Genomic DNA, 57,671 nt, shown 5'->3' on the forward strand with positions numbered 1-57,671 from the left:
ATTTACGCCGAGGTTTAATTGATAGGAGTGTAATTTGATGGAGAAAATAACTGTGCTTGGGGCAGGTAGTTGGGGTACAGCGCTTGCCATGGTATTAGCTAATAATAATCATGATTGTCTTTTGTGGTCACATCGAGAAAACCAAGCGATGGAAATAAATCTTGAACATACAAATAAAAAGTATTTGCCAAATACAATATTACCAAATAATTTAAGTGCTACAAATGATTTCGAGAAAGCTATAACACATGCTACAACCATAATAATTGCTGTTCCAACAAAAGCCATTAGAGAAGTTTGTCAGGAAATGAAAGATTTGTTGACTGAAAAAAAACTATTGGTTCATGTGTCTAAAGGAATTGAACCAAATTCATTAAAACGGATATCTGAGATGATTGAGGAAGAATTACCTACTAATTTAGTAGAGGCAATTGTAGTACTTTCTGGGCCAAGTCATGCAGAAGAAGTTGTATTACATCACCCAACAACAATTACTGCTGCGAGTGAGAATATAAAAGCCGCAAAAAAAATCCAAGACTTATTTATGAATAACTCTTTTAGAGTGTATACAAATGATGATGTTATTGGTGTAGAAATAGGAGCTGCTTTAAAAAATGTGATTGGACTTGCTGCTGGTATTGTAGATGGATTAGGTTATGGTGATAATGCAAAAGCTGCACTTATTACAAGAGGTTTAGCGGAAATTTCAAGGCTTGGTATAAGTTTAGGTGCCGAAGCCTATACTTTTTCAGGTTTAACAGGTATGGGAGACTTAATTGCCACATGTACAAGTGTACACTCCCGAAATTGGAAAGCAGGTAATTTACTTGGTAAAGGTGCTACACTTGAGGCAGTTCTTGAAGAAGTAGGGATGGTAGTAGAAGGAGTTCGTACAACAAAAGCTGCCTATCAGCTTGCTCAAAAACAAAACGTGGATATGCCTATAACAGAAGCACTCCATTCAGTATTATTTGAAAATGTAGATCCGAAAGAAGCAGTGGATAATCTTATGATGCGTACTAAAAAGCATGAGTTAGAGGATTATAAGACATTTTAAATTTATAGATTATCGTAGCTTCTATTACAAGTTGTTCAGAATAAAGACTTTGCATCCTAAGTATCTTTCTTGGGATGCAGAAATGTTTTCAAAAAGTATGAATAATTCTACCAAAATATAAAGGTATAAAAAAACAAATTGGGTTGTACAAATTGCAACTCTTTTTTGATGTGTAATACTTATAATTTTTAGAAAGGTAGGAATAGCCTATGTTATTAGTTACATCTATGCAAAAAATGTGGATTTCATTTGGTTCTATGGGTAGTTTATTTTTAGCCATGTTGTTTATGTTCTTTGTTAAAACTAAATTTAAAAATAAAATTCTTAAAGCAATATTTGGTTTAGTCGCATACATATTGTTATTTATCGGTTTCATTACAATGGTATATATAATTTTTAATCCAACAAAAGCTTAGTAAGGAGATTCGGATGAAAAACTTAAAACTTTTGGCTACTTTACTTTTTGGTGTGCTTGTTTTAACTGGTTGTGGCTTTAAAGGTGGACAACAACCCGAAAATTTATTGCCCTATGAAGATCAGTTAACGGCGGTTCAAAACGCTGTTAATAGCTTTAGACAAGATTCAGGTGGCCTATTACCGATTAAAACTCGAGATATGGAAACAGATCAATATATTAAATATCCAATAGATTTTACAAAAATTGTTCCAAGATATATGGGCAAATCACCAGCTAACTCATACGAAGCAGGTGGAATTTATCAGTATGTTTTAATGGATGTTGAAGATAATCCAACAGTAAAGTTAGTAGATTTGCGAATTGCAGATACACTGCGTGACATTAATTATCGTAAAGGCATTAATGGTTATGGTCCGATCGCAGAAACAATAGCGGATGGGGTATATAAGCTAGACTACAAGAAGATGGGCTACCAAAGTGAATTGTCCGTACAAAGTCCATACTCAGACACACAATTACCATTAGTAGCAACTGGAGATGGTAAAATGTATGTGGATTACTCGATCGAATTAAATCGTCTGCTTCAGGAAAATAAAACAGACGTAAAACCAGGTGAGGATATTCGTCATTTACTCACTGATAACTTTGCAATCGTTCCTGCATATTCACTTCCCTATACTGTAAATGAAAACAATGAACCAGTTTTTATGCTATCAAAATAATATAATTGAACGTTTCATGTGATATGCATGAAACGTTTTTTTTGTGCATATATTAAACTGCGAAGAAAGGAGAGTATCCATGACAAGTAAACTTTATGAACAAATAGCTGAGCGTACTAATGGAGATGTGTATATTGGTGTTGTAGGACCAGTTCGAGTTGGTAAATCTACTTTCGTGAAACGAGTAATGGAGCTTGTTGTTATTCCTAATATAAAAGAGGAATCAGAAAGATTGAGAGCACAAGATGAGCTTCCACAAAGTTCACCAGGTAACGTAATTATGACCGCTGAACCAAAGTTTGTTCCTGCCCATGGAACCAATATTTATCTTGGAGAAGAACAATTACGTTTACAAATTAGATTAGTAGATTGTGTTGGTTATATGATTGATGGCATTAAAACTCATTCTGGAGAAGAAGGGCAAAAACTAGTGCATACACCTTGGCATAGTGAAGCCATTCCATTTGAAGAAGCTGCAAGAATCGGCACTGACAAAGTGATTAGAGATCACTCTACTATTGGGATTGTTGTAACAACGGATGGTTCAGTAAATAATATTCCAAGAAAAGCGGCAGAGAGTGCAGAGCAACAAATCATTGCTCAATTAAAAGAAATAGGTAAACCATTTGTTATTGTGTTAAACAGTAAAATGCCTGGTCATGCAAATACAATTCAATTATGTGAAGATTTGCAGAGAGAACATGAAGTACCTGTAATTGCAGTAGCTGTGGATAGAATGACCGCTGAGGAAATTCAATACATACTCCAACAGGCGCTTTATGAATTCCCAATTACAGATATTGAACTCATTAAACCAGATTGGACCGAGGTCTTAGAACCAGATCATTTTGTAAACAATGCAATCACTTCTTCTTTACAAGAATGGTTACAAATGGTGTCAAAAATGAAAGATGTGAAAGAGCTTGCATCCAGATTTAAACAAGTTCCCTTCATCCAATCAGCAGAGGTAGTAGAAGCGAACCCGGGACGAGGCTCAGCGTGTATACAAATTGGCTTAAAACCAGAAGTTTTCCAAGAAGTTTGTGATGAATGGTTAGAAGAGCCTATTCAAACCAAAAAAGATTGGCTTTTATTCGTAAAGGAAGCTTCGACAGCTAAAAAGGCCTACAATAAATTTTCGGAAGCATTAGAGGCAGCAAGAACACATGGATACGGGGTATCACTCCCAACCATTCAAGATTTCCAACCTTCAGCACCGGAAATTATAAAACAAAATAATTTTTACGGTGTTAGTTTAAAAGCAAAAGCTGCATCTCTTCATATAATTCGAGTAGATATGGAGGCAGAGTTTGCTCCATTAATTGGTTCCGAGTTTCATAGTCAGCAGTTACTAAAAGATTTAAAACATGGTTATTTACATGATCGAGATGCATTATGGCAAACACAAGTTTTCGGCACTTCTCTGGTAGAAGTAATGAAAGAAAGCTTACGTTATAAAACAGAAAATGTTTCTGGGCTAGCTAAAAAGAGAATGCGTGAAACAATTGAAAGAATGGTTAATGAAGGGGATAGAGGTCTAGTTACTTTTATTTTATAGGCATATGGAGGGTTACTAAGAAAATTCTTAGAAATCCCTCCATTTATTTTTGCTCATTACTTTTAAAAAACTGATGAGCATATATAAATTTTTATGCCATGAACAGGTTGATTTCCTCTGCATGCTGAGGCTTAAAGTTAGAAAACTGCATATTTATACGTATGCACAAAATTTCACTAAAATTTTAAAAGCAATAACATATCTTATTCAACAACGATTACAGGATGGCATGATCACTACGTTTACTTAACTATTTCTATGCTAAATCTTCTTGTTAGGTACTACTCACTTCATGGATTGTAGTGAAAGGTGGCGACTCCAGGCGGAGGCCAACAGGATGTTGGTCATGAAGGCGTTGCCACACGATGTGGCGCTTTTAGCCTTTGTTCCTTTGTGAGACAGATGAACCATCACAACGAACGCGTAGCGGCGCCCCCGCGGAACGCGTCCACCTGAAACGGAAAATTATCGTCCCATAAATATTAGTTAATTGGAGCTCAGTGACGAGGAAACTGAAGCCACACAAAAAGAGGCACTGTAGAGAAAGCAACGACATTCATATGCTACTCTTTTTGAAAGGATTGGGCTTCTTTTTTTCGGTTTTTCTTTTTTCAGAAATCACAGTAAATAATGGGGAACGAGTGTAGAGAGTACTCGGACTTTTGTCATTTTACTTGAAACGGGACTATTCGCATCTATGCGAAAAGTCCCGTTATTTCATTAAAAACACTTTTTTTTACTTAAAGTTCCTAAAAGACGTACAAATAGTGTTGCGTAGCCTTTTTGGTTGTGATACTCTTTTTACAGGATTGAAGCTATCTTCCTTTGAGAGGAGGTGAATGTTATGAATAAAACAGAATTAGTGAATTCAGTTGCTGAAGCGGCAGATCTTTCTAAGAAAGATGCTTCAAAAGCAGTTGAGGCTGTATTTGAATCAATTCAAACTGCACTTGCAGATGGTGAAAAAGTTCAATTAATCGGTTTTGGTAACTTTGAGGTACGTGAACGTGCTGCACGTAAAGGTCGTAATCCTCAAACTGGTAAAGAAATCGACATCGCTGCAAGCAAGGTACCTGCATTTAAACCAGGTAAAGCGCTTAAAGACGCAGTTAAATAAGTGATGTTGTAGTACATAGAACGGCTACCATGAAGCTATCTTCACGGTAGCCGTTCTTTTCATTCATTAGATAACATAATAAACTTGATAATTATACATAATTGAAAAATATTTATTATATTTGATTCGTATGCTAAGATGCTAATGACATATACGAAGTTTGGTTTAGGGGGGATAACAGATGACAAATGTCGATCTGAAAAAAATAGAAGAGGCAGTTAAAATGATCTTAGAAGCTGTCGGTGAGGATCCTACTAGAGAGGGACTACTTGATACTCCAAAAAGAGTATCTAAAATGTATGCTGAAATGTTTGAGGGTTTGCATCAAGACCCAAAAGAATATTTTAAAACTGTTTTTAACGAAGAACATGAAGAACTTGTTTTAGTAAAAGATATTCCGTTCTTTTCGATGTGTGAACATCATCTCGTTCCTTTTTACGGTAAAGCACATGTAGCTTATATTCCAAGAAACGGGGTTGTGACTGGACTAAGTAAACTAGCGAGAGCGGTAGAAACAACTGCAAGACGTCCTCAACTTCAAGAGAGAATAACTTCATCCATTGCTGATGACATCATTGAAATGTTAAACCCTCACGGTGTTTATGTAGTAATTGAAGCAGAGCACATGTGCATGACAATGCGCGGAATAAAAAAACCGGGTGCAAAAACTGTTACTGCTGTTTCGAGAGGTATTTTAGAAAACGATGAAGTTAAACGTTCGGAAATATTATCTTTCATACAGATGAGATAACAGTTTTGGATGAATGGGATAGAATATGGTATGATAAAAAAAGACTGTGAACAAAGGAGACTTTAAAATGTCTAGTTCAGATTTCATCGTAATCAAAGCAGAAGAAGATGGAGTTCATGTAATAGGATTAACTAGAGGTTCAGATACTAAATTCCATCATTCTGAAAAGCTTGATACTGGAGAAGTGATGATCGCTCAATTTACGGAACATACTTCGGCAATGAAAATTAGAGGTAAAGCGTCCATTCAAACAGCTAATGGCGTGATTCAAAGTGATTCTAAGAAAATGTAGTAAACTATATAAAAGATAACAGCGGTTGAGAAATGGAGTAAAGTGTATGAACGAAGCATTGATATTACAACATGTGGAAACTTATAAAAAGAATATTCTTATGCAACTTCAACAAAACACTTTGCAAAAATACACAGGCAAACCTGTAATTGATGAAGATCGTTTGTTTTTCACAATCTTACCACTACTTAATGAGGAGATCTGGGACAAATCAGTAGAGGTATCTGCAATTGCTGTGTCTCTTATATTTTCTGCTCTTGCTGCTCATGATTTAGTTAAAGAAGAAAATGCGACAGCTAAAACACAACAATTACAAGTATTAGCTGGAGATTATTATAGTGGTCGTTACTATCAACTTTTAGCAAAAGAAAATAAAATTGATTTAATCCAACAATTGTCTAATAGTGTTGCAATAATTACAGAGCATAAGTCTAGATTTTATGATCTAGAGGATTATACATTGGAACAATTAATGCAATCTATTCAACAAATTGAAAGTAAACCAATTGAACGATTTTTAGAATATTATTCTTATCATGAATACGTATTTATCATGAAAGAAGCATTATTACTAGCAGCGTTAAAGAAAGAGTTAGCTGCCTTCGAAAAAAATGAAAAAACATTTTATATCAGTAAATCGAAAACTTTTCAAATGGATATGGGTGCTCTACGCCGTGAGATTGAAAAAATCGAGTATACACTAGTGCAGGATGTTCGAACCTCAGAAGTATTATGTGAATCCTTAAAAGATGCAATTTTAGAGCGAGTGAGCAAACATTCACTGGAAAAGCAGTTGAGAGAAGGGTAAAAAGTGGGAAAATCAAAAGAGCAATATGTACATGAAGTTTTTGAAAAGATCTCAAGCAACTATGATTCTATGAATTCTGTTATAAGTTTTCAACAACATATAAAATGGCGTTCCGATACAATGAAAGCAATGCAAGTGAAAAGAGGAAGTAAAGCACTCGACGTTTGCTGTGGTACTGCAGATTGGACAATTGCATTAGCAGATGTTATTGGATCAAATGGAAAAGTAATCGGATTAGATTTTAGCCAAAATATGTTGAATGTAGGAAGAGAGAAAGTAAAAAATATATCTCAAATTGAGTTGGTACAGGGAAATGCAATGGAGCTGCCTTTTGAAGATAATTCATTTGATTATGTGACAATTGGTTTTGGTCTTAGAAATGTGCCGGATTATAAACAAGTATTAGAAGAAATGAAACGTGTTGCTAAACCTGGTGGTATGGTCGTTTGTTTAGAAACTTCGCAACCAGATTCTAAATTATTTAATGTAGGTTTTCGCTTTTATTTCCGTTATATTATGCCTTTGTTTGGTAAACTATTTGCTAAAAGTTATAAAGAATATTCTTGGCTACAAGAATCAGCAAGAGACTTTCCAAATAGAGAAGCATTATCTCGATTATTCGAAGAAGTAGGTTTACAGAAAGTTTCAAGCAAACCTTATAGTGGTGGAGCAGCAGCAAGACATATTGGATTTAAAAAAGATATTTGAGTGGGAGAAGGTATTATCTGTGGATAAGATGAAGTTAAAATTACTTTATTCCGATTTAAAATCGGATTTAGATGTCATCGAAAAAGAACTAGCAACTGCAGTGAATTCTTCATCTCACTTATTAAATGAAGCTTCTCTTCATTTACTTCTGGCTGGAGGAAAGCGAATTCGTCCTGTTTTTGTTTTACTTTCAGCAAAGTTTGGTAACTATTCGATTGAATCAATAAAAAATGTTGCTGTCCCCATTGAACTTATTCATATGGCCTCACTTGTCCATGATGATGTAATAGACGACGCGGAAACAAGAAGAGGAAGAGAAACAGTAAAAACTCAGTGGAATAATCGAGTAGCAATGTACACGGGAGATTTTCTCTTTGCTAGAGCGATTGAATACATAACAGTATTAGATAATACATATGCACATGAAGTTTTGTCTCATACGATGGTAGAGCTTTGTATAGGTGAAATTATACAAATAGAGGATAAACATATATTGGAACAAAATGTTCGAGATTATTTAAGAAGAATAAAGAGAAAAACAGCTATTTTAATCTCGGCAAGTTGTGAACTTGGTGCTATTGCTTCTGGAGCAGATAAAAAAACGATTCGGCATTTAAAGCGATTCGGCTATTATGTAGGTATGTCTTTTCAGATAATTGATGATATTTTAGATATTACTTCGACAGATGAGCAACTAGGCAAACCAGCTGGAAGTGATTTACTACAAGGTAACATTACTTTACCTGTTCTATATGTAAAGAATGAACCAACTATTGCTCCTTTATTAAAGGAATTATTAGATGGGATTATTTCAGAAGATAACAAGCAAAAACTATTAACAGAAATTCGTAATTCCGACGCAATTAGTCTTGCGAAACAAGTAAGTAATATGTACTTGCAAAAGGCTTTGAATGAAGTAAAGCAATTGCCTACAAACTCTGCGAAAAAATCTTTACAAAATATCGCCTTGTTTATGAGTAAACGTAAGTTTTAATCTTATTCAATAAAGATAAGAGTATTACTTCCGATAGATTCCTTAAAGTTAGAAAACAGACTATTTAGCAGGATAAGTTAATTTTTTATGAGATGAACTTAAACTTGATACATCAAGTCTAAATTTAATTTGAAAATAATGCATCATAGTGATATTATTTGTAACGGTGGAGAAATTATCCCCTTATATATTTGAAGGAGTGTTAATCATGGAAAAAACATTTTTAATGGTAAAACCTGATGGCGTACAACGTAACCTAATCGGTGAAATCGTAAATCGTTTTGAGAAAAAAGGATATCAATTAGTTGGAGCAAAATTAATGCAAATTCCAACTGAATTAGCAGAACAACATTATGGCGAACATAAAGAACGCCCATTCTTCGGTGAATTAGTAGAATTCATCACATCTGGACCAGTTTTTGCAATGGTTTGGGAAGGTGAAAACGTTATTTCAACTGCTCGTCTTATGATGGGAGCTACAAATCCAAAAGAATCAGCTCCAGGAACAATTCGTGGAGACTTTGCAGTAACTGTTGGAAAAAATATTATTCATGGTTCTGATTCACCTGAAAGCGCTGAACGTGAAATCGGCTTATTCTTCAAACAAGAAGAATTAGTAGCTTACACTAAAGAAGCTAACAACTGGATTAACTAATCTAAAAACTGGCATTGTTGCCATTATGTAAATATAAAAATGACAGTCAAATTATTCATATTTGACTGTTATTTTTTTATGTAAAAAATATTGAAATTAGTATACAAATAGCCGATTTTCTTCTCGGTTTATATTAAAATCCATATGAGCTTTCTTGTTTGACCGGATAGATGATAATGCAACCGGATAATAAAATTACTTACCGGATAATTATTTTTCTGTCCACATTGGAAAGTTTCTGACCGGATGAATATTTTTCTGTCCACATTGGAAAGTTTCTGACCGGATGAATATTTTTCTGTCCACATAGGAAAATTTCTGACCGGATGATTATTTTTCTGTCCACATAGGAAAATTTTTGACCATATAGACAATTATCTGTCTCAATACCTATACTCACAAAATATTATCGAAGTTTAGTCCAAAGTACTTTCAAAAAGTTTGTAGCTAGTAAGATAGATGACATTTAAATCTTATGAACATTAGTTAAGGAACCAAATTTTTGAAAAGAATATCTTATTCAACAACGATTATAGGATGGTATGATCGCTACGTTTACTTAAACTAATTCTATCCGCTTAACATTAGCTAGGCTAAATCTTCTTGTTAAGTACTATTCACTTAATGGATTGTAGTGAAAGGTGGCGACTCCAGTGGGATGAGTGAGACAGATGATCCATCACAACGAACGCGTAGCGGCGGTGATGGATCATCGCTCACCCCGCGGAAAGGGTCCACCTAGAACGGAAATCCGCGGTATTATTTAATTCTTTATAGTACTATGAACACAGGTTTCGCCCTTTTAAGAAAACACAAGCTTGCTTTAAATACATTTCGCTGATTGGAACGTAGGCAGCACTTCTGCGGGAATAGCAGATGTTTTCTGCACCGAAAGCGAAGCGGCAGGTGCATGAGCGGAAGGTCCCGCTAGAGGGAAGAAAGGCTAAAGGCGCCTCTTCCCTGAGGCAACTCCTTCATGACCTACATCCTGTTGGCAAAGGAGACTGAAGCCATACCCGCGAAAAGCAATGTCATTCATATGCTGAAAGGACCTTGCGTCTTTTTGCCCGGTTTTTCTTATGTCCTAAATGTTCAGAATACGATATACTTTATAATAGGTATTTTGAAAGGAACGATGTTATTGTGCCAGACTACATAAAATTTGTGGAATCTATCAAATTTAAAACAGGTATCGACCTTGCAGCGTATAAAGAAGCACAGATGAAACGCAGACTTACTTCGCTATATGAAAAAAAAGGATATAAAAACTTTGTAGAGTTTTTTAATGCGCTTGATAATGATAGAGACTTATTGAATGAGTTTTTAGATCGAATGACGATTAATGTGTCCGAGTTTTACCGGAATGGGAAGCGTTGGGAAGTTTTGCAAAATAAAATATTTCCTAAACTATTAGCTGAAAATAAACGTTTGAAAATTTGGAGTGCTGCCTGTTCTACAGGTGAAGAACCATATACAACTGCTATGGTATTATCAAATTATCTTCCTCTTTCCCAAATTTCTATATATGCAACAGATTTAGATGAAAATGCAATTCATAGGGCCAAAGTGGGGATATATCCTGAACGCTCACTGGCGGAAGTACCGAATGAGATGAAGACTAAGTACTTCGAGAAACAAGGTCAGTTTTATAAAGTAGAAGATGTGATTAAAAAGACGACTAATTTTAAAAAGCATAATTTATTAAAAGATACATACGATAAAAATTACGATTTGATTATTTGCCGAAATGTAATGATTTATTTTACAGAAGAAGCAAAAGATCAAATTTATCAAAACTTTAGTAATTCCCTGCGTTCAGGTGGTATCCTTTTCGTTGGAAGTACAGAACAAATCTTTAATCCAGGAAAATTTGGTTTTGAGATAGAGGACACATTTTTCTATCGAAAAAAATAATTTGAAACTGTCCGAGGAAAATCGGACAGTTTTCTTCTATACACTGAAATAGATTTTATGATATAGTAGAACAAATACTTTAGCGAGTTGAAGGGGGAAAGTGTTGTGCGTTATTTAACAGCAGGTGAGTCACATGGACCACAACTAACAGCAATTATTGAAGGGTTACCAGCACAATTAGAAATTACGAGTGAACAGATAAATAAAGAACTTAAGCGTAGACAAGGTGGTCACGGTCGAGGAAGAAGAATGCAAATTGAAAAAGATACAGTTGCTATAACTTCTGGAGTTAGGCATGGTAAGTCATTAGGATCTCCCGTTTGTCTTGTCGTAAACAATGATGATTGGAAACATTGGACGAATATTATGGGGATTGAACCTCTCGGAGATGAGATTGATCCAGAGGATATTAAAAGACAGATTTCCAGACCCCGTCCGGGTCACGCAGATTTAGTCGGTGGAATGAAATACGGGCATCGTGATTTACGGAACGTTTTAGAACGTTCTTCAGCAAGGGAAACAACCGTCCGTGTTGCAGTTGGAGCTGTCGCTAAGCAATTGCTAAAACAATTGGGAATATCGATAGTTGCTCATGTTACCAAAATTGGTGGTATTGAAGCGGATTTGAATATAGCAACGGGCAAAACTATTGAAGAAATTCGAGCGATAGTTGAAGCCGATCCAGTATATTGTTTGGACCCAGTAGCTTCTGAAAAGATGGTCGAAGCAATTGATGTTGCCAAAAAAGCAGGCGATACAATAGGCGGAGTAGTGGAAGTAATTGTTACTGGAATGCCTGCAGGTGTAGGAAGCTACGCCCATTACGATCGTAAGTTAGACGGGAAATTAGCCATGGCAATGATGAGTATAAATGCATTTAAAGGTGTAGAAGTTGGTTTAGGATTTGAAATGGCGAATTTATTTGGTAGTCAAGTTCATGATCAAATTTCTTGGAATAAAGAAGATGGTTATACACGAGATACAAACCGTTTAGGTGGTTTAGAAGGTGGTATGTCAACTGGAATGCCAATTGTTGTAAGAGGAGTTATGAAACCAATACCGACACTTTATAAGCCGCTTCAAAGCGTTGATATTGAAACAAAGGAACCGTTTAAAGCAAGTATTGAGCGTTCTGATAGTTGTGCAGTACCAGCAGCTTCTGTTGTAGCAGAAGCAGTCATTGCTTGGGAAATAGCAGCAGCTGTTTTAGAAACATTTAATGGAGACCAATTAGAAACTCTAAAAGCAGATATTGAACGACATAGAGAATACACAAAGGGGTTTTAATAAATGATAATCCCAGTAAAAACAAATGAATCTCTCTATGAGGTACATTTAGGAGAAAATATTTTGCAAGAGTTTTGTGCAAGAAATGCTTCCGTTTTTCAAAAAGCAGATCAAATAGTTGTTATTTCGGACGAAAACGTTTGGAATTTGCATAAAGATTATTTTCAACATAATTTTTCATTTGCATATAAAATTCATCTTGTACCAAATGGTGAAGCCTGTAAAACGTTTGAATCCTATTTTGATGTTCAAACATTTTTACTCCAAGAAAACTGTACAAGAAATAGCATTTTATTTGCTCTAGGCGGAGGCGCTGTTGGTGATTTAACAGGTTTTGTAGCGTCTACTTTTATGCGAGGTATTCCCTTTTATCAAATTCCAACGACTATTTTGGCGCATGATAGTGCAGTAGGTGGAAAAACAGCGATTAATCATCCAAATGGAAAGAATATGATTGGTGCTTTTTATCAACCGAAGGAAGTATTATATGATTTTCATTTTCTACAAACTTTGCCTGAAAAAGAAGTTCGTTCAGGTCTTGCCGAAGTAATTAAACATGCATTTATTAGCGATGTGAATTGGGTGAATGAATTCTTACATTTGACCAGTATCAAAGATATTCAAAAAGAAAAACTTCTTGAATGGCTTGAAAAAGGAATACGAGTTAAAGCGCATATAGTAGAGTTAGATGAAAGAGAACAATCATACCGCAAGTACTTAAATTTTGGGCATACATATGGACATGCAATCGAAGCTTCTGTTGGTTATGGAAAAATTACACATGGTGAAGCTGTGATGATTGGTATAATTCCTGCACTAATGTTAAGTGAAATTTATGGAGATATGGAAGTTAGCTATGCCCGTAAAATATTTAAGCTTGCGCAAAAACTCGGATATCATTTTCAACATGTATTAAATTGCTCTTTTGAACAGTTAGCTAGTTTTATGTTGAAAGATAAAAAAACCGCACACGGAGAACTTCATTTTGCTTTACTAAAAAACATTGGGGAACCTTTTGTTCAAGTTATTTCCATGGAAGAAGTAAAGAAATGCGATGAAAAATTGAGAATATGGATTGAGGAGGGGAAGTAATTGATAAGAGGAGTTAGAGGTGCGGTAACAGTAACAGAAGACTCAAATGAAGAGGTACTTCGAGAAACAGCTAGACTTGTAACAGAAATGGTTAAAGCAAATGATATAAATCCAGAAACAATTGCTTCCGTATTAATATCAACAACAACAGACATCTCCTCTGCTTTTCCCGCTAGAGCAATACGTAGCTTAGAAGGATGGACATTCGTACCAGTTATGTGTACGAATGAAATGGATGTACCTGGTGCATTAGAAAAATGTATTCGATTATTAATGCATGTAAATACAGAGAAACAACAAAAAGATATTCAACATATTTATTTAAATAATGCTGTCCAGTTAAGGCCAGATTTAGTTAAGTAAAAGAAAGAAGAAAGAATGGAGGAGCTTTTTTGATGAAATTCAAAAAACAAATTAAAGGATTGGAAGCATACCAACCAGGTAAAACAATGGAAGAAGTAAAAAGAATATTTAATCTAGATAAAGTTACTAAGCTAGCTTCAAATGAGAATCCATACGGATCTTCTCCAAAAGTTAAAGAATTTTTAGACAATTCGAAAGTGAATTATGCTATTTACCCAGACGGATATGCTTCTAAGCTACGAACTGCTGTGGCAGAGCATTTAAATGTCTCAGAAAAGCAATTATTATTCGGAAATGGGTCCGATGACAATATATTAATTGTTTCCAGAGCAATCCTTCAATCTGGATTAAACACAGTTATGGCTGCAATTACATTTGGCCAATATAAGCATAATGCGATTGTAGAAGGTGCAGAAGTGAGAGAAGTACCGCTAACAAACGGAGAACATGATTTAGATAAAATGTATGAAGCTATAGATGAAAATACAGCAATCGTTTGGATTTGTAACCCGAATAATCCAACTGGAACATTAACTCCTTCAAACAAAATAAAAGAATTTCTTGAAAAAGTACCTAGTGATGTTTTAGTAGTGCTTGATGAAGCGTATACAGAATATATTACAGACGAAAAATATGAAAGTTCAATTGGATTGTTGGAAAAACATCCAAATTTATTAATTATGCGTACTTTCTCAAAAGCTTATGGATTAGCAAGTTTCCGAGTTGGGTATGCGATTGGTTCAGAAGAAGTAATCAGTCAGTTGGAACCAACCCGTGAACCTTTCAATAATACTGTATTAAGTCAGGAAGTTGCGATTATCGGATTAGAGGATCAAAACTTTATTGAAGAGTGCAGAGTAAAAAATTACGCTGGTAAAAAGCAATATGAAGCATTCTGTACAGAACGTAATCTTCATTATTATCCTTCTCACGCAAACTTTATATTGATGGAAGTTAAAGCTGATAGTGATGCAGTTTTTCAAGGTTTAATGAAGCGAGGCTTTATTGTACGTAGCGGGAATGCATTAGGTGTACCAGGATATGTAAGAATTACAATTGGTACACAAGAAGAAAATAAAGAATTATTACAAAAATTAGATGAAGTTTTACATGAGGAAGGCGTACTTTAATGAAGCAAAAAGTTTTCATCATTGGATTAGGTTTAATAGGAGGATCTTTAGCGCTTGGAATAAAGCGAAATAAAGATATTTTGATTATCGGTTATGATGCAAATAGTCATACACTAAACACGGCAAAAAAAATAGGTGTTATTGATGAAATGGCTATCCATATAAAAGAAGGATCGGAACTTGCGGATGTTATCGTATTTGCTACTCCAGTTAATGAAACGATACGATTAATGCATGAATTGCCTAACTGGAACCTTAAAAAAGATGTAATTGTAACGGATACAGGTAGTACAAAGAGAGAAATAATGGAAGCAGCTCTCATGTTAAAAGAAGTGGGTATTACTTTCATTGGTGGACATCCGATGGCTGGCTCACATAAAAGTGGAGTGGAGGCAGCACGTGCCCACCTATTTGAAAATGCATATTATATGCTAACACCATTTGAAACCGAAAATGACCAGGAGATAAATGAACTATCTAATTTACTGCAAGTAACAAAGGCAAAAATTGTTCAAGTGAATGCAAATGAACATGATCATATGACGGCAGTTGTTAGCCATTTTCCTCATTTAATTGCCGCATCACTTGTACATCAACTTGCAGATGAAAATGAACAATTTCCTTTTACAAAGCAACTGGCTGCTGGTGGTTTTCGTGATTTAACAAGGATTGCTTCAGCAAATCCCATAATGTGGCGAGATATTACATTACAGAATCGTAAAGAGTTAAGTAATCAACTACAATTGTGGACGGAAGAAATGATAAAACTTCAAAATCTGTTGACTCATGCAGAAGCTGAAGAAATAGAATCATATTTTTCAAAAGCGAAACAAGTTCGTGATGAGCTTCCAATCAGTTCTCAAGGAGCTATGTTCTCTGTGTTTGATCTATATGTAGATGTACCGGATTATCCTGGGGTTATTTCTGAAATTACGGGTTATTTAGCAAAAGACAATATAAGTATTACAAATTTAAGAATTGTTGAAACTCGAGAAGATATTTTTGGTATTTTAGTTATTAGCTTTCAAACGATGGAAGATCGTGCTAGAGCGAGTAAATGTATAGCAAATAATACAACTTTTGAAACTTATATTTCTTAGGGAGGAGAATAATTATGAGAAAAATATTAGATTATGCACAACCCTCCTTACAGGGCACCTTAAGAATACCTGGAGATAAATCTGTATCACATCGTTCAATAATGTTCGGATCAATAGCAAAAGGAGAAACTACGATAGAAGGATTCCTTCAAAGCGATGATTGTTTGGCAACAATCGACTGTTTTACTAAGCTAGGGGTAGAAATTCTGATAGATGGCGAAAACGTTCAGGTTAAAAGCAATGGAATAGATGCTTGGAAAGAGCCAAGTGATATTCTATACACTGGTAACTCAGGTACAACGACAAGGCTGATGCTCGGCATCTTAGCGGGGTCAAATCTTACGACTGTTTTAATTGGAGATGAGTCCATACAAAAGCGCCCAATGAAACGAGTAACTGCCCCACTAAAAAAAATGGGCGCACACTTTATTGGACGAGAAGATGCGCAATTTACCCCTATTGCAATGGAAGGTAAAAAGCTTCAAGCGATTCACTATAAAATGCCAGTAGCAAGTGCACAAGTAAAATCTGCGATATTACTCGCAGCTCTAAATGCTGAAGGTGAAACTATTTTAACGGAAATAGAAATCTCTCGCGATCATACGGAAAAAATGCTTCGCCATTTTGGAGCAGATTTAACTGTTGAAGATAAAACGATTTATCTGACTGGTGGACAAAAATTAACTGGTACTCATGTTGTTGTACCAGGGGATATCTCGTCGGCTGCTTTCTTTTTAGCTGCCGGTTCAATCGTACCTAATAGCAAATTAGTTCTCCAAAACGTTGGATTAAATCCTACTAGAACAGGAATTGTGGACGTTCTGAAGGAAATGGGTGCAAATGTATCAATTCTAGAATTAGATAATGTTAGCCACGAAGAAATAGGAGATATAACGGTCGAAACATCTGAACTGAAGGGAACTGAGATCGGCGGGGATTTGATTCCTAGATTAATTGATGAAATTCCTATTATCGCCTTACTTGCGACGCAAGCTACTGGTAAAACAATTATTAAAGATGCAGAAGAACTGAAAGTAAAAGAAACAAATCGAATAGATGCTGTTGTCAATGAGTTGAAAAAATTAGGTGCTAATATAACAGCTACTGCAGATGGTATGATCATTGAAGGTCCAACACCTCTCCACGGGGGAGATATAGATACTTATGGAGATCATCGAATTGGTATGATGGCTGCAATTGCATCTCTCATTACTTCAACTGCCGTGACAATTGACAACGAAAATTGTATCGCTGTTTCTTATCCAAACTTTTTTGAACACCTATTATCTGTGATAAAATAGTGAACTCTCCTTATTTGGAGAGTTTTTTTCTTGTATGACGTTTATCTGTCCTGTACGATGAGAAGATAATAGAAGGATAGGTGATTAGTTTGGATAAATTAGAGCCATTTTTAGAAGCTCTAGAGCATGGAAATGTAGAAAAGTTAAATGTTATGATTGATTCTTTTTTAATAGAACCAGATGCTGATACACAATATAGGTTAGCAGATCTTTTGGCCCAATATGGATTTGTGGAAGAAGCATTAAAAGTTTTAGCCCATCTTCAATTTTTATATCCAGAAGAGAATCAGCTAAAGATAGATCAAGCACAACTTCTCTTAGAATTAGACCAAGAAGATGAAGCATTAAACCTGTTAACTAGTATAGAGAAAACAAGTGAGACATATCCGCAAGCACTACTTACTCTTGCGGACTATTATCAAATGATTGGTCTATATGAAGTAGCTGAGCAAAAATTAGATGAAGCTATTACCATTATGCCAAATGAGCCATTATTACTATATGCGAAAGGAGAAATGCTCTTTGAAACAGGTCGGTATTTAGAGGCTGCTAGAATATTGGAAAATCTTCTTCCAGTTCAAGACTCCATTCAAGCCGTTGATTTATCTTTAAAGCTAGCTCAAGTCTATAGTGCTGGAGCAGCCTATGAAGAAGCTATCCCATATTATGCAGAAGCCTTGAAAAAGGAAGTAACTCCAGATGTATTATTTCAAGCTGCATATGCTTCATTTCAAGTACAGCATTATGAAACAGCAGTAAACCATCTTGAAAGCCTTGTAGAAGTGGATCCAGACTATTTTTCAGGTTATATGTTGTTAGCTGAATCATATGCAATGCTAGAGAAAAATACAGAAGCATTGAAAGCAATAACGAATGGAATTGCCCGTGATGAATTTGAAAAAGAATATTATTTATTTGCAGGTAAAATTTCGTTAAAAATGGGAAGATTGAAAGAAGCAGAAACATTTTTAAGAGAAGCAATCGCATTAGATCCAGAATATATGGATGCTATTTTCATTCTATCTTCTTTATTTTCTAAGGAAGAGAAAGATGAAGAGCTAATCGAATTATATGAAACGTTGAAAAATGAACATTTTGAATGGTCCTCAATGTATCCATTTATAGCGGATGCGTATAATCGATTAGAAATTTACGAAAAAGCATACGAATTTTATAAGTTAGCATATACTGAACTTAAGGACGATGCACAGTTTTTGGAGAAATACGTTTATTTCTTACTTGAAGAAGGAAAAAGAGAAGAAGCTTTAGAAGTAATAGCGCTATTGCAGAAATTAGAACCTGAAAATAGCGCTTGGTTTGAAATGTCCTAATTCAGCAATGCATTGCTGAACTAGGTAAGCCTCCGGCAGATGCATCAGATATTGCATCAAGCATGCCCAATGCAATATCTGGACGTAAATAAGCTAAGGGGGATTTGATTGGACAAAAAAAGGAAGGAGAGGTTACGTGACTGCTTCTGTTTCAGTTGGCGAAAAGAAAGAATTTGTCCGTTGGTTTTTGAAAAAATATCAAATGAAAAGAAGAGAGTGCGTCTGGATATTAAATTATTTAATTAGTCATGAAACATTACTAAATAATGTGCATTTCGTAGAGGAAGCACATTATTGTCCTAGAGCAATGGTTATGTCCGTTACAACGTCATCGGGAATTCCTTTTCGATTTTATAAAGGAAGTATTATGACAGCAGATGCGGAAAAGTCGTTTCATGATTTAAGACTACATCCAGAGGAAGAGATGTACATTCAGCTAAACTTTCAAACAGTACCACCAAGTCCCGAATATTTAGCTGTACTAGAAGAAAATCCTTATATGCCGAAATACTTGCATATAAGTGAAAAAGATAAGCTGATAGTAGAAGATGTTTTGTCGGAGAGTCTACACTTTTTTCAAGTAGAACAGTTACAAAAAAAGATAGATGAAGCAATTGATCAAAATAATAAAGAAAAATTTCTTGAACTTTCTGCTTTATGGAAAGAACTAGTAGCTAAAGACATTTAGGAGAGATAATTATGCATTGGAACGGAAAAGATAGTGCAGTATTTCAAGCACAAAAAGAGTATATCGATACAGCAATAATTCCATTAACATTAATAGATGGTTCTGAAAATGGATTTCAATTTGCGGCTTCGGCTGCAGATTTCACTTTATCATTAGGAAATTTAATTGAAAATCAATTTAAAGGAAGGATTGTTTTATTTCCTTCCTTCTCTTACACAAAAAATCAGGACAAGCACTTATTGTTAGAAAACTGGACGGAAGAATTGAAAAAAGCACAATTTAAACATATATTTTACATTACTTCTGATCGAGATTGGACTATAATGGAAGAAGATATAAATATTTTCTGGATTCCTTCAATACCTTTAGAATCTATGGATCAAAAAATGAAGAATTCAGTCTTAGAAGACCAGCTTCGACAACTTATTCCTACTTTTGCAAAAAAATGGGCAAATTAGTGACAACATCTTTCATTAATTGTTCACAAAGTTCATAATTCGTCTCTCGGAAATATTGACCTACCTTTTTTATTGATATATCATGTATATGTCCTAGTATTATTAATTCAAGCAAGTATGTCCATTGGACTGACCTTTAAGTTAGAGGGGGGAAAAGGATGAGTAACAATAAGGTTTCAAGACGTCAGTTTCTAAGTTATACATTAACAGGTGTTGGCGGATTTATGGCAGCTGGAATGCTAATGCCTATGGCACGTTTTGCAATTGATCCAGTTTTGCAAAAAAAATCTGGTGGAGACTTTGTACAAACTGATAAAAAGGTTGCAGACATTACGAAAGTTCCTGTACGCGTTGACTTCACTTTTGAACAAGTGGATGCATGGTACAAGTCTGATGTAACGAATACTGCATGGGTATACAAAGAAGGAGATCAAATTATCGCTCTTTCTCCAACATGTAAGCATTTAGGTTGTACTGTGAACTGGGAAGGTGACCCAGCCCACAAAAATCAATTCTACTGTCCATGTCATGGTGGTCGCTATGAGAAAAACGGAAAGAATGTTCCAAAAACACCACCTCTAGGTCCGTTGGATCAATATGAAGTTCGTGAAAAAGACGGTTTCATAGCAATTGGAAAAGCTATACCTAACACATTAGTTTAAAGTAAGGGGGTACGACATCAGTGCTGAATAAAATCTATGATTGGGTGGATGAACGTTTAGATATTACACCAATATGGCGTGATATCGCAGACCACGAAGTACCAGAACACGTAAACCCTGCTCACCATTTCTCTGCATTTGTATATTGTTTTGGAGGATTAACGTTCTTTATAACTGTTATTCAAATTCTATCAGGTATGTTTTTAACGATGTATTATGTGCCGGATATTGTTAATGCATGGGAATCTGTATACTATCTTCAAAACGAAGTAGCGTTTGGTGAAATCGTGCGAGGAATGCATCACTGGGGAGCATCTCTTGTTATTGTTATGATGTTCTTACATACATTACGTGTATTCTTTACTGGTTCTTATAAAAAACCTCGTGAACTAAACTGGATGGTCGGAGTATTAATCTTCGCTGTTATGTTAGGTTTAGGATTTACGGGTTACTTACTACCTTGGGACATGAAAGCTTTGTTCGCTACAAAGGTAGGTATTCAAATTGCAGCATCTGTTCCACTGATTGGTGGAGCCATTAAAACATTATTAGCCGGTGATGAACATATTATCGGAGCAGAAACATTAACAAGATTCTTTGCGATTCATGTGTTCTTCTTACCAGCTGCATTATTTGCTCTACTTGCAGCTCACTTTATCATGATTCGTCGTCAAGGTATTTCTGGACCACTATAATGGGTAAGTGGGTCAGATAATTCTTAAAAGGAGGGGACATTATGCATCGCGGAAAAGGTATGAAATTTGTTGGGGACTCTCGTGTAACAGATCCAGCAAGCAGACCAAAGAAAATGCCGAAAGACTATTCTGAGTATCCAGGTAAAACAGAAGCTTTCTGGCCTGACTTTTTATTAAAAGAATGGTTAGTCGGTGCTGTTTTCTTGGTAGGTTATTTAGTGTTGACTGTTGCTCATCCATCGCCACTTGAGCGTCCGGCTGATCCAGCTGACACTGCATATATCCCAATGCCAGACTGGTATTTCTTATTTTTATACCAATTATTAAAATACGAATTTGCTTCAGGACCATATAATGTTATTGGAGCTATCATTATTCCAGGATTAGCATTTGGCGCACTTTTATTAGTTCCATTTTTAGATACAAGCAAAGAAAGAAGTCCTTGGAAACGTCCGTTACCAACTGGATTTATGCTTCTTGCTCTTGCTTCAATGATCTTTTTAACTTGGGAATCAGTAGTAAACCACGACTGGGTTGCTGCTAAAGCTCAAGGGGAAATTAAAGCACCAGTTGCTAAAGTGGAATTTGATACAGAGTCTGAAGGGTATAAAATTTATTCACAAAATTCATGTATCGGTTGTCATGGTAACGCTTTTGAAGGTGGAATAGGTAAACCGTTAATCGGCTTAAAATATTCAGCTGATGAGATCGTTAAAATTGCACAAGAAGGATTACCAGGTGGTATGCCAGGTGGTACTTTCAAAGGTACAGATGAAGAACTTCATAAGCTTGCAGAGTTTATTACAACTCTACAACCTGCAGGGAAATAAATAGCTTAAGCTAAACATAAAAAAGAGTCAGGAAACTGACTCTTTTTTTTTACCTATACATATTTAGGGGTGTTTTCATGAAAGATCTAATGATGTTTTTGAAAGTAATACTCTATAACAAATCATTTATGTGGCTGCTATTCATTGTTAACCTATTGGGCACGATATATGGTTTTTACTGGTATGGTTCACAGCTTGCCATTACCGAGCCTAAATTTTATATATTTGTTCCGGATAGTCCAACTGCTAGTTTATTTTTTACTATCGCTTTATTGGGATGGTTGTTTAAGAAAAATTGGAAGCTAGTCGAAGTGCTTGCATTAATTACTCTTGTGAAATATGGTTTGTGGGCAGTTGTAATGAATATTTGGACATATATAGAAACAGGCTCAATTGGTTGGATGGGCTGGATGTTAGTCATTTCTCATTTCGCCATGGCACTTCAAGCTATTTTATATATTCCCTTTTATAGATTTAAATGGATTCATATTTTGATCGCATCTATTTGGACTGTACATAATGATATTATCGATTATGTATTCGATCAAATGCCTATTTATAGTAACTTAAGTTCATATGCAAATCAAATTGGTTATTTTACATTCTGGTTGTCTATTTTTTGTATATTAATCGCAATTTTCAATTATCAAAGAAGGTCAAAGCTTATTTGTTGATAGATATAGACTTACCATTTAAAATAGAAGTATAGAAAGAGAGGGGGATTTAGTTGAGTTCATATATCGTTTACTTCGTGATAATTTTGTTGTTGCCTTTATATGCACAAATGAAAGTGAAAAGTACGTATAATAAATATTCAAAAGTCCGCTCAACATCTGGTATGAGCGGTGCACAAGTTGCGAGAACTATTTTAGATGCAAATGGATTATATGATGTAAAAGTGATCGAAAGTAAAGGATTTTTAAGCGATCATTACAATCCTATGACTAAGGTCGTTGCATTATCTACCCAAAATTATCACGAGGCATCTGTTGCTGGTTCAGCAATTGCAGCTCATGAGGTTGGACATGCGATCCAACATAAAGAAGCTTATTCGTTTTTAACATTAAGACATAAATTAGTACCTTTAGCGAATATTTCTTCCAATGCATCTTGGATTTTTGTGATGATTGGTATTTTTGCTAGCCTAAGTAATATGCTACTTTTAGGTATTGTTTTACTTGGAGTTGGGGTTGTATTTCAATTCGTAACACTTCCAGTTGAATTCAATGCTTCTAGTCGAGCGTTGGACCAAATGGTATCCTTAGGTATTATTCGAAATGAAGAAGAGCGCCATGCGAAGAAAGTATTAAGTGCTGCTGCTTTAACATATGTAGCTGCTACAGCAGTTGCTGTTCTTGAGTTATTACGTTTAGTATTAATCTTCACAGGTATGAATAGAAATGATTAATTAAAAAGTAGAAATTTTAAAGGATTGTTCTTTGTCACAATAGACTAAGGACAATCCTTTTTACATGTACCCTTATGCTAACCTTTAGATGAGTTGGAATTGGAAGTCAAACTTTTTTACCAGTGTTTATAGTACTTTTAATGAATTAAATAATACCGCGAATTTTCGTTTCAGGTTGGTGCGTTCCGCGAGGTGAGCGATGAGTCATCACCGCCGCTACACTTTCGTTGGAGGCGACTTCTGCGGGAATAGCTGATATTTTCTGCACCGAAAGCGAAGCGGCAGGTGCATGAGCGGAAGAACCCGCAGGAACGCAGGAGAGGGAAAGAAGGCTAAAGGCGTCTCTTCCCTGAGGCAACGCCTTCATGACCAACATCCCGTTGGCCAAGGAGACTGAAGCTAGGCCAGCGAAAAGCGTCCGCCATAGCGTAAATCAACCATTTCTAAGTTCTCTAATTAAAAGAACCGGGCGTCTTTTTGCCCGGTTTTTCTTATTCGTTAGTCTATTGGTCTTTTCTCATCGTCGAGTGTGAAACCTTCACCCATTACATCATGCACCTCAGTCAAAGAAACAAATGCATGTGGATCAATAGATGTGATAATCGACTTCAAACGGACGATTTCATTTTTACCAATGACACAATAGAGAACTTCTCTTTCGTTTTTTGTATAATGTCCATATCCTTTTAATACAGTGACTCCGCGTTCCATTTCTAAAGAAATACGAGTTGCAATTTCGTCCTGTAATTCAGAGATGATAAACGCGCCTCGAGCAGCATAAGCCCCTTCTTGTACGAAGTCGATTACTCTAGCCCCCACAAAAACTGCAACTAAAGTATACATCATAGATCGTTCGTCTAAAAACGTAAGCCATGATATTAATATAACGAAAGAATCGAACATAAACATCGTTTTCCCCATACTCCAACCAAGATACTTATGTGCAAGACGGGCAATTATATCAACCCCTCCAGTAGTGCCACCAAATCTAAAAATAATACCTAAACCTACTCCCGCAAAAACACCTGCAAATAAGGAAACTAGAAGCATATCATCCTGCAAACCAATATCTATTTCGTACATGTGGAATATTTTTAGAAATATCGATACAGAAACTGTACCAATAACCGTGTAAGCAAACACCTTTTTACCTAATAGTTTCCAACCTAAAATAAACATAGGAATATTCAATAAAAGGTTCATTAATGCTACATCCCATTTAAATACGAAATATAATATTAAAGTAATTCCTGCAAATCCACCTTCTCCAAGTTCGTTTTGCATATTAAAGTGTACAAAACCAAAACTATAGATAGCAGACCCAATAATAATAAAAATTATATTTTTAAGTTTTAAACCTATTCCCATGAATTCACCTCTAATATATATATATTATAGTTAATATTATCAATCATTTGTTTGCTTTTGACAACCAGTGTATATTTTTAATAGGATGAGATTAGGAGTGTGAAAATAATGGCTGAAAATAAAACATTAAACGAATTACAAAATGAAGTAGATATATATATAAATCAGTTTAAGGAAGGTTATTTTCCTCCAATGGAACTGTTAGCAAGATTAACAGAAGAGTTAGGTGAGCTTTCTAGAGAAGTCCAACATAAATATGGCACTAAGAAAAAAAAGAAAACGGAAGTAGAAAAAGAAATTGCAGATGAATTAGGAGATTTCTTTTTTGTATTAATTTGTATGGCAAATGCTGAAGGTATAAACTTACAAGAGTCATTACAAAATGTCTTAAAAAAATACAATACAAGAGATAAAGATCGTTGGACTAAAAAGGAGGAATAGTTATGGTTATTAAAGTAGCGATAGCAGGACCAAGAGGGAGAATGGGTAAACAAGCAGTAGCAACACTGATTAAAAATAATGAGTTTTTATTGGTGAGTGTATTAGATCATAAAAATGAAGAGAGATTTTTGGAACATGATATTCCTGTTTTTACTTCATTGGAAGAACTAATCTATCATACCAAACCAGATGTATTAGTCGATTTGACAGTGCCATCCTGTGTATTTGAGCATACAATTACTGCCTTAGAAAATGGTGTAAGACCAGTTATTGGTACAACTGGCTTTACTGATTTACAATTAGAGGAGGTTAGGAAGAAAGTAGAAGAAAAAGAAATCGGCTGTATTATTGCCCCTAACTTTTCAATTGGTGCGGTTCTGATGATGAAATTTTCACAAATGGCTGCTAAATATTTAACTGATATTGAAATTATAGAGATGCATCACGACCAAAAAGTGGATGCTCCCTCAGGTACAGCTTTAAAAACAGCCCAAATGATAAATGATGTAAGAGAATCTTTTGAACAAGGACATACAGATGAAAAAGAACTAATTGAAGGTGCTCGAGGGGCAAACATTTCTGGAATGCATATTCATAGTGTACGATTACCAGGTTTAGTCGCACATCAGCAAGTGCTTCTAGGAGGAGAAGGACAGCTATTGACCCTTCGTCATGATTCATTTGACCGGACCTCGTTTATGTCTGGAATAGTATTATCAATCAATGAAATAATGAAACATAATACACTTATATACGGCTTAGAGAAACTTATATTATAGGAGGAAAATAATGAGAATCGCATTAGTGGCACATGATAAAAAAAAGGATGATTTGATCCAATTTGTAACTGCATATAAACCTTATTTAGAAATTCATGAATTATTTGCAACAGGAACGACCGGTACAAGAATAATTAATGAAGTGGGTTTATCTGTTTTTAGATATAAGTCAGGGCCACTTGGAGGGGATCAACAGATTGGATCTGCCATTGCTAATAATGAAATGGATATGGTTATTTTCTTTCGTGATCCCCTAACGTCTCAGCCACACGAACCAGATGTATCAGCATTAATAAGACTTTGTGATGTCTATCAAATACCTCTAGCAACTAATATGGGAACAGCAGAAGTATTATTAAAAGGATTAGAGGAAGGCTTTTTGGATTGGCGATTATTAGAAGAAAGACGTTCACGATAAGGAAGTGATTAGATGAGAAAACTAAAGATTGGCATTACTTGTTATCCTACAGTAGGTGGCTCTGGAGTTATTGCTACTGAACTTGGAAAAATGCTCGCAGAAAAAGGACATGACATACATTTCATAACTTCAAGTATGCCTTTTCGATTAAACAAAATGTATACAAATATTACATATCATCAAGTAGAAGTAAATAGCTATTCTGTCTTCCAGTACGCACCCTATGATATTGCATTAGCAAACAAAATGGCAGAAGTAATAGAAGATGAAGGGCTGGATGTTCTACATGTGCATTATGCAATTCCTCATGCTGTATGTGCAATACTTGCAAAAGATATGGCAAATTCCGACATAGGAATTGTTACTACTTTACACGGAACTGATATTACCGTCTTAGGAGACGATTCGTCTTTGTCGGGAGCAATTCGGTATGGTATTGAAAAATCTGATATTGTAACTGCTGTTTCTGATTCATTAGTAAGTCAAACGATGGAATTAATCGCTCCTCGAAAAGAAATAGAAACCATTTATAATTTCGTTGACGAACAAGAATATTCACAAAAAGAAGTGGGAAATCTAAAAGAATTATTAGGAATTAGATCGGATGAAAAAGTTATTATACATGTTTCAAACTTTAGAAAAGTAAAACATGTTCCTGATGTGGTGAAAAGTTTTGAACTTATTCGAGAAGAAATTCCAGCAAAATTATTGTTAGTGGGGGATGGACCTGAAAAACATCCGGTAATGGAATATGTTAAAGGAAGACCGATTGAAAAAGACGTATTATTTTTAGGCAAACAAGACAACTTATCTGAACTATATTCAATTTCTGATTTGATGCTACTTCTCTCTCAAAAAGAGTCATTCGGATTAGTATTACTCGAAGCTATGGCATGTGAGGTGCCTTGTATAGGAACAAATGTTGGTGGTATTCCTGAAGTTATCACTCATGGAGAAAACGGATTTTTAGTTGAATTGGGGGATATTTCAAAAGTGGCAGAGTACGGTGTGAAAATTTTGAAAGATCCTGTCTTACATAAAAACTTAAGCGAAACATCCTTGCGAATTGTTCAAGAGAGATTTAGTTCTTCTAATATTGTTGCACAATATGAAGAAATGTATGAAAGAGTGGCGAGAAAAAAATGATGAGAAGTCGGTGGCCTGTCGCATATCAAGTAATTGAGAAACTTGAGAATGCAGGATTTGAAGCATATGTTGTAGGAGGAGCGGTCCGTGATTTTATAAGATCAGTTCATGCAAATGATTTGGACGTCACAACAAATGCAACACCGAACGAAGTAAAACAGTTATTTGAACATACGATTGATGTAGGGATAGAACATGGAACGATACTTGTTGTATTAAAAGAAACGATTGAAGTGACTACTTTTAGGTCCGAAGATACTTATTCTGATTTTAGAAGACCGGATAATGTTACCTTTGTCCGTTCACTACAGGAAGATCTTCAAAGAAGAGACTTTACAATGAATGCAATGGCCTTAAAAAAAACGGATGAACTGATTGATTATTTTGGTGGAAGAGAAGATATTGAGAAGAAACTAATTCGGGCTGTTGGTGATCCAAACATGCGTTTTACGGAAGATGCTTTACGTATGCTTAGAGCAATTCGATTTTCAGCACAATTAGATTTTTCATTGCATCCTCTAACACTAAAAGCCATTCAGGAGAAACATCATCTTATCAAACATGTGTCAATGGAAAGAGTTAAAGTTGAACTAGAAAAAATTTGGAAAAGTAACCAAGTAGAAAAAGGAATGAAATTATTAGTTACGAGTAAATTAGCTTTAAATTTCCAAGGTGATTGGGAATCTTCTTTTGAAAAATGGAATGGATTTTTATTGTTCCAAAATGTAGCGAATGGGTGGGCATTTTTTGCACTTATGCAGCAATCAACAGATATTAATACTCTATTAAGTTATTATAAATGCTCCAATGCAGAAAAAGCGCATGTGAAGCAAGTTTTGCTTGCAGTAGAGAAATTGAAATTAGGACCATGGACTACATATGATCTATTCCAATATAATGAAGAGATATTAAGAGCAGCGGCTCATTATGCTAAAACCATTCTAGATGTTCATTTACATTATTCAATAGAACAGATTAATCGAATAAAAGATGCCATTCCAATTACAACTGCAAGAGACATAGTTATTAATGGAAATGAACTAATGGAATGGAAAAATGAAAAAAGAGGTCCATGGATAAAAGAGGTCCTGGAGAAGTTAACGAGAGAAATTGTAAATGGACAAGTTCTAAATGAACGTGAACACATAAAGGAATGGTTTTTTCGTGAATATGACATTCGAAAGTAAATAACCAGGATTTATTAATAATTTTCGATCGAGTTAATTTCATAAATAGCATTTGATTATTAAAACACTAACAATATTTAATTTATTGATTGGAGTGATAGGCGGCGACTCCAGCGGGAAGAGTGAGACAAATGAGCCATTACAAACGACGTGCGGCGGTGATGGCTCAACGCTCACCCCGCGGAAAGCGTCCGCCTATAGCGGAAATCATGCTGATTTATGAAGAGTATATTATACATATTCATACATTTCACTTTAAAATTGTTCGTGTTTTGAATTATGAAATTGATTCAATTAATAATTTTTATTAATACTAGTCTTCAAAGCTAAAAAAGTAGAGGAGGAACTAATAATTTCCACACTCTACTCTTGCTTATAAGAAAATTGTTGATAAATATGACATCCCTGCGGGAATAACGTTAGCAAGAGCCCTTCTAAAGTTCGAGGATGCTGAAGCAACGTCACGGAGAATGAGCAATACCTATGATTTTCTTTCGTATTGGACAGACCCTAAATGCTCTATAGAATTAGTTAGCAGCCATATCCGCCATATCCGCCGCCTAAAAAGCTTGCGCCTATAATTATCAACAGTATAAACAGAACAACAACTAAAGCGAATCCATTTCCTGTACCATATCCACCAACTGCATTACCCATACAAATCACCTCCAATATTCAAGATAGTTCATTCTATGTTAAAATTGGGATTTTGTCTGATTCATTTGTAAGGTTTGAAAAAAATCTAAAACCACTGAAGCCTTATTGTCACCAAAGGATCAAAATGGAACAATTTATGAGTTTAGATTCAACTTTTAAGATTATCTCAGACTGTTTGTGATAATATTGTTATTAATTAACTAATCAAACATGATAAAGTGCTTGTTTTCATGATAGTAAACTTAAAAAAGGAATGGTTTTTTCGTGAATATGACAAATAAAGAAAAGATTCTTTCCCAACTGCTGGTGGCAAAAGGGGAACCAATTTCAGGTCAAAAACTAGCGGATGAATTATCAATTTCCCGCACAATGATTTGGAAACATCTCAAAGCCTTGGAAGAGGAAGGTTATGTAATTGAGGCGGTAAAGAAAAAAGGATATATTCTAATTTCTACTCCAGATATAGTTTCTAAAGAAAGAATAACAACTTATTTGCAAACTTTGCAGTTAGGGCATAACATTTTATATTATCCAGTTTGCGATTCCACACAGAACATTGCAACAGAGAAGGCACGAAACGGGGCTTCACATGGTACTGTAATTATTACAGAACAGCAATCTGCTGGAAGAGGAAGATTAGAACGAGCATGGGACTCATCTGCAAATAAAGGGATCTGGATGAGTGTTGTCATTCGTCCTGAAATTAGTCCTCATATGGCACCTCAATTTACACTTGTATCAGCAGTAGCCATTACAAAGGCGATTGAAGAAATGACTGACATTGTTCCAGAGATTAAATGGCCGAATGACCTATTGATAAACGGAAAAAAAATGACTGGCATATTAACTGAACTTCAAGCAGATATGGACCGTGTTCAATCCATCATTATTGGGATTGGGGTTAATGTAAACCAGGAACTAGAATCTTTTGATCAATCCATTCAGTCCATTGCTACTTCATTAAAAATAGAAACAGGACACGAGATTAATCGAGCTGCTTTAGTTGCTAAAATCCTTTTTTACTTAGAAAAATATTCTACAATATATGTTGAAAAAGGTTTTGAGCCAATAAAGTTACTTTGGGAAAGCTATAGTTGTACAATAGGAAAACGAGTAAGAGCAACTCTTTTAAGAGAAACTCTAGAGGGAATTGCTATTGGTATTACAAATGATGGTGTGCTTCAGCTTCGATTGGATAATGGTGAAATAAGAGGAATATATTCAGCAGATATACATCTAACATGAGCCAACTAAAGACTTCAAAAAGGCCAAGCGTATTGGATATAACAAATAATTATTTGGACTAATTGGTAGTAATCTGTTAATCTATATGCGAAGGGTAGTATCCTAATCGAACTGCACCTGAAATATTTGGAACTAAAATTTAATAGTCTGCCTTGATCACGATAGACAGGGACGGAGAAAACCTATTTCTTACATTTTCTGCCCTTCTGTCCACTTTCGGATTGAAGGGCTTTTATTGGTTTTCTTCTCAAAAAAGAGGAGGAGTAAAAAATGAAATTAACTAGTAGTTTTGTAGACATGAAGAAAAATGGTGAAAAGATTTCCATGGTAACAGCCTATGACTTTCCATCTGCTAAATTTGCAGAAAATGCTGGTGTGGATATGATTTTAGTTGGAGACTCAGTTGGAATGGTTGTTCTTGGATATGATTCCACGGTACTTGTGACGCTTGATGATATGATTCATCATGGAAAAGCGGCAAGAAGGGGAGCTCCAAATACTTTTTTAGTAGTAGATATGCCTTTTGGTACGTATCATGGTTCACTAGATCAAACGCTTTTAAATGCGGTGAAAATTATGCAGCAAACAAATGCTCAGGCAGTTAAAGTAGAGGGTGCAGATGAAGTAATTCCAGTTATTCAAAAGTTAACTTCTGCAGGAATACCTGTAGTTGCGCATCTTGGGTTGCTTCCTCAATCAGCTGGAGTGCTAGGCGGTTATAAAGTACAAGGTAAAACTGCAGCAGCAGCAGAAAAACTAATATCTGATGCAAAAAAATGTCAACAAGCAGGTGCTTGTGCAGTTGTGCTAGAATGTATTCCCCATCAACTAACGGAGAAGGTTTCAGGAGAATTGATTATTCCAACAATCGGAATAGGTGCAGGAGTTCAAGCTGATGGGCAAGTGCTAGTCTTCCATGACATGGTGAAATATGGTGCACATCATATACCAAAGTTTGTGAAGGAATATGCAAATGTAGGGGTTTACATCGAAGAAGGAATCGTGCAGTATGTGCAAGATGTCAAAAGCAAAAGGTTCCCAGCAGAACAACATCAATTTACAATGAAAGAAGATCAACTTTTACAATTGTACGGAGGCAATCATGAAAACAGTTCAAACAATTAATGAATTACAAAACATTTTATATAGCAATAAGGGAAAAACCATCGGATTAGTACCAACAATGGGTTATTTACACGAGGGACATTTAGCTCTTCTAAATAAGGCAAGAGAAGAAAATGATATTGTTGTGTCAAGTATATTCGTCAATCCAGCACAATTTGGACCAAATGAAGATTTAGATCGCTACCCTAGAGATATAGAGCATGATACAGAACTAGCAACAAAAGCAGGAGTAGATTTTCTATTTGTTCCCTCTGCAACTGAAATGTATCCATTCGAAAGTGGAATTACGATTCATGTGGGCGAACTTTCTACTAAACTTTGTGGGGAAAGCAGACCTGGCCATTTTGATGGAGTTTTAAAAGTTATTACGAAATTATTTCATTTAGTACAGCCAACTAAAGCATATTTTGGTCAAAAAGACGCACAACAACTTGCGATTATCGAAACTTTCGTGAATGCCTATAACTTCCCTGTACAAATTGAAAGAGTTTCTACTGTACGAGAAGCGGATGGATTGGCAAAAAGTTCTCGTAACGTGTTTTTAAGTGTTAAAGAAAGATCAGAAGCTATTCATCTTTTTAAAGGACTTACAGTCGCAACTGAAACCTGGAAAGAAACAAAAGATATAAATGAGGCGCTCAATAGAGGGAAATCATATATTGAACAGAATACTTCTGGTAAAATAGATTATTTTGAAGCATTATCCTATCCAAACTTACAACCAGAATTTAACCATGCAGAACAAATCTTATTCGCAACGGCAGTATTTTTTGAAAATGCTCGTTTAATTGATAATATTATTGTAGATGTAAAGGAAGTGTAATATATGTTACGTATGATGTTAAATAGTAAGATTCACCGTGCTGTAGTAACGGAAGCCGATTTAAATTATGTTGGAAGTATTACAATCGATCAAAATATTCTAGATGCTGTAGGGATGTTACCGAATGAAAAAGTCCATATTGTAAATAATAATAATGGTGCACGATTTGAAACGTATATCATTGCTGGTGAAAGAGGTAGCGGTGTTATTTGCGTAAACGGAGCAGCGGCACGTTTAGTTCAACGTGGAGATATCGTCATTATTCTTTCTTATGCTTATGTTATGAACGAAGAAGCAAAATCACATCAACCAACTGTTGCAATTATGAATGAAGATAATACGATTAAACAAATAATTCATTATGAGCCAGAAGCAACTGTAATGTAGTATTCTATAACACACCATTAAACGGAGTCAGCTTATAATGCTGCTCCGTTTTGTAATGAAAGTAATGTTTTGGTATTAAAATTTTAGTGAAAGGTAAATGGATGTGGTACAATTTTTTTAGATTATAAGAATTGTGAGTTGAGGAATGTTGGAAAATCATAAATATGCAGTTGTAGATATTGAAACAACAGGCCATTCATCTTCCAATGGTGACCGTATTATTCAACTTGCAATTGTATTTATTAATAATTACAAAGTCGTACATACTTTTTCTACCTTTATTAATCCAGAGAAGTCCATCCCTTTGTTTATCCAGGATCTAACAAACATCCATGATGCAGATGTAGTGAATGCACCTTTGTTTGAAGAAGTTGGATCAGAAATATTAGACATGCTACAAGATCATATTTTCGTTGCACATAATATCCATTTTGACCTTACTTTTTTACAAAGTGAGTTAAAAAGAGTTGGACTGCCAAAGTTGATTTGTAAAACGATGGATACTGTCGAATTTACAAAATTAATGTTTCCAAATTTATATAGCTATAAACTTCAAGATATTGCATCTGAGTTACAAATTAACTTGCAGATGGCGCATCGGGCGGATGATGATGCACTTGCTACCGCTCATTTACTACTAAAATGTATGGAACAGTTATCCCATTTACCACTTAGAACGATTGAATTATTACATAAAAGATCTTTTCATTTAAAGTCAAATTTATCATTGCTTTTCTTTGAAGTTTTAAGCAATAAAAGATCAAAGTACGAAGAAAAAGAATATCCATTGTATCGTAATATTCCATTAAAATTTGTGAAGGAAGAGAAGGAGTCACTTCCGATACAACAAAGTTTTCCTTTAGAGAGAGACAACAAGTTAAAAATGTTTAAAAAAGGTATATCACACTTTGAAGAGCGTATGGGACAATTCGAATTAATGGATACGATCCATTTTGCTATGCAAGAAAAAAAGGAAACTGTTTGTGAAGCTGAAACTGGGATAGGAAAAACTTTAGGTTATTTGTTGCCTGCAACTATCTATGCGATGGAAAAACAAAAGCCAGTTATAATAAGTACATATACTACCCATTTAATAGACCAATTGGTGCAAGAAGAAATACCTAAACTTAATGAAGTATTAGGCGTGCAAACCAGAGTTGCTAAGTTGAAAGGAATGCATCATTACATTGATTTGTATCGATTTTGGCAACATCTTCAACTAGAAGATGAATCCTATGATGAAACTTTTACTATTATGCAAATATTAGTTTGGTTAACGCTTACTGAAGAAGGGGATTTAACAGAGTTAAATGTATCCGGTGGCGGACAATTATTTGTGGATAAAATTAGGAGAGCGATACCATATAAATCAGATGAAACTGAAGTAGTTGATTTTTATGAGAGAGCTATTAAAAGAAGTGCAAATTGCGACATTTTAGTTACTAATCATGCAATGGTATTGGCAGATCAAGACCGAGAAAGTCGGTTATTATCAAAAGGATGTGCAACAATTATTGATGAGGCTCATCAATTTATTCATGCAAGTATGTCGAGAAAAGAACGGATTTTTTCATATACAAATTGGAAGTATATTCTTGGACAGTTTGGTACATTAGATACCGAACATTTACTTCATAAGCTTTCATTCATTCATATACCAAGGCCTTTACGAGAGCGACTTGAGAAAGAGTATGTGGAAGTAGTAAATACTTTTGATGATACCGTTTCTTATATTATCAATTCAGTTAACCATACAAATAAAAGTTCAAGGAACACAAAAAGAACCATTCTACTTGATGAATTAAATTTAAATAAGTCACTATTTCGTCGAGTTGCAACTTCCATTCAAACATTTATCCTATCCTCAAAATCCATCATTCATTCCTATTCCATGCAAGTGGAGGAACTAGCACCAATTATATTGGACGAATGGGATTATTGGATCAGAGAACTTGAGATAAAAGTAGCTGAGTGGGATGAAATCTTTTTACAAGAGGAAGCAATTGAGGCGAAGTGGTTAGAAATTGATACACGGAGCATACCAGGGAGTCTCACAATTATTAAGAGACCGCTTAATTATCAGAATGATATTAAGAAGGCACTTAATCCATTAAGGGCTACAGGTGCGGTTATTTGGACATCAGGAACACTATCTGTGCCCTCTAATTCCCATTTCATAACTTCTCAACTTGGATTAAATGAAAGAATAACAATACATTCATTTAAGAGTTCCGCTGATTATTATAATGGTGCAGAATTATTAATTGTTGAGGATATGCCGGATATTCAACAAGTTTCCCAAAGTGATTACATTGAATCGGTAGCAGAGGCTATCGTTCAAACTGTACTCGTTACAGAAGGAAGATGCTTTGTATTATTTACTTCTCAAGATATGTTGCGAAAAACAGTGGACTTGATTCAAGAAACAAAATTATTAGATGATTATATGTTATTTGCACAAGGTATGTCTTCAGGAAGTAGGATGCGTTTATTAAAGTCATTCCAACGATTCTCGAAATCTGTCTTATTTGGGACAAATAGTTTTTGGGAAGGTGTGGATGTTCCAGGAGATGCACTTTCCGTTATTATTATGGTAAGGCTCCCATTCTCTTCACCAGATGATCCACTTTTTAAAAAGAGAGCAGAGCTACTTACGCTAAACGGTCAAAACCCTTTTTCCGCTTATTCTTTACCAGAAGCAGTTCTTCGATTTAGGCAAGGATTTGGACGTTTAATCCGTTCATCATCCGATAAGGGTGTTTTTATAGTGCTAGATAGAAGGATTGAAACAAAATCTTATGGTAGTGACTTTATACAAGCTATTCCAAATATTCCTGTAAAGAAAGTCTCTTTAGAAAATATGGTCTTGGAGCTTGAAAATTGGTATAATAAATGAGTATGAGTTTTAGAAAGCAGGTAGAAATATGGAAAACAAAATTGAAGTGCTTTCAACCGTGACGGTCAATTATCAAAGTGACTTATATAAATTGGTTGATGTATTAAATCGTACCTTAAAAGAACAGGATTTAATGTTTGGATTAGCACTAGATAAGCAAGATCAAGAAAAAGCTGTATTTACTATTTATAGGACTTAACAAATGGCATTGAAAAGATGGATTCTGTTTATCGTTACTTTTTTGATTAGTCTTACGGTTATACTTAGTTTACTTATTTATTTTCAAGCAAAAGCTCCTTTTAAAGCAGCTAGTCATGATGCCGAAACTTATGTATTACATAATAATTTGTTATCCCATATTAATGATTCATATGTTTTTAATAGCGCTGCTACTTATCATACAGTTATTGGTACTACTGCTAAAGGGGAAGAAAAGGCTTTCTTTATTCCTGAAAAGAAAACAAATGATACTATTATGGAAGTCAAATTGAAAGATGGTATAACAAAAGAACAGGCAATAGAACTAGCAATGAAAGATGAAAAAAACAGTAAATTGTTACATGCAAAACTAGGAGTAGAAGAAGTAGGACCAGTATGGGAAATTTCGTTTATAAACAAAGATAATAAGCTCGGTTATGTATATTTATTATTTGATAACGGAGATTGGTGGAAACGAATATCAAATTTATAATGAAACTTTTGAATTTTTGGAGGATAAAATGAAAAAAATTATGATTAAAGATATGGGAAACCATATCGGCGAAACAGTTAAACTTGGTGCATGGCTTGCCAACAAGAGATCAAGTGGTAAAATAGCTTTTTTACAATTACGTGATGGATCTGGATTTGTACAAGGTGTTGTCGTAAAAGAGGAAGTTGGAGAAGAAATTTTCCAATCTGCTAAAGGGTTAACACAAGAAACTTCTATGTACGTAATTGGTGAAGTAATAAAAGATGAGCGCTCTTCCTTCGGATATGAATTACAAGTAAAAGAAATTGAAGTAATTCATGCTGCTGTAGACTTTCCAATCACACCAAAAGAACACGGAACTGAATTTTTAATGGACAACCGTCATCTTTGGTTGCGTTCAAGAAAACAACATGCAATTATGAAAGTCCGTAATGAGATAATTCGTGCTACATATGAATTTTACAATAATAATGGCTTTGTAAAAATGGACCCACCAATTTTAACAGGTTCTTCTCCTGAAGGTACTTCTGAATTATTCCATACTAAATATTTTGAAGAAGATGCTTACCTTTCTCAATCAGGACAATTATATATGGAAGCAGCTGCAATGGCTCTTGGAAAAGTTTTTTCTTTCGGTCCAACATTCCGAGCTGAAAAATCTAAAACTCGTCGTCATTTAATCGAGTTCTGGATGATTGAACCCGAAATGGCATTTGTTGAATTTGAGGAAAACTTAGAAGTACAAGAGCAGTATGTAGAATTTATTGCTCAAGCTGTATTGAAAAATTGTACTCTAGAACTAGAACGTTTAGGCCGTGATGTGTCAAAACTTGAAAACATTAAAGCACCATTCCCACGTATTTCATATGATGATGCGATTAAATTCTTGCATGAAAAAGGCTTTGACGATATTACTTGGGGGGATGATTTTGGTTCTCCTCATGAAACTGCGATTGCTGAAAGCTATGACAAACCAGTTTTCATAACGCATTATCCGATAGGTATTAAACCATTCTATATGCAACCGCATCCAGACAGAGATGATGTAGTTTTATGTGCGGACTTAATTGCTCCAGAAGGATATGGGGAAATTATAGGTGGTTCTGAACGTATCCATGACTACGATTTATTAAAACAACGACTAGCAGAACACAATTTAGATGAATCAGCTTATGCATGGTATTTAGAACTTCGTAAACAGGGGTCTGTGCCGCATTCTGGATTTGGACTTGGATTAGAAAGAACGGTTGCGTGGTTGAGTGGTGCAGAACATGTTCGTGAATCTATTCCATTCCCACGTTTATTAAACAGATTATATCCATAATTAGCTTTTATACTTTTCAATATTTTAAAAAGGGGAGACGAGTATGCAAAAGCGAGATCGACTCCGTATTTGGACTGAGCAGGGAAATGTAACCATTTCCCAGCTTTTTTTTAACTATTATAAAATGATTGATGTAAAAGATGAAGAAGCAATTTTACTTTTACATTTAATCGCTTTTGGTGAAGCAGGAAACCACTTTCCCACACCACAAAACTTAGTCGAACGTACGCATTTTGATGAAAATAAAGTAACGAATATATTACAACGTCTTGTACAAAAAGGGTTTGTTCAAATTGAACAACAAATTGATGAGGACGGTATACGATATGAATATTATAATTTCCAATACTTATGGAATTTACTTTTAGACTTTGCGGAGCAAAAAGAAAATAATGTAGATGATGATTTGTTAAAATTAGAAGAAGGAAATATTTTTAAATTATTTGAACAAGAATTCGGTAGACTGCTATCACCAATGGAATATGAAACGATTGGCATGTGGTTCGATCAAGATCAACATTCTCCTTCGTTAATACGGTTAGCACTTAAAGAAGCAGTTTTGTCTCAAAAGCTTAGTTTACGATACATTGATCGAATTTTATTTGAATGGAAAAAGAAAAATATTAAAACAGTGGAAGCTGCAGAAAAACAGTCATCAAGTTTTAGACAACAAATTCCAACACAAAATCAAGTCGAACATGCTTCTAGTTCAACAAAAGTATCATTTTATAATTGGTTAGAAGAGAGAGAGTAGGAGGGGGAAATTTGCTTTCAAAAGCACAATGGCAATTTTGCCTAGATGAGATGGAGCGAATGTTTCCTGATGCTCATTGTGAGCTCGTTCATGACAATCCATTCGAATTACTAGTAGCTACTTTATTGTCAGCACAATGCACAGATATTTTGGTGAATAAAGTAACAAAAAATCTATTTCAAAAGTATAAACAGCCAGAAGATTATTTAGCAGTACCTATTGAAGAATTGCAAAATGATATTCGTTCCATTGGCCTATATCGAAATAAAGCTAAAAATATTCAGGCGTTAAGCAAGCAGCTTATTGAAATATATAATGGAGAAGTTCCTGCGAATAGAGACTTGCTTACAACTTTTCCAGGGGTGGGACGCAAGACCGCAAATGTTGTTGTTTCGGTTGCATTTAATATCCCGGCGATTGCAGTAGATACTCATGTTGAACGTGTAGCTAAACGGTTAGGTTTATGCAGATGGAAAGATTCAGTTCTTCAAGTGGAAGAGACATTAATGAAAAAAACACCGACAGAGTTATGGTCAAAAGCACATCACCAACTCATATTCTTTGGTCGCTATCATTGTAAAGCTCAAAATCCAAATTGCCCGGAATGCCCATTATTGGCAGTATGCCGAGAAGGTAAGAAAAGGATGAGTAAAGTTGTTTAACGATAATTCCATAGATGTCAGAAGCAAATTTGCTGAGTGGGATCAATTAAAAGAGAAATTAGCAATGCTTTTTAGAAGTGAAGACGAATCACGACACAATATGATGGAGCATAGTATTCTACTTTTGACTCAAATTTTAGATGAGTCGGAAGAGGCTAGACCGATAAATTTTTCAGATCGTTTGGAATTTATTAAAAAGAATATTCATAACTACACTTCTTTCCGTCAGCTTGATGAGTTATTCAAAGAAACCAAAAAGAAAATTGCGGTGAAAAAAATTTTGGATAATAAATAGTTAGGATTGCGTTTTCTATTTATTGTCGGCTAGGTTGAATATGAAGAACACGCCTAATGAAGGACATTTAATTTAATGTCCTTCTTTTTTTACGAAATTGGAAAGTATAAAAATTTATAGGGAATGAACAAGTTAATTTCCGATGCAGGGATGACGTCCAGGGGGGAAGCATCAAGAATTAAATAATCCCGCGGATTTCCGTGGCAGGTGGACGCGTTCCGCGGGGGCGCCGCTACGCGTTCGTTGTGATTGCTCATCTGTCTCACAGAAGAACAAAGGCTAAGAGCGCCACATCGTGTGGCAACGCCTTCGTGACCAACATCCTGTTGGCCTCCGACTGGAGACGCCACCTTTTACTACAATCCATAAAGTGAGTGGTACCTAACAAGAAGATTTAGTCCAGCTATTGCTAAGTGGATAGATTGTAGTTCACTAAATAATGTTCATAGGATTTAAAATCTATCTTACTTAGCAACATCCCATACATACTAGTTGCTTGAAGCGGAGGCGACGACTTCTGCGGGGCCACATGACCAACATCTTGTTGTCCAAGAAGACTGAAGCCATGCCCGCGAAAAGCGTCCACCGTAGGGGAAAGCAACAACATTCATATGCTGCTCTTCTTAAAAGGAGATTACTGACTTAAGTAGTTGTATATGTAGTAATAAAATGTAAATAATCGACCCCTTTTGAAGTAATCCTTGTACCAGTTCTACCTCTACCTTTTGTAATGTAACCTTCGATTTCCAATGAATTCAATCTTTGTCGAACCTGTTGTGGAGATAGATAATGACCATTTTTTTCGCTAGTTATTGATATAAGTTGCCTACTTGCAGGCTTGCCGTTATCATTACATTGCTTAATAGTTTCTAACAGGAATAGATATTCATGCATTTCTAATAGATCCTTAGGCATTGGAAAACTTGTTATGATATCTTGAATACTTTCTTTTTGAAAGCGGTCATGAGGAATGTCCTTTAATTCAATTTTGTCCCCATCACAGATGGTGAGCATATAATCAATTGTACTTTTTAATTCTCGAATATTACCAAACCATTCTTGTCTCTGAAGCTTTTCTAGGACTTCTTCCTCGACCTTAACCCACTTCCCGCTTTTTGTAATAAAGTGTTTTACTAGTAAAGGTATATCTATTTTCCGCTTTCTAAGAGGGGGTACAGTGAGGGTAAGAACGTTTAAACGGTATAACAAATCAGAACGGAATGATCCTTCTTGAGATTTCGTTTGAATATTTTTATTAGTTGCAGCAATGACCCGGACATTTACAGGAATTACTTTTCTTCCACCAATTCTTCTCAATTCTTTTTCTTGAAGAACTCTTAATAAATGGGATTGAACTGTTAAGCTAATATCTCCAATCTCATCTAAAAAAATCGTTCCATTATCCGCTAATTCAAATAAGCCCTTTTTCCCGCCTTTTTGAGCTCCTGTAAAAGTTCCCTCCTCATACCCAAACAATTCACTTTCTAGCAAATTTTCTGTTAAAGCGCTACAGTTAATTGCGATAAAGGGTCCGTTTTTTCTTACTGAATGTAGATGGATTGAGTGGGCGAATAATTCTTTACCAGTTCCTGTTTCTCCTTGAATTAAGATTGGATGCTCCGATAGGGCAAGTTTTTTGGCAGTTTGTATACAATCCTTGAGTATTGGATGATCTCCAACAATATCCCCAAAGTTATACTTTGCATAAAATCCCTTGTTTTTTAACTCTTGCTGCGCCATTTTTTCTACTTCAAACGCCTGATTAATACTTTTAAATGTCGCTACAATTGTATGTTCTGTTTCCATTTGATGTCGGAATATAACTAGGTCCACACCGTATATCGTAAAGAATTTACTTTCTTCAATACTATGGAGGATAAAATCAATAATATCTTGTCTGGCAATAACATTACTCAACTGTTTATGGATGACGTCATCTACAGATAAATGAAAAAGGGCTTCTAAACGACGGTTAAATACGGTAATTTTTTGCTGATGATTAATCGCTAAAATACCGTCATCGACAGTGTTTACAACATTTTGAATATGTTGACTAAAATGTTGAGCGTTTTGTTCTGCAACGGATAGATCCCGTTGTAAATCAATAATGTTACGAATATATCTTTCTGAAATTAATGATGAAACTTTTTCTCCTAATCCGAAGAACTCAACTACTTTTAATATAGTTGACATATCGAACAACCTAACTCCAATATCAATTACATTTTTTATAGATGGAGGACAAAGATGAGACTCTCCTGGGGAAACAGCGATATCGATATTTTTATAAAATAACTGATCTCTTTTAAATGGTACGTATCGAAAATGATCAATACCCAGCTGATAAAGAGATTCAATTAGCTCAATCGTAGCAAAATCATCATCATTAACAATCAGCACATTAGAATTTTGTGGGATTTTTAAAAGTTGATCAATAAATTGATGATGGACCGTTCGTTTTCCTACAATCATTTCTTTGCACGATATATGGCACATCTCATTTGCTTCTATTCTAGTAACCTCAGATGAGAATAGAAAAAAATCAGCAGTCAATTGAGCTGGAAGTCCGTTCATTGTTGCAAAACTTGTAATGTGAACATAGTCTCCCAATAATTGTTGAAGTTGCTCATATAAGACTTGTTTCGTTTGGATACTGCCTGCAATTAATGTGATCGATTGTTTGATCATCGAAATCTCCTTTTTGAATGGTGTTCTTTTAGGTTAAATTATACCACCAAACAGAACCAAAAAAGACCAATTATACATATTAATCGATTTAATTTTCAGAATTATTGCGTTTTTTAAGTTGGCACAAAAATTGCATATAGATTAAGAGTGTGGCATTAAAAATAAAAAAGGGAGATGAGAAGATGAGTCAATTGGGTAAAAATGTTGAACCGATTAAACCAAATAGAAAGCCGGTTCAAATCAATGCATTTGCTTTATTATTCTTTGTTGTTGTAGCAGCCATGATTTTAACATTTATTTTACCGGCAGGGGAATACAATCGTGTAGAAGTAGATGGTCGGACTATTGTAGAAGCAGACTCCTTTAAATGGATTGAATCCTCACCAGTCTATCCGTTTGATATGTTTAAAGCTATCCATAAAGGGATGGTGGAAGCAGGAGGAATTATTTTCTTTGTATTAATCATTGGTGGTTTTTTTGGTGTCCTTAAAGCAACAGGTACAATTGATGTTTTGATTGCTACAATGGCTAGAAAACTGCAAAAACGAGAAAAGCTATTAATTCCTATCATGATGTTATTCTTTGCAGCAGGGGGATCGTTAATGGGGATGGCGGAAGAGGGACTTGCCTACATCCCTCTATTAATTCCGCTGGCACTAGCCCTTGGATTTGATACGATCACTGGTATGGCTATTGTATTACTTGGTGCAGCTGCAGGTTTTACAACAGCTGTTATGAATCCATTTACAGTAGGAATTGCTCAAGGGATTGCAGAATTGCCACTTTTCTCAGGAATAGGACTACGTTTAGTATTATTTGTGGTGGTTTACCTTGTCTCTGTTATATTTGTTTATCGATATGCGATGAAGGTGAAGAAAAACCCTGAATTAGGGTTTTACGGAAACTACGACAAGTCAGCTGCAGATAAACTGTTGAAATCCAATATAAATCTTTCAACCAAACACAAGCTGATTCTTGGAGCGTTTCTATTAACCTATGTTGTTTTGGCATATGGCGTCATTAAATTCGAGTGGTATCTTTCAGAGATTGCTGCCTTATTTATTATTTTAACAATTGTAGTGGGGATTGTTGGAAAACTCTCTATTGACAATATGGTGAAAAACTTTATGAGTGGCTCTGCTGCATTAATAACAGGTGCTCTAATTATCGGTGTCTCGAGAGCGACATTGGTCGTATTAAGTCAAGGGCATATTGTCGACCCTATGCTTCATGGAGTATCAGAAGCGATTAAGCATGTACCAGGAACGATTAGTGTAATCGGTATGTATGGCTTCCAAACTGTGATTCATTTTATTTTAGCCTCAGGAAGCGGCCATGCAATGTTAACAATGCCAATTATGACACCGCTAGCTGATTTGCTTGATATTACTAGACAGACAGCTGTTTTATCATTCTCATTTGCCGACGGGATTGGAAATATTATTTTCCCTACGGCTGGTACATTAATGGCTGGTTTAGCTATTGCAGGGATTCCTTGGACTAAATGGGCGAAATGGGTTTTTCCGCTAGTCATTATCCAATTTGTGATTGGTTTAATTGCAGTTATTGTTGCTCATGCGATAAATTACGGTCCATTTTAGCAAATTAACATCGATAAAGTAACCAAGGAGGAGAAAGTTTGTGCTGACGTTGATTAAAAATGGTGAAGTGTACGCACCTCATTATTTAGGAAGGAAAGATATTTTAATAGTTGATAGTAAAATCGGCTACGTTAAAGAAATCATTGAACATCCACAAGATTTTGTTCCGATTAAGGTGATTGATGCTTCTGAAAAGCTGGTTGTACCTGGTTTTATCGATGCCCATGTTCATATCATTGGCGGAGGTGGGGAAGGTGGATTCAAGACTCGAACCCCTGAATTGACCTTAACTAGTTTAACAACTGCGGGAATTACTACGGTTATTGGACTTCTTGGAACAGATGGAACGACACGACGAATGGAAAGTCTGCTCGCAAAAGCGCGGGGCTTAGAAGAAGAAGGTGTAACATGTTATATACATTCAGGTTCATATCAGTTGCCAGTAAGAACATTAACAAACAAGATACAAGAAGATATTATTTTTATTGACAAAATAATTGGGGTCGGAGAAATTGCCATATCTGACCATCGATCTTCTGAACCAACGTTTAGTGAAATTGCAAAAATTGCATCTGCTGCACGAAACGGAGGGATTTTATCAGGAAAAGCTGGACTGTTGGAAATTCATGTCGGTGATGGGGAAGAAAAGCTTTCTTTACTAGAGGAAGTTGTCAAAAAAACCAATATTCCTATTTCTCATTTTCATCCGACTCATATAAATCGGACGGAGGAATTATTTACTGCAGGAATTCAATATGCATTGAATGGAGGATACGTTGATTTAACTACGAGTACTGTTCCGGAGTTTTTAGAGGAAGGAGAAGTAAAGTCCAGTACAGGGTTAAAGAAGATGCTTGATGAAGGGGTACCAATCGAAAAAATTACCTTTTCATCTGATGGCCAAGGAAGTTTGCCTACATTTAACCGAAACGGCGAGTTAATTGGTCTTCAAGTGGGATCTGTTTCTTCTTTATATAAAGAGGTTAGAGACGCAGTCCTAGATGAAGGAATTTCATTAGAAGTTGCACTACAAGTCATAACGTTAAATCCTGCTAAAGTGCTCAAACTGCCAAATAAAGGTAGAATACAAGAAGGAACAGATGCTGATATTGTACTACTAGACAAAAGGACACTTGAAATAGATAGTGTCATTGCAAAGGGGCAATTGATGGTTCAAAATAAAGTGTCAATTGTCAAAGGGACATTTGAATAAGAAAAAATGGAGGGACTAATGTTGAGAAAATTTTCGTTTATTATTGTCCTTGTTTTATCGATGTTTGCCATAAACATGTTTTCATTTCAAGTAGAAGCAACTCAAAATAGTTTGTCAAAGACTGCTGGTTCTCTTGTTATTGTAGGCGGTGCATTAAGCTCCGATAATGAGGTAGTTTACAAAAAATTCTTAACCTTGGCCCAAGAATACAAAGGGAAAGCATTAAAGGACATAAAGATTGCGATAATCCCTGCTGCAAGCGCTGTTCCGATTGAAAGTTCTGATGGATACAAAGAAGATTTCGTCCGCTACGGCGTCCCAGTAGAAAACATCTATACGGCGCCAATTGCATTAATCGATGACCCTTTGACTAAGGAGGTTGACGAATCGACTTGGAAGGATAACGGAAACAGTACTGAAATTGCGAAAGAAATAGAAGAGTTTGATGCGATTTGGTTTGTCGGCGGTGACCAATTACGTCATATTAAAACACTAGTGACGGCAGACGGGAAAGATACAGTCGTATTAAAAGCTATTAGAAAAATATATGAAAACGGGGCGGTCCTTGGTGGAACAAGTGCTGGGGCTGCAGTTATGAGTAACCCTATGATTGCTTCAGGAACTAGCGTAGGAGCCTTAACTGATGGGGTTCATATTCTTAAGAACTTTGATCAGGAAACTGATGATGATCAACTTTTTCTTACTACAGGTTTAGGATTCTTTACTCATGGGATTGTAGACCAGCATTTTCTAGAACGTGGCCGTTTTGGTCGTTTACTTGTTGCAACTCAATACAACAAAACACGATATGGATTTGGAATAGATGAAAATTCGGCAATGGTTTATACAAGAGCAGACGACAGTATTGAAGTCGTTGGTGCAAGTGGTTTAATAATTGTTGATCTTCAAGGGTCGACAGTGCCAAAAGGGAAACGCTTTGCCATGAACAATGTAACAATGCATTATTTGGAAAAAGGGGATCGTTTCAATGTAAAGGACGGAACTTTTGCTTTGAATAATTTTCATAAAACGACTAAAGGAATCGAATATTACAGTAAAAATCCAATTGCAATGGGTATCTTTGGAAAGCAAGTATTGAAAACGGTTCTAACAGAAGATTTAATTGATAATGAAGCAACTAAAGCAGAAGCGTTATGGTTTGACATGGATGATGACAAAAAAGGAAATGGTTTTAAATTTACATTTAGAAAAACCAATTTAACAGAAGGATTCTGGGGAAGAATTGATCAAATCGGATCTTATGCTGCATTAAATATTAAGATGGATGTTGAACCAATTTCAATTAAGATTCAAGTCGATAAATAGTGTATTAGAAAATTAATCGAAAAGATCCAAGTTTATTGGTAATACAAAATTTTGTTTTGATATGAAATATAGGGATTAAGAACATCCGAGTATAAAATGACTAATGCTAATTCTTAATTTACATTAGTCACTTAAAAATAACTATTCATATGGAGAAATGGTTGTTTTCAGTTGAGAATACGAAGCTTTCACCATTTGAGAAGTTAGACTTTTTGTAGCGAAAAGAGAAGCCCAAAGCACTTGTATTTTGCATAAATTTAGCTTGAAAAAATAAAATGGCCGATCCTATGTCGAGAAATTCGACTTAGGATCGGCCATTTATAAAATAAACTATGGGTTTGTATTGGAGCTATCGTCAGAACCAGTAGTACCATCAGGATTTGTAGTATCATCAGGTGTTGTTCCTGATTGGTCTCCACCTGAATTGTTACCACTTCCGTTCCCGTTGCCTTTATTGTTTCCATTTCCATTGTTATTCCCATTGCTATTGCCATTTCCGTTATTATTTCCATTATTGTTTTCGTTACCATTTTTATTCCCGTCACCTGGATTATCATTTCCATCTGTTTCGCCAGGTGGGGCTATTATAGGTTGTTCTTCTAATGGCTTTACAGTAAGCGAAATAGATGCTGGATCACTACGAACGTCATCAGAAACGGCAGTAACCGTGAATACATACGAACTTCCAGGAATTAAACTTTGCACATTTAAACCTAGTTGTTCAGTTGTTTGAAGTACTTGATTTTCACCATTGTTAATAGAGACTGATACTTCAAATTTAACATTCACTTCTTTGTCTTTTGGTTTATCGAAGTCCCATGTTAATGTTGCAGATGAAGATGCTTCATCATATTCCACATTTAAATTATTGGGAGCATTTAGTACAGGCTTTTCGTAAATATTTGAAACAGAAGTTGGCTCTGTCCCTTTTACAAATAACTCTGTTTTCTTTAAATCATCTGGTGTAAACTCACTTGCTAATTGAAGCGGATGTGTACCTTTTTCGATGGTTGCTTCAACAACTGAATTAGGTTTTTTAAAGCGCCCAGTATTTTTTCCTTTTGAAATATTAGTCATCACTTCTTTAAAAAGGTGCTGAGGTAAATATCGTTCTTCGTTTGTAGTCATTGGTGTTTTTATATCAGGATAACCAGACCATATCGCAATGGAGTAATCTGTAGTGTATCCTGCAAACCAAACATCTGGGAAAGCGCTACTTGGTAAGTTCCATTGTTTGATTTGATTTGAATCGTAGTTGGATGTACCAGATTTACCCGCAATATCTAATCCACTTATCGCAGCTCGTGTTGCAGTTCCTTTTGTTAAAACATCTCGTAAGACATCTGTCACCATATAAGCGGTAGAGTCTTTCATAACTGGAACTGACTCCGGACGATAATTTTTTTCTGTTTTTCCATCACGGTAGACAATTTTATTAATAGAGTAAGGTTCTGTGTGCACACCATTATTACCAAAGGCTGCGTAAGCTCCAGCCATCTGAATTGGTGACATCGATTTTGAAGTCCCACCAATTGCACTACTTTCTGTTACATTACCAATATCAATACCGAAACGATTAATAAATTCTTTGGCATTTTTTGTACCTACTTCTTTCAACGTTTTTACTGCAGGTACATTTCGAGAGTTATAAAGTGCTTCACGCATAGTCATAGCACCTTTATATTTTCCATCAAAATTTCTTACTACTTGATCAGATCCAGTGTACGTAATTTTATCATCTACAATTGTTTGTCCGGTTGACCAATTTAAAAATTCTACTGCTGGGCCATAATCAAGCAATGGTTTGATAGTAGAACCAGGAGATCTAAGTTTCATATCATGCGCATAGTTATATCCACGTATTGCTCCGTAATTTCGTCCTCCACCAACTGCAGCGATTGCTCCCGTTTTTGTATCAATAACAGCGATACCTGCTTGAATGTCTTTATTCGGGAAAATATTCGAGTTAAGACTCGCTTCTACTTGTTTCTGAGCATTTGGTTGAAGGGTCGTATAAATTGTTATACCATCAGCAATGGAATCACCATCACCATTTTTTTCTAATTCATCTAATACAACATCAATAAAGGCATCGTATTTAGAATTCTTCTTAGCGATGCGCTGATCTTCAGGAAGTAAAGAACTCTCTACTGGAACCGCTTGTGCTTTTTTCATTTCAGCGTCCGAAATTTTGCCGTGTAAGTTCATTAAATGTAGAACGACATTTCTACGTTTTTGAGCAAGCTCCGGATTTTTAAAAGGATTATAATTGTTCGGACTTTGCGGCATACCAGCAAGAACAGCAAACTGATCTAGTGATAAATCTTTTAATTCTTTTCCATAGAAATATTCAGAAGCAGTTCCGAATCCATAAATTCTTCCTGACATTAATACTTTGTTAAAATACATTTCAAAGATTTCTTTTTTGTCATACTTACGTTCCAGTTGCAAAGCAAGATATGCTTCTTGTGCTTTTCGTTTTAATGTTTTTTCGTTTTTTAAGAAAGAGTTTTTAATTACTTGCTGTGTAATCGTACTAGCACCTTGAGCTCCGAATCCTCCAGTCACGTTGGCAATGACTGCTTTTCCTAATCGCAAGAAATCGATACCATTGTGTTGATAAAAACGAGAGTCCTCTGTTGCGATAATTGCATCTCTCATTTGTTGTGGGATTTCATCATAGGGTACATATTCCCGATTCTCCGATCCAACAGTTGCGAATAAGTCTCCATTTGCATCAAGAAGCTTTGGACTTATAGGATCCTTTAAAGAAGATTCATCTAACTTTGGTGCAGTGCTTGCATAATAAGCAAAAAGAGATCCTCCTCCAATTAGTCCTAGTACCCCAACAATTAAGACGGTAACAATAATACGTTTAATCCATGTTTTCACAGGTTTTTTTGAATGTTTTTTTTGTTTTAATTCTTTTCTTCTTTGTTCACGAGTTCTTTTTTGTTCACTCATAAACGTCTCCTCACTTTCACTTTATACGATCAAATTATCAATTATCTTTAGGTAATCAATTCTTGGCGTATATCTTGGGGTAATCTCTATTGCTAGATCTTCAAACTCAGTTAAAGCAATAGATTTTCTACCTCCTGTATGCATTCTATCCCAAAACAATTCTAATTGTTCAAATGGAAGATAAAAATAACGATCAAATGCTGAAAAACGAACAAGTAAAAAACAAATGCCATGTTGTTTCATTACTTTTCTCATATGTTCCATTTGATGTGAATGAACATTCTTCAAAGGAAATGCTGTTCTATTTTCCGTTTCTTTTGCTTCAAAGTCAATATATTTCCCTCGGTACACACCATTAAAATCAGTTGTAGAAGGAGTTCTGTAATATGCTTCTCTAATAACGGCACTGCTTCTACTTGGATAATCAACTTTTACTACTTGTATTGGAATTGGTTTTTTATAAATTACAGCTATATCATTTGAAAGATAAAAGTCATTAGCGTCACTTAACTCATCTTCCAACGTTTTACCCCTATTACTAAAAGAATAATCCTTTTTATTTATTCTTATTTGTTCTTTTTTTGGCGTGTATACTTTTCCGTTTGGATAATGAATAGCCAAGTAGATCACCTCTTTATGCTATTAGTTTATCACAAGTTAATTAGACGATAAGCTTACCGGTTTAGTTTCACTTACGAGCAAAATCTTAAAATATTATACTCCTACTATTTATTAGTTGCAAAGTGTTCTATCGAGTATATGACAATACTTAAATGTAGATAAACTCGAGTAAACGAGGTTTATATTCTTAATTTATAGGATATCAGGTTTTCAGAAGCTAATCACTCGCTTTACCCGGGAACAGGCTGATTTCCGCTGTAAGGACGCTTGAAAGCTGCGCAAGTTCGTCGAAGAAAATTAATTTTTCTATTCGCAAGGGCATTGTCTTGATTTGCTTGCTAATCCCCTAAGACATGCACTCTACCTATCCAATCAACAATTCTAAAAAAGAAAGAATATAATTTGTCCAACTAATGAACTGTATTTTTTTTGCTTATCCATATGGCAAGCGGAACTAAAAAAATAAGGAGTATCCATCGAAAAAAGAGCTTCCGAAATGGTATCTTCAGAAGCTTTTAAAAGAGTGGGAAGTATTTTTTCTCTAATTATCCAAACACAAACGCATCATTTCCTCGCAAATTTCAAGAGGGTGACTTGACAACATCCGCCAAAAGATGACCGAAAATGGGGATTTGGAAAACCAACTGTAATAGTGTAGCCAAAATTTTTTTTGACGAGTATCCGCAGGAGCAGATGTTTCGTCCAAAGAACTTTGGAAATAGTCAGTCCATTTTGTCTTCAATTAGCTATGGCTATATGTCGACACTTCACTAGTTTTGTCCGTTTGAGAGAACGTTTGTCGTTAGGGAAGGTATTTACATAGAAAGAAGGAACATACTCTAAAAAGGGAGGAATTAGTATGAATAAAATTGAACGTTTAATTGACCAATTGGAACTATTAGAGTATTTGTTGGAAAATCGTTTACATGACGAACAAGATAAATTTAAGGAGAACTTTAGTAAATCATCTTTTCAACTTCTAGCGAAGATTGAAAAAATTGAAAAAAAGTTATAAAGAATGTATGTTCGTTTGAAGCTAGTATTATGTTTTGGAATTTGCTAAACTATTACTAGAAGGCGAGGGATTACTTTGTCATTATTAAAATTAAGTACGCAGCTATTAAAAGAATGTGATGATTGTATCATCCGTTTTGAAACTTATAGAGAAATAGATAAAGATCCAGATTTTTTTAATGACGTTAAACCACATGCATATCAAATTGATGCATTGTTACAAGAATGGGAAGAACTTGTTCGAAAGTGGATACAGACGAAACGTCCAAAATATGTTCATCCAACTCAGGTGGATTCTTTGGAAGAATCTATGAAGCAATTTATTGTTCAATCCTATTACAAAGGAACAAGTAAGAAGCGATTTTTAAAATCGGTTCACTCATCAAAATATACAATTGAAACAATTATACAAGCTATTAGGGAAGTGGGTGATGAGTTTGCATAAGAAAAAAAGCATCAGACAATTATTAGATGATTGGAAAATAGACGGAAATAGAAATAATAGAATTTTACATGTTCATTCAACAGAAGAAAAACAGGCAAAATATGCACCTTTTCCAGATAAAATGCATGTTTCAATACAAAAAGCATTAATTAGCCGCGGAGTGAAAAAATTATATATGCATCAAAGATTGGCCTTTGACACTGCATTATCTGGAAAATCGTATACAACAATTACTCCAACGGCTTCTGGAAAATCTCTGTGTTATCATCTTCCAGTACTTCAGTCTATTTTAGACGATCCTACCTCGCGAGCCATTTACTTATTCCCAACAAAAGCATTAGCACAAGATCAAAAAAGTGATTTAAACGCTCTTATTCAAGCTAGCGAGGAAGAGATTCTAAGTTTCACCTACGATGGGGATACAGAGCCTGGAATTAGACAGAAAATTCGAAAGTCAGGTCATATTGTTTTAACAAATCCAGATATGCTCCATTCTGGAATACTTCCTCACCATACTAAATGGGTGTCTTTATTTGAAAATTTAAAGTATATAGTGATAGACGAAATTCATACATATAAAGGTGTATTTGGTAGTCATGTTGCACATGTTATTAGGCGTTTACAAAGGATTTGTGCTTTCTATGGTAGTCATCCCCAGTTTATTTGTACCTCCGCAACTATTAAAAATCCAAAAGAACTTGCGGAATCATTAACAAATACATCGCATACATTAATCGATGATAATGGTGCACCTGCCGGTAGAAAACATTTTGTCTTTTATAATCCCCCAATAATTCATCCTGTTTTTAATGTGAGAAGGAGTGCAATATTAGAGGTAAGAGATTTAGCGCAGGAGTTATATGTTAATGGGATCCAAACAATTGTATTTGCTAAAAGCAGAGTTCGAGTAGAAATGCTTGTTACCTATTTACAAGCAATGGTAAGTAAAAAGATAAACGATCAATCAATTCGTGGTTATAGAGGCGGCTATTTACCATCTGAAAGAAGGACAATTGAAAAAGGTTTAAGAGAAGGAGTCATTCGAACTGTTGTAAGTACCAATGCACTTGAGTTAGGTGTAGATATAGGGCAATTACAAGCCTGCATTATGACTGGTTACCCTGGAAATATTGCTAGTGCATGGCAACAAGCGGGTAGAGCAGGGAGAAGACAAGACGAAGCTCTAATAATATATGTTGCACAGTCTACAGCACTTGATCAATATGTTGTGAACCATCCAGAATACTTTTTAGGCCAATCTCCAGAAGAAGTGAGAATCCACCCTGATAATATGATTATTTTAATGGATCACTTAAAGTGCGCTGCCTTTGAGTTACCATTCACTGCTATGGATTTATATGCTGAATTTAATGTGCAGGATTTATTATCTTTCTTAGAAGAGGAAGGCGTATTATTAAAAACAGCAGAGAAATGGCATTGGATGTCAGAAAGTTTCCCTGCAAGCAATATTAGTTTGCGATCTGCCTCTCAGGAAAACGTCGTTATTATTGATCAGTCAATACCAGCAAAAACACGAGTAATTGGTGAGATGGACCAGTATAGTGCAATGACTCTTCTTCATGAAGAAGCAATTTATCTACATCAAGGAACCCAATTCCAAGTGGAAATACTAGATTGGGACGAAAAGAAAGCATTTGTAAGAGAAGTAGATGTAGATTATTTTACAGATGCCAATATTGCTATAGAGTTAAAGGTGTTGAGTGAGGATAAAGAAAAAGAAGCTAATTTTGGAACATTGCATTTTGGAGATATTATAGTGCTGGCACAACCAACCATATTTAAAAAAATTAAATTTGATACGCACGATAATATTGGATCAGGAAAAATTCAATTACCTCCTATAGAATTGCATACTTCTTCTACATGGTTTAGCTTCAAGAAACCAGAAGATTGGACAGAAACTTTGCTATCGGATGCTATGACAGGGGTTGCTTATGCATTGCATTCTTTTATACCGTTGTTCATTCATTGTGATGCAAAGGACATTCATGTTGTCCCTCAAGTAAAATCTATAAATAAGGAAAAACCAACTTTTTATATATATGATAGTTATCCAGGTGGTATCGGTTTATCGGAAAGAATGTTTGATTTATGGAATGAATTAGTTCCAAAAGTAACGAAGCAAGTGGAAAATTGTTCATGTGCAAATGGATGTCCTGCTTGTATAGGTGCACAGGATGCATCGTTTAATTTGAAAATAGAAGTATTGAAATTACTTTACTATCTACAGGTAACTAATAATGTCATATGAAAAAAAACTTATGCAAATGAAGGGTCTTGTAAAAAAGAACATTATAAAAGAGCAACCAAAAGAAATAGAACCGAGCAATGAGGTTCCATTTTATACGAATGCATGGATGAATGCAGGATTAAAGTTAATTCAAAATGAACACGGATTATTTTTTGTAAAAGAAACCTTTTACTCGGAACAGCATATACATGGAAATATTGCACTCAGCAAACTTTCAAGTGCGATAGCTTATATGCACAAAAACTATCCAAATCATCCACTCACAATAGATTCAAATTACTCTTTTACTTTTTATGATACTGAAACTACTGGTTTAAAAGGGACAGGTGTACTCATTTTTTTAAATGGACTATTAAAAAAAGTAGATCAAGGTTTTCTGTTAAGTCAATTTGTACTTGCAGATCCTAGTCATGAAGCTGCATTTTTATATGCCTCAGATTTTTGGAAAGATGTACAAACTATTATTACGTATAACGGAAAAAGTTTTGATCTTCCGCAATTACAAACTCGTTGGACGATGAACCGAAACATACTACCAAAACTAATTCAACATGAACAAATTGACTTAATGCACTCCTCCAAAAGAATTTGGAAAGGTGAACTGGAGAGATTCAAGTTGAAACAAGTGGAAGAACAGAAGTTAGGTTTCGTAAGAAAAGATGATATCCCTGGTCATCTAGCTCCTATTATTTATTTTGATGCAGTCAAGAGTGGAAATCCAACTAACTTAATGAAAGTCCTTAAACATAATGAATGGGATATTCTTTCCTTGATTACTTTGTATATATTGTCGGTGGACCTATTAAAAGAAGAAGAAGCTACGGAATCTGCCCTAACATATACGAATATTGGAAAGTGGTTTAAAGATTTAAAAACAAAGGAAGCAAGTTTCGAGTGGTTTCAATTTGTAGTTAATCACTTTTCCAATAAAGATGCTTGCTTAGCTTATTATTATGTAGGCTTACATTTAAAAAGAAACCAATTATTTGATGAAAGCATTCAAGCATTTCAAATGTCATTAAAGGAAATAGACGGGAAATATCGAGTGAAAGTTTATATTGAATTGGCGAAATTATATGAACATCAAAAGAAAAATTATGAATTAGCTTTGGAAATAACATTACAATGCACAGTCTATATGGAGAAAATCGTAAGTGAATTGTCACCTTTAAAGCTATTAAGGCTAAAGCAAGATATTCAAAAAAGAAAAGTGAGAATAACTAGGAAATTAAATATTTCCCGGGAAAGCGCACAAGTTAACAAAAAGCGCGTTGTATTGCCTTAAAATACTCCATTAATCGACATGGTTATGCTATAATACTGTTAGCGAATTGCAGATGGAAGGAAGATATAATATGGAAATGAAATTAAAAGCTTCAGATATCCTAGAGAAAGAATTTAAAACAGGATTAAGAGGTTATAACCAAGAAGAAGTTGATATCTTTTTAGATGATATTATTCAAGATTATGAGGCATTTGAGAAACAAATTTCCCAACTTCAATTAGAAAACAAACAATTAAGAGATGAATTAGCAGATGTTCCTAAAAGAGTTCCACAAGCTCCACAAACAGGGGCAACTAATTTCGATATATTAAAAAGATTGTCTCATTTAGAAAAACATGTTTTTGGAAGTAAATTGTACGAATAATTATATTAATTCATTGGCATTGTAACTAGTCCAAACATCGTTTATAATAGTAATACCACTTATATATTCGGGCAATCGCTGCAATGCTAGACATTGTAGAGGAAAGTCCATGCTCACACAATTCTGCGATGAATGTAGTGTTCGTGCTTAGTGAAAAGATAAACTAAGGCAGCTAGATTAGCTGACGGCGGGATGAAGGCCTAAGTCCATTAGGATATGGCTGAAAATCTCTGAAAGTGCCACAGTGACGAAGCTGTATTGGAAACTTTACAGGTGGAACGAGGTAAACCCCACGAGTGAGAAACCCAAATTATGGTAGGGGCATTTTCTTGAAGGAATTGAACGGATAGAAGAACAGAAGAAATTCTGTAGATAGATGATTGCCATCTACATCGTACGAGGTAAAGCACCGTTTGAGTACCGTAGAGACAAAACATGGCTTATTGAATGTATGAGTGGCTAAAATTAAATGATTAAAAAGCTCTCCATTCTAGGAGAGCTTTTCTATTCTTATATAATAAATATCTTTAAATATAAAATACATAGTGAGGGAATGTAATTATTTTCTTAATCATTCGTGAAAGTAGGTATACTGTGATGAAAAAAAAGCAACCACCAGATCAATTTTATTTGTATCCAAATAAATTAGTGGACGAAGTTTTTCATTCAACTACTGAAGGCATAATGATTACAGACCATCTGATGAACATTTCACTTGTTAACTCTTCCTTTGAAATGGTTACTGGTTATTCGTTAGAAGAGGTTCGAGGGAAAAATCCACGAATTTTACAATCTGGAAAACAAGATCCAGAATTTTATACAAAAATGTGGGATGCAATAAAATCAAATGGTGTATGGCGTGGTGAGATTTGGAACAGAAGGAAAAACGGAGAAATTTATCCAGAACACCTCTCTATCGCAAATATTTTAAATGATCAAGGTGAAGTTACGAACTATCTTGGAGTTTTCTCAGATATATCTCATAAAAAAACTGTAGAAAAAGAAATAGAAGAGCTTACTTTTACGGATCATTTAACAAATATTGCAAATCGAAATTCCTTTAATGAATCCTTAAGTGATCTTATTAATAGTTCTAAACAATTCGATAATATACATGCTGTATTATTCATTGATTTAGATCGGTTCAAACAGTTAAATGAATCTGTTGGTAACGATACAGGAGATTTGATTTTGACCGAAGTTGCTAATCGAATTAATTCAATTGTTCATGAAAAAGATTACTTTGCAAGATATGGTGGAGATGAGTTTTTATTAACATTAAGTAATATTCAACATCAAAAAGAAGCTGCTAATTACGCAAAAACAATAATAAAGATGTTAAACAAGCCTTTTTATATAAATGGAGATGAAATATATATAACATCTAGTATAGGAATTAGTATTTATCCGCAAGATGGTATAAGTGCTGAAAAACTAATACATAAAGCAGATAAAGCTATGTATTTTGCCAAGCAAAATGGCCGAAACCAATATGCATTTTATTTTGAAGAATTAAAGCGTGATTCTAAAAGATTACTGTTTCTTGAATCAGAACTTAGAAAAGCTATTCAGAAAAAGGAATTCCATATTTATTATCAACCGAAAATTTCAATAGAGAAACAGGAAATTATTGGTGTAGAGGCATTAGTAAGATGGCAAAATGATAAATTGGGGGCTGTATCTCCAGGAGAATTTATCCCTTACGCTGAAGAGACAGGGCTAATCATTCCATTGAGTGAAGTGATTATAGAAAAAGTTTGCTTGGATATTATTGAATGGCGAAATAAAGGGATGCATAATCTTTTAGTTTCAGTGAACATTGCATCTTTACACTTTCAACAAGAAGACTTTATTGAAAGAATAAATGCAATCCTTATGCAATATAATTGTAGTCCAAATCAATTGGAATTAGAGCTGACGGAACGGACAATTATGAACGATGCAGAGGGAATTGTCGAAAAACTAATCAAATTAAAGAAAATGGGTTTTAAAATTTCTGTTGATGATTTTGGTACTGGTTATTCTTCATTAGCTTACTTAAATCGATTTCCGCTTAATTATTTGAAAATTGATAGTAGCTTTGTAAAGCAAATAACATCATTAAAAGATAAACAAGCTATTGTAGATTGCATAATTATGATGGCACATCGATTACATATTAAAGTTGTAGCAGAAGGTGTAGAAACAAAGGATCAGGTAAAGCTTTTAAAAGAAATGGATTGTGATATTATCCAAGGATATTATTATAGCAGACCAATTCCTAGTAATGAGCTATTGGATTTCTTTGAACTATGGGAAATTCATAAGGAAGAAAGGAATGTACTATGACAAAATTTAAATT

Annotated in this window: 58 protein-coding genes and 1 other RNA gene (1 of these 59 only partly in view); 53 read left to right on the plus strand and 6 right to left on the minus strand. The window is 35.0% G+C overall.

The annotated features are described in order from the left end of the window. Nucleotides 1-37: 37 nt before the first annotated feature. From ACFVR1_RS02815 to ACFVR1_RS02940, 26 genes are all read left to right on the plus strand, one after another. Entirely contained in the window at nt 38-1,057 is a 1,020-nt protein-coding gene (locus ACFVR1_RS02815) for an NAD(P)H-dependent glycerol-3-phosphate dehydrogenase (RefSeq protein WP_387580101.1), read from the plus strand. 209 nt (nt 1,058-1,266) lie between these two features. Then, the gene (locus ACFVR1_RS02820) at nt 1,267-1,473 is read left to right on the plus strand and encodes a DUF2768 domain-containing protein (protein WP_387580103.1); all 207 of its coding nucleotides are present in this window, start codon (nt 1,267-1,269) and stop codon (nt 1,471-1,473) included. Nucleotides 1,474-1,486: 13 nt separating this feature from the next. Continuing rightward, nucleotides 1,487-2,197: an LptM family lipoprotein gene (locus tag ACFVR1_RS02825; protein ID WP_387580106.1), complete on the plus strand. Its 711-nt coding sequence runs from the start codon at nt 1,487-1,489 to the stop codon at nt 2,195-2,197. Nucleotides 2,198-2,276: 79 nt separating this feature from the next. After that, nucleotides 2,277-3,755 (plus strand): stage IV sporulation protein A, encoded by a 1,479-nt coding sequence (gene spoIVA / locus ACFVR1_RS02830; RefSeq protein WP_387580109.1) that lies wholly within the window; start codon nt 2,277-2,279, stop codon nt 3,753-3,755. A gap of 844 nt (nt 3,756-4,599) precedes the next feature. Next, the gene (locus ACFVR1_RS02835) at nt 4,600-4,872 is read left to right on the plus strand and encodes an HU family DNA-binding protein (RefSeq protein WP_144536905.1); all 273 of its coding nucleotides are present in this window, start codon (nt 4,600-4,602) and stop codon (nt 4,870-4,872) included. A 181-nt stretch (nt 4,873-5,053) separates the two neighbouring features. Then, nucleotides 5,054-5,623 carry a GTP cyclohydrolase I FolE gene (gene folE / locus ACFVR1_RS02840; protein WP_387580112.1) on the plus strand — a complete coding sequence of 190 codons (570 nt, stop codon included), beginning with the start codon at nt 5,054-5,056 and terminating at the stop codon, nt 5,621-5,623. Nucleotides 5,624-5,690: 67 nt separating this feature from the next. Continuing rightward, on the plus strand, nt 5,691-5,915 hold the full coding sequence (gene mtrB, locus ACFVR1_RS02845) for a trp RNA-binding attenuation protein MtrB (protein ID WP_387580114.1): 225 nt from the start codon (nt 5,691-5,693) through the stop codon (nt 5,913-5,915). Nucleotides 5,916-5,961: 46 nt separating this feature from the next. Next, nucleotides 5,962-6,723 carry a heptaprenyl diphosphate synthase component 1 gene (locus ACFVR1_RS02850; protein ID WP_387580117.1) on the plus strand — a complete coding sequence of 254 codons (762 nt, stop codon included), beginning with the start codon at nt 5,962-5,964 and terminating at the stop codon, nt 6,721-6,723. Between the two features lie 3 nt (nt 6,724-6,726). Beyond that, nucleotides 6,727-7,431: a demethylmenaquinone methyltransferase gene (locus ACFVR1_RS02855; protein WP_387580120.1), complete on the plus strand. Its 705-nt coding sequence runs from the start codon at nt 6,727-6,729 to the stop codon at nt 7,429-7,431. Between the two features lie 19 nt (nt 7,432-7,450). Further along, complete coding sequence (gene hepT, locus ACFVR1_RS02860; protein ID WP_387580122.1) at nt 7,451-8,425, plus strand: heptaprenyl diphosphate synthase component II; 975 nt, start codon at nt 7,451-7,453, stop codon at nt 8,423-8,425. 208 nt (nt 8,426-8,633) lie between these two features. Beyond that, entirely contained in the window at nt 8,634-9,080 is a 447-nt protein-coding gene (ndk, locus tag ACFVR1_RS02865) for a nucleoside-diphosphate kinase (protein WP_387580125.1), read from the plus strand. A 1,143-nt stretch (nt 9,081-10,223) separates the two neighbouring features. Continuing rightward, nucleotides 10,224-10,994 carry a CheR family methyltransferase gene (locus tag ACFVR1_RS02870; protein ID WP_387580128.1) on the plus strand — a complete coding sequence of 257 codons (771 nt, stop codon included), beginning with the start codon at nt 10,224-10,226 and terminating at the stop codon, nt 10,992-10,994. A gap of 105 nt (nt 10,995-11,099) precedes the next feature. Next, complete coding sequence (gene aroC, locus ACFVR1_RS02875) at nt 11,100-12,281, plus strand: chorismate synthase (RefSeq protein ID WP_387580131.1); 1,182 nt, start codon at nt 11,100-11,102, stop codon at nt 12,279-12,281. A gap of 3 nt (nt 12,282-12,284) precedes the next feature. Then, a complete protein-coding gene (gene aroB / locus ACFVR1_RS02880; RefSeq protein ID WP_387580135.1) occupies nt 12,285-13,373 on the plus strand; it encodes a 3-dehydroquinate synthase in 1,089 nt (362 codons plus the stop codon). Continuing rightward, on the plus strand, nt 13,374-13,736 hold the full coding sequence (gene aroH, locus ACFVR1_RS02885) for a chorismate mutase (RefSeq protein ID WP_387580137.1): 363 nt from the start codon (nt 13,374-13,376) through the stop codon (nt 13,734-13,736). It begins immediately after the preceding gene. 32 nt (nt 13,737-13,768) lie between these two features. After that, nucleotides 13,769-14,866, plus strand: a complete 1,098-nt coding sequence (gene hisC / locus ACFVR1_RS02890) for a histidinol-phosphate transaminase (RefSeq protein ID WP_387581208.1) — start codon at nt 13,769-13,771, stop codon at nt 14,864-14,866. Next, on the plus strand, nt 14,866-15,966 hold the full coding sequence (locus tag ACFVR1_RS02895; protein ID WP_387580140.1) for a prephenate dehydrogenase: 1,101 nt from the start codon (nt 14,866-14,868) through the stop codon (nt 15,964-15,966). Before hisC ends, ACFVR1_RS02895 begins: the two co-directional genes overlap by 1 nt. Nucleotides 15,967-15,980: 14 nt before the next feature. After that, complete coding sequence (gene aroA / locus ACFVR1_RS02900; protein WP_387580142.1) at nt 15,981-17,267, plus strand: 3-phosphoshikimate 1-carboxyvinyltransferase; 1,287 nt, start codon at nt 15,981-15,983, stop codon at nt 17,265-17,267. Nucleotides 17,268-17,356: 89 nt separating this feature from the next. Next, nucleotides 17,357-18,598 (plus strand): tetratricopeptide repeat protein, encoded by a 1,242-nt coding sequence (locus tag ACFVR1_RS02905; protein WP_387580144.1) that lies wholly within the window; start codon nt 17,357-17,359, stop codon nt 18,596-18,598. Nucleotides 18,599-18,734: 136 nt separating this feature from the next. Then, entirely contained in the window at nt 18,735-19,286 is a 552-nt protein-coding gene (locus ACFVR1_RS02910; RefSeq protein WP_387580146.1) for a ReoY family proteolytic degradation factor, read from the plus strand. A gap of 11 nt (nt 19,287-19,297) precedes the next feature. Beyond that, nucleotides 19,298-19,744, plus strand: coding sequence for a YpiF family protein (locus tag ACFVR1_RS02915; RefSeq protein WP_387580149.1), 447 nt, complete (start codon nt 19,298-19,300; stop codon nt 19,742-19,744). A 158-nt stretch (nt 19,745-19,902) separates the two neighbouring features. Then, complete coding sequence (locus tag ACFVR1_RS02920; RefSeq protein ID WP_387580151.1) at nt 19,903-20,406, plus strand: QcrA and Rieske domain-containing protein; 504 nt, start codon at nt 19,903-19,905, stop codon at nt 20,404-20,406. 20 nt (nt 20,407-20,426) lie between these two features. Further along, the gene (qcrB, locus tag ACFVR1_RS02925) at nt 20,427-21,101 is read left to right on the plus strand and encodes a menaquinol-cytochrome c reductase cytochrome b subunit (RefSeq protein WP_387580154.1); all 675 of its coding nucleotides are present in this window, start codon (nt 20,427-20,429) and stop codon (nt 21,099-21,101) included. 41 nt (nt 21,102-21,142) lie between these two features. Then, nucleotides 21,143-21,931, plus strand: coding sequence for a menaquinol-cytochrome c reductase cytochrome b/c subunit (locus ACFVR1_RS02930; RefSeq protein ID WP_387580156.1), 789 nt, complete (start codon nt 21,143-21,145; stop codon nt 21,929-21,931). 77 nt (nt 21,932-22,008) lie between these two features. Beyond that, nucleotides 22,009-22,605, plus strand: coding sequence for a lipoprotein heptaprenylglyceryl N-acetyltransferase LhaT (gene lhaT / locus ACFVR1_RS02935; RefSeq protein WP_387580159.1), 597 nt, complete (start codon nt 22,009-22,011; stop codon nt 22,603-22,605). Nucleotides 22,606-22,658: 53 nt separating this feature from the next. Further along, nucleotides 22,659-23,339 carry a zinc metallopeptidase gene (locus tag ACFVR1_RS02940; protein WP_387580161.1) on the plus strand — a complete coding sequence of 227 codons (681 nt, stop codon included), beginning with the start codon at nt 22,659-22,661 and terminating at the stop codon, nt 23,337-23,339. Between the two features lie 145 nt (nt 23,340-23,484). Here ACFVR1_RS02940 and ACFVR1_RS02945 read toward each other — a convergent pair whose 3' ends face one another. Both ACFVR1_RS02945 and ACFVR1_RS02950 read right to left on the minus strand, forming a co-directional pair. Beyond that, entirely contained in the window at nt 23,485-23,706 is a 222-nt protein-coding gene (locus tag ACFVR1_RS02945; protein ID WP_387580164.1) for a hypothetical protein, read from the minus strand. A gap of 131 nt (nt 23,707-23,837) precedes the next feature. Beyond that, nucleotides 23,838-24,707, minus strand: a complete 870-nt coding sequence (locus ACFVR1_RS02950) for a YitT family protein (RefSeq protein WP_387580166.1) — start codon at nt 24,705-24,707, stop codon at nt 23,838-23,840. Between the two features lie 108 nt (nt 24,708-24,815). Here ACFVR1_RS02950 and ACFVR1_RS02955 point away from each other — a divergent pair, with 108 nt between their 5' ends. From ACFVR1_RS02955 to ACFVR1_RS02975, 5 genes are read left to right on the plus strand one after another with little or no spacing between them, the layout of a single operon-like run. Continuing rightward, nucleotides 24,816-25,148 (plus strand): nucleotide pyrophosphohydrolase, encoded by a 333-nt coding sequence (locus tag ACFVR1_RS02955; protein WP_387580169.1) that lies wholly within the window; start codon nt 24,816-24,818, stop codon nt 25,146-25,148. A 2-nt stretch (nt 25,149-25,150) separates the two neighbouring features. Continuing rightward, nucleotides 25,151-25,927: a 4-hydroxy-tetrahydrodipicolinate reductase gene (dapB, locus tag ACFVR1_RS02960; RefSeq protein WP_387580171.1), complete on the plus strand. Its 777-nt coding sequence runs from the start codon at nt 25,151-25,153 to the stop codon at nt 25,925-25,927. A gap of 10 nt (nt 25,928-25,937) precedes the next feature. Further along, nucleotides 25,938-26,345 (plus strand): methylglyoxal synthase, encoded by a 408-nt coding sequence (gene mgsA / locus ACFVR1_RS02965; protein WP_387580174.1) that lies wholly within the window; start codon nt 25,938-25,940, stop codon nt 26,343-26,345. Between the two features lie 12 nt (nt 26,346-26,357). After that, complete coding sequence (gene bshA / locus ACFVR1_RS02970; protein WP_387580176.1) at nt 26,358-27,491, plus strand: N-acetyl-alpha-D-glucosaminyl L-malate synthase BshA; 1,134 nt, start codon at nt 26,358-26,360, stop codon at nt 27,489-27,491. Then, complete coding sequence (locus ACFVR1_RS02975) at nt 27,491-28,678, plus strand: CCA tRNA nucleotidyltransferase (protein WP_387580178.1); 1,188 nt, start codon at nt 27,491-27,493, stop codon at nt 28,676-28,678. The genes bshA and ACFVR1_RS02975 overlap by 1 nt, the downstream gene beginning before the upstream one ends. Nucleotides 28,679-29,209: 531 nt before the next feature. Here the strand turns inward: ACFVR1_RS02975 and ACFVR1_RS02980 are convergent. Beyond that, a complete protein-coding gene (locus ACFVR1_RS02980) occupies nt 29,210-29,335 on the minus strand; it encodes a YjcZ family sporulation protein (RefSeq protein WP_387580181.1) in 126 nt (41 codons plus the stop codon). A gap of 270 nt (nt 29,336-29,605) precedes the next feature. Between ACFVR1_RS02980 and ACFVR1_RS02985 the strand changes: the two genes are divergently transcribed. From ACFVR1_RS02985 to ACFVR1_RS03035, 11 genes are all read left to right on the plus strand, one after another. Further along, on the plus strand, nt 29,606-30,580 hold the full coding sequence (locus ACFVR1_RS02985) for a biotin--[acetyl-CoA-carboxylase] ligase (RefSeq protein ID WP_387581211.1): 975 nt from the start codon (nt 29,606-29,608) through the stop codon (nt 30,578-30,580). A 270-nt stretch (nt 30,581-30,850) separates the two neighbouring features. Then, nucleotides 30,851-31,705: a 3-methyl-2-oxobutanoate hydroxymethyltransferase gene (panB, locus tag ACFVR1_RS02990; protein ID WP_387580184.1), complete on the plus strand. Its 855-nt coding sequence runs from the start codon at nt 30,851-30,853 to the stop codon at nt 31,703-31,705. Beyond that, entirely contained in the window at nt 31,683-32,528 is an 846-nt protein-coding gene (gene panC / locus ACFVR1_RS02995; RefSeq protein WP_387580187.1) for a pantoate--beta-alanine ligase, read from the plus strand. Before panB ends, panC begins: the two co-directional genes overlap by 23 nt. A 3-nt stretch (nt 32,529-32,531) precedes the next feature. Continuing rightward, nucleotides 32,532-32,915 (plus strand): aspartate 1-decarboxylase, encoded by a 384-nt coding sequence (gene panD, locus ACFVR1_RS03000; protein ID WP_387580190.1) that lies wholly within the window; start codon nt 32,532-32,534, stop codon nt 32,913-32,915. Between the two features lie 145 nt (nt 32,916-33,060). After that, the gene (gene dinG, locus ACFVR1_RS03005; protein ID WP_387580193.1) at nt 33,061-35,811 is read left to right on the plus strand and encodes an ATP-dependent DNA helicase DinG; all 2,751 of its coding nucleotides are present in this window, start codon (nt 33,061-33,063) and stop codon (nt 35,809-35,811) included. A 28-nt stretch (nt 35,812-35,839) separates the two neighbouring features. After that, nucleotides 35,840-36,010 carry a YpmA family protein gene (locus ACFVR1_RS03010; RefSeq protein WP_387580196.1) on the plus strand — a complete coding sequence of 57 codons (171 nt, stop codon included), beginning with the start codon at nt 35,840-35,842 and terminating at the stop codon, nt 36,008-36,010. A 3-nt stretch (nt 36,011-36,013) separates the two neighbouring features. Next, entirely contained in the window at nt 36,014-36,502 is a 489-nt protein-coding gene (locus ACFVR1_RS03015) for a cell wall elongation regulator TseB-like domain-containing protein (protein WP_387580198.1), read from the plus strand. A gap of 28 nt (nt 36,503-36,530) precedes the next feature. Next, a complete protein-coding gene (gene asnS / locus ACFVR1_RS03020) occupies nt 36,531-37,826 on the plus strand; it encodes an asparagine--tRNA ligase (protein WP_387580200.1) in 1,296 nt (431 codons plus the stop codon). A 43-nt stretch (nt 37,827-37,869) separates the two neighbouring features. Further along, nucleotides 37,870-38,580: a DnaD domain-containing protein gene (locus tag ACFVR1_RS03025; protein WP_387580202.1), complete on the plus strand. Its 711-nt coding sequence runs from the start codon at nt 37,870-37,872 to the stop codon at nt 38,578-38,580. Between the two features lie 11 nt (nt 38,581-38,591). Continuing rightward, nucleotides 38,592-39,242 (plus strand): endonuclease III, encoded by a 651-nt coding sequence (nth, locus tag ACFVR1_RS03030; RefSeq protein ID WP_387580204.1) that lies wholly within the window; start codon nt 38,592-38,594, stop codon nt 39,240-39,242. Next, the gene (locus tag ACFVR1_RS03035; protein WP_387580206.1) at nt 39,235-39,537 is read left to right on the plus strand and encodes a YpoC family protein; all 303 of its coding nucleotides are present in this window, start codon (nt 39,235-39,237) and stop codon (nt 39,535-39,537) included. The genes nth and ACFVR1_RS03035 overlap by 8 nt, the downstream gene beginning before the upstream one ends. Nucleotides 39,538-40,179: 642 nt before the next feature. On the opposite strand, the gene ACFVR1_RS03040 is transcribed toward ACFVR1_RS03035, so the two are convergent. Next, entirely contained in the window at nt 40,180-42,225 is a 2,046-nt protein-coding gene (locus ACFVR1_RS03040) for a sigma-54 interaction domain-containing protein (RefSeq protein ID WP_387580208.1), read from the minus strand. A 182-nt stretch (nt 42,226-42,407) separates the two neighbouring features. Between ACFVR1_RS03040 and ACFVR1_RS03045 the strand changes: the two genes are divergently transcribed. From ACFVR1_RS03045 to ACFVR1_RS03055, 3 genes are read left to right on the plus strand one after another with little or no spacing between them, the layout of a single operon-like run. Then, a complete protein-coding gene (locus tag ACFVR1_RS03045) occupies nt 42,408-43,826 on the plus strand; it encodes a YfcC family protein (RefSeq protein ID WP_387580210.1) in 1,419 nt (472 codons plus the stop codon). A gap of 40 nt (nt 43,827-43,866) precedes the next feature. Then, nucleotides 43,867-45,039: a beta-aspartyl-peptidase gene (gene iadA, locus ACFVR1_RS03050; protein WP_387580213.1), complete on the plus strand. Its 1,173-nt coding sequence runs from the start codon at nt 43,867-43,869 to the stop codon at nt 45,037-45,039. An 18-nt stretch (nt 45,040-45,057) separates the two neighbouring features. After that, nucleotides 45,058-46,365 (plus strand): cyanophycinase, encoded by a 1,308-nt coding sequence (locus ACFVR1_RS03055; protein ID WP_387580215.1) that lies wholly within the window; start codon nt 45,058-45,060, stop codon nt 46,363-46,365. 330 nt (nt 46,366-46,695) lie between these two features. Here the strand turns inward: ACFVR1_RS03055 and ACFVR1_RS03060 are convergent, their stop codons facing one another. Next, nucleotides 46,696-49,329, minus strand: a complete 2,634-nt coding sequence (locus ACFVR1_RS03060) for a PBP1A family penicillin-binding protein (RefSeq protein WP_387580218.1) — start codon at nt 49,327-49,329, stop codon at nt 46,696-46,698. 21 nt (nt 49,330-49,350) lie between these two features. After that, nucleotides 49,351-49,950 carry a Holliday junction resolvase RecU gene (gene recU / locus ACFVR1_RS03065; RefSeq protein ID WP_387580221.1) on the minus strand — a complete coding sequence of 200 codons (600 nt, stop codon included), beginning with the start codon at nt 49,948-49,950 and terminating at the stop codon, nt 49,351-49,353. 859 nt (nt 49,951-50,809) lie between these two features. Here recU and ACFVR1_RS03070 point away from each other — a divergent pair. The 8 genes from ACFVR1_RS03070 to ACFVR1_RS03105 form a co-directional block, all read left to right on the plus strand. Continuing rightward, nucleotides 50,810-50,965, plus strand: a complete 156-nt coding sequence (locus ACFVR1_RS03070) for a hypothetical protein (protein ID WP_387580223.1) — start codon at nt 50,810-50,812, stop codon at nt 50,963-50,965. A 75-nt stretch (nt 50,966-51,040) separates the two neighbouring features. After that, entirely contained in the window at nt 51,041-51,409 is a 369-nt protein-coding gene (locus ACFVR1_RS03075; RefSeq protein WP_387580226.1) for a YppE family protein, read from the plus strand. Further along, a complete protein-coding gene (locus ACFVR1_RS03080; protein WP_387580228.1) occupies nt 51,396-53,681 on the plus strand; it encodes a DEAD/DEAH box helicase in 2,286 nt (761 codons plus the stop codon). The genes ACFVR1_RS03075 and ACFVR1_RS03080 overlap by 14 nt, the downstream gene beginning before the upstream one ends. Then, on the plus strand, nt 53,671-54,966 hold the full coding sequence (locus ACFVR1_RS03085; protein WP_387580231.1) for a ribonuclease H-like domain-containing protein: 1,296 nt from the start codon (nt 53,671-53,673) through the stop codon (nt 54,964-54,966). Before ACFVR1_RS03080 ends, ACFVR1_RS03085 begins: the two co-directional genes overlap by 11 nt. 70 nt (nt 54,967-55,036) lie before the next feature. Next, nucleotides 55,037-55,330 carry a cell division regulator GpsB gene (gene gpsB / locus ACFVR1_RS03090; RefSeq protein WP_387580233.1) on the plus strand — a complete coding sequence of 98 codons (294 nt, stop codon included), beginning with the start codon at nt 55,037-55,039 and terminating at the stop codon, nt 55,328-55,330. Nucleotides 55,331-55,393: 63 nt separating this feature from the next. After that, nucleotides 55,394-55,778, plus strand: an RNA gene (gene rnpB / locus ACFVR1_RS03095) — RNase P RNA component class B. Between the two features lie 149 nt (nt 55,779-55,927). Next, on the plus strand, nt 55,928-57,658 hold the full coding sequence (locus ACFVR1_RS03100) for a putative bifunctional diguanylate cyclase/phosphodiesterase (protein ID WP_387580235.1): 1,731 nt from the start codon (nt 55,928-55,930) through the stop codon (nt 57,656-57,658). After that, nucleotides 57,655-57,671: the 5' portion of a THUMP domain-containing class I SAM-dependent RNA methyltransferase gene (locus tag ACFVR1_RS03105; protein ID WP_387580238.1), read on the plus strand. 1,111 nt of this gene lie beyond the right edge of the window; the window shows 17 of its 1,128 coding nt (coding positions 1-17); the start codon lies at nt 57,655-57,657; its stop codon lies off the right edge, out of view. Before ACFVR1_RS03100 ends, ACFVR1_RS03105 begins: the two co-directional genes overlap by 4 nt.

The sequence above is a fragment of the Psychrobacillus sp. NPDC058041 genome, assembly GCF_042885655.1.
In the GTDB taxonomy this organism is placed as follows: domain Bacteria; phylum Bacillota; class Bacilli; order Bacillales_A; family Planococcaceae; genus Psychrobacillus.

Excerpts from the sequence above, each read along its gene's own strand:
- ACFVR1_RS02815 (WP_387580101.1), top strand. The coding sequence starts at position 38 with ATGGAGAAAATAACTGTGCTTGGGGCAGGTAGTTGGGGTACAGCGCTT.
- ACFVR1_RS02820 (WP_387580103.1), top strand. The coding sequence starts at position 1,267 with ATGTTATTAGTTACATCTATGCAAAAAATGTGGATTTCATTTGGTTCT.
- ACFVR1_RS02825 (WP_387580106.1), top strand. The coding sequence starts at position 1,487 with ATGAAAAACTTAAAACTTTTGGCTACTTTACTTTTTGGTGTGCTTGTT.
- spoIVA (WP_387580109.1), top strand. The coding sequence starts at position 2,277 with ATGACAAGTAAACTTTATGAACAAATAGCTGAGCGTACTAATGGAGAT.
- ACFVR1_RS02835 (WP_144536905.1), top strand. The coding sequence starts at position 4,600 with ATGAATAAAACAGAATTAGTGAATTCAGTTGCTGAAGCGGCAGATCTT.
- folE (WP_387580112.1), top strand. The coding sequence starts at position 5,054 with ATGACAAATGTCGATCTGAAAAAAATAGAAGAGGCAGTTAAAATGATC.
- mtrB (WP_387580114.1), top strand. The coding sequence starts at position 5,691 with ATGTCTAGTTCAGATTTCATCGTAATCAAAGCAGAAGAAGATGGAGTT.
- ACFVR1_RS02850 (WP_387580117.1), top strand. The coding sequence starts at position 5,962 with ATGAACGAAGCATTGATATTACAACATGTGGAAACTTATAAAAAGAAT.
- ndk (WP_387580125.1), top strand. The coding sequence starts at position 8,634 with ATGGAAAAAACATTTTTAATGGTAAAACCTGATGGCGTACAACGTAAC.
- aroB (WP_387580135.1), top strand. The coding sequence starts at position 12,285 with ATGATAATCCCAGTAAAAACAAATGAATCTCTCTATGAGGTACATTTA.
- hisC (WP_387581208.1), top strand. The coding sequence starts at position 13,769 with ATGAAATTCAAAAAACAAATTAAAGGATTGGAAGCATACCAACCAGGT.
- ACFVR1_RS02895 (WP_387580140.1), top strand. The coding sequence starts at position 14,866 with ATGAAGCAAAAAGTTTTCATCATTGGATTAGGTTTAATAGGAGGATCT.
- aroA (WP_387580142.1), top strand. The coding sequence starts at position 15,981 with ATGAGAAAAATATTAGATTATGCACAACCCTCCTTACAGGGCACCTTA.
- ACFVR1_RS02915 (WP_387580149.1), top strand. The coding sequence starts at position 19,298 with ATGCATTGGAACGGAAAAGATAGTGCAGTATTTCAAGCACAAAAAGAG.
- ACFVR1_RS02920 (WP_387580151.1), top strand. The coding sequence starts at position 19,903 with ATGAGTAACAATAAGGTTTCAAGACGTCAGTTTCTAAGTTATACATTA.
- ACFVR1_RS02930 (WP_387580156.1), top strand. The coding sequence starts at position 21,143 with ATGCATCGCGGAAAAGGTATGAAATTTGTTGGGGACTCTCGTGTAACA.
- lhaT (WP_387580159.1), top strand. The coding sequence starts at position 22,009 with ATGAAAGATCTAATGATGTTTTTGAAAGTAATACTCTATAACAAATCA.
- ACFVR1_RS02945 (WP_387580164.1), bottom strand. The coding sequence starts at position 23,706 with ATGAAGGCGTTGCCTCAGGGAAGAGACGCCTTTAGCCTTCTTTCCCTC.
- ACFVR1_RS02950 (WP_387580166.1), bottom strand. The coding sequence starts at position 24,707 with ATGGGAATAGGTTTAAAACTTAAAAATATAATTTTTATTATTATTGGG.
- ACFVR1_RS02955 (WP_387580169.1), top strand. The coding sequence starts at position 24,816 with ATGGCTGAAAATAAAACATTAAACGAATTACAAAATGAAGTAGATATA.
- dapB (WP_387580171.1), top strand. The coding sequence starts at position 25,151 with ATGGTTATTAAAGTAGCGATAGCAGGACCAAGAGGGAGAATGGGTAAA.
- mgsA (WP_387580174.1), top strand. The coding sequence starts at position 25,938 with ATGAGAATCGCATTAGTGGCACATGATAAAAAAAAGGATGATTTGATC.
- bshA (WP_387580176.1), top strand. The coding sequence starts at position 26,358 with ATGAGAAAACTAAAGATTGGCATTACTTGTTATCCTACAGTAGGTGGC.
- ACFVR1_RS02975 (WP_387580178.1), top strand. The coding sequence starts at position 27,491 with ATGAGAAGTCGGTGGCCTGTCGCATATCAAGTAATTGAGAAACTTGAG.
- ACFVR1_RS02980 (WP_387580181.1), bottom strand. The coding sequence starts at position 29,335 with ATGGGTAATGCAGTTGGTGGATATGGTACAGGAAATGGATTCGCTTTA.
- ACFVR1_RS02985 (WP_387581211.1), top strand. The coding sequence starts at position 29,606 with ATGACAAATAAAGAAAAGATTCTTTCCCAACTGCTGGTGGCAAAAGGG.
- panB (WP_387580184.1), top strand. The coding sequence starts at position 30,851 with ATGAAATTAACTAGTAGTTTTGTAGACATGAAGAAAAATGGTGAAAAG.
- panC (WP_387580187.1), top strand. The coding sequence starts at position 31,683 with ATGAAAACAGTTCAAACAATTAATGAATTACAAAACATTTTATATAGC.
- panD (WP_387580190.1), top strand. The coding sequence starts at position 32,532 with ATGTTACGTATGATGTTAAATAGTAAGATTCACCGTGCTGTAGTAACG.
- dinG (WP_387580193.1), top strand. The coding sequence starts at position 33,061 with ATGTTGGAAAATCATAAATATGCAGTTGTAGATATTGAAACAACAGGC.
- ACFVR1_RS03010 (WP_387580196.1), top strand. The coding sequence starts at position 35,840 with ATGGAAAACAAAATTGAAGTGCTTTCAACCGTGACGGTCAATTATCAA.
- ACFVR1_RS03015 (WP_387580198.1), top strand. The coding sequence starts at position 36,014 with ATGGCATTGAAAAGATGGATTCTGTTTATCGTTACTTTTTTGATTAGT.
- asnS (WP_387580200.1), top strand. The coding sequence starts at position 36,531 with ATGAAAAAAATTATGATTAAAGATATGGGAAACCATATCGGCGAAACA.
- ACFVR1_RS03025 (WP_387580202.1), top strand. The coding sequence starts at position 37,870 with ATGCAAAAGCGAGATCGACTCCGTATTTGGACTGAGCAGGGAAATGTA.
- ACFVR1_RS03040 (WP_387580208.1), bottom strand. The coding sequence starts at position 42,225 with ATGATCAAACAATCGATCACATTAATTGCAGGCAGTATCCAAACGAAA.
- ACFVR1_RS03045 (WP_387580210.1), top strand. The coding sequence starts at position 42,408 with ATGAGTCAATTGGGTAAAAATGTTGAACCGATTAAACCAAATAGAAAG.
- ACFVR1_RS03055 (WP_387580215.1), top strand. The coding sequence starts at position 45,058 with ATGTTGAGAAAATTTTCGTTTATTATTGTCCTTGTTTTATCGATGTTT.
- ACFVR1_RS03060 (WP_387580218.1), bottom strand. The coding sequence starts at position 49,329 with ATGAGTGAACAAAAAAGAACTCGTGAACAAAGAAGAAAAGAATTAAAA.
- ACFVR1_RS03070 (WP_387580223.1), top strand. The coding sequence starts at position 50,810 with ATGAATAAAATTGAACGTTTAATTGACCAATTGGAACTATTAGAGTAT.
- ACFVR1_RS03080 (WP_387580228.1), top strand. The coding sequence starts at position 51,396 with ATGAGTTTGCATAAGAAAAAAAGCATCAGACAATTATTAGATGATTGG.
- ACFVR1_RS03085 (WP_387580231.1), top strand. The coding sequence starts at position 53,671 with ATGTCATATGAAAAAAAACTTATGCAAATGAAGGGTCTTGTAAAAAAG.
- gpsB (WP_387580233.1), top strand. The coding sequence starts at position 55,037 with ATGGAAATGAAATTAAAAGCTTCAGATATCCTAGAGAAAGAATTTAAA.
- ACFVR1_RS03100 (WP_387580235.1), top strand. The coding sequence starts at position 55,928 with ATGAAAAAAAAGCAACCACCAGATCAATTTTATTTGTATCCAAATAAA.